Raw genomic sequence first — 55,252 nt, forward strand, 5'->3', positions numbered from 1 at the left:
TCGCCTGGACCGCCGACCCCGACCGCGTCCTCGCCGCCATCAACCGCGGGAAGCAAGTGTTGGAGTCACTCCACTAGATGGTCTATGTTGGCCTTTGAAAAAGAAAGGTGGCTATCGTTCGGGAATTTTGGCTGGTAGAAGTCTCTGTATAACTCACCGCAGCCGCCGACCATGCGTATAGTCGGAGCATCGAAAACAGGCTGTACGAGCCCTTGCAACTGAAGTTCATGATACAGACCGAAAAACCTGCTCCTATATCTCTGAAGTGCTTCCTGCGACGTAGCGGTGGTGTATCCAGAGGGAACTGAGCTTCCGTATGCGCCCCCAAAAAACCGCACCAGGCCGGTGGCGACGTCTACGTCCTCCTGGTGTATGGCAGTGGTGGCGAAGCGGACGTCCTTCAGACGCCCAAGCGCCATGACAGCCGCGAGTATCATGCGACTGTCACGCCCGCCAGTTAGGGTACAGACAGGGCTCCCTAGGCCACTGTCTATAGCCGCCTGAACGTTCAAAGCTACCTCTTCGGCGCCGCGTTTGATCAGCCCGTAGTATTCGTTGGGTGTCAGTTGTTCGTCCGGCAAACAGGGCTGCGTGAGCACCTTTCCGCCCTGCCTGGTTATGAGTATGCTCTCCTGTGTACCAAGAAGGCTGATACCTTTTAACGGTGTTCGGCGAACGCTTAGTTGCATTCCGATCGAACTATCGACAAGAAACATGGACGCAACGGAACCGATATCGAGATCTACGGTGTATCCAGCGTCCTCGAGAGCTAAAACCAGCAGGTGTAACCTGTTTGACACGAAAAAATGTACACCGTAGGATCCATAAAAAAGCGGAACCATCCCAAGAAAGTCGGCAGAGATTCGTATCTGGGGATCTTCGTTCGAACCTTCGCAGTTTAGAAGGGCGCATTGGCCATTCACGACGGGTGCGCTAATTTTAGGAACCACCTTGGGTCCTGCGGTCAGCGACGTTCCGACCATTGCGAGGCCGAACAGGGCGGTCATGCCTGCGGCAAGATTTTCCCGCAGCCCTGTGGTAAAAACGGCTAAGCAAGAAGTAAACTCATGCCGCATCATCTCTAGCTCCGCTAGGCGGCGCCTCTCAAATGATGGCCCCTGGATGACCAGAAAATCCCCGAAAACCCCAGAATTCGAAACGAATTTCGGTCTCTTATCATTATTAAGCAACGAAATGGCTCCTGGAGTCTATCGAGACTATCGAGTCGCGATGTGGGCGGCGGCAAGACTGAGGGCAGCGCGGAAGCAGGCGCCGCTTGTGCAGCCGGGGGTGGCAGCGACGCGGAACTTCTCGCATGAAGAAGCAGTTTTTCATGAGGTGCGCCAGTGATAGATGTGCTTGCTACAGCCCGGAAACTCCGATGACTGGCGGACATGGCGCAAACCATTGAACGGCCATAGGATTCGGCTGCAAACTAAAAACCCTGCAGTTGCCAGACACCATGTCCACCGAGATCGGCGCGGCGTCTTCCGGAGCCGTTGCCGTTGCCGGCATGGCGATCATGGCCCGTTTCGACGGTGGGGGCGCTGCGCGAGGTTGAGGTGTGGCTCTGCGTGGCGTGGCGTCTTGCGGGATGCATCGACGATCCTCGCGCGTACGAGTGCCTACGGCATGGCCGTCGCCGACCTGCTCAAGAACCCCGGCCGTCAGCTAGAGAGCGCCGCCCTGTTCGGCGAAGACATCTTCGAAAATTCCTGCAGTGAGCATGCGATCGTGCATAGTCCGGCGAAACACTACCACCCGCGGCTCAACCGGCCAACCCGAACGGATAAACCAGACCATCAAGAACGCCGCCGCCAAGCCCTTTCACTACCCAGGCATTGAAGCGCTGAAGGCACAGTTCCTCGCCTTTGGAACCGCCGACAACTTCGTTAAGCACCTCAAAGCGCTCGGATGGTGTTCGCCCTTCCGGCGCATCTACGACGCTTGGCAACGCGGGCCCTCACCACTCAAAATAAACCCACACCACACCACACCACACCACCCATCCCGAGACCGAACATCGAATGCAGTATCCGTTCTGACTAAAATAGTCGGAAGGGATTTCCCGCTCTGAACTCAATGGCTTGTAGAACACGAGATCCGTGCAATTGGCCGGATCGTGCTCTAGACTTGTTGCTCCAAAATACAGAGGATTATGAAAACGGCCTCCGTGTCACCTTGCCAGGCCGCCCGGCATTTGAAGCTACCCGTCCCTATTCCAGTGGAATCCGCAGTCGGGCGCCGGGTGCCAGGTCCTTGAACAGCTGGTCCTGACGGCCCGAAAGATGCTCGCGGCCGAAGGTGAAGCCGCGGCGCTGTTCCCGTTCCTCGATGATCGTCGGCTCCAGCACCGGGCCGACGGGCCGGGCGAAGATATCGGGTGGCGCCTGGATATCCCGGTTCGGCATCGGCGCCAGGTCTCCCACCACGATGGGTGGGCGGATCACCCCGCCGAGCGGCGGCGCGGGCGGCGGCGGCTCCGGCAGGGTGGTGGTCTCCAGCGGGCGGCGGCGCTGCGCCAGGGCCGCGCCGGGGGCCAGCAGCACCAGGCTGCCGAGGATCAGGCCACGCCGCATCATGCCGCAGCCTCCGAGGTCCTGAGGGGCAGGGGGGTCGTGCCGCGGAGATCGGCGGGCGGGTTGCCGCGCGGCGCGCCGAGCGGCGCGTCGCCGGCCTCCCGCCAAGCCTGAAGGACCCAGTGGACGGAGGGAAAGGCCAGCTCATCCCAGGGGATCTCGTCCCAGTCGAAAAGCCGGACCTCCAGGCTTTCCGGGCCGGCGGCAAAGCCCGGGCTGGCCAGGCTGGCGCGGAACAGGATCTGCACCTGGCCTATGCGGGCGATGGAATAGACCGCCAGGACGCCGTCCAGCTGCAGCTCGGCGCAGGCTTCCTCCCGCGCCTCACGCAGCGCGCCTTCCTCCACCGTCTCGCCGAGTTCCATATAGCCGGCGGGGATGGTCCAGAAGCCGCGGCGGGGCTCGATGGCGCGCCGGCACAGCAGCACGCGGCCTTCCACGGCCACGACGGAGCCCACGACGATCTTCGGATTTTCATAGGCGACGTAACCGCAATCATTGCAGGTCAGTCGCTCCCTGTCCTCCCCTTCGGGGATGCGGCGGACGAAGCGGGCCGTGCTCGTGGACATGTCTCAAGGGTGGCGCCGAAGCCGCTGCTTCGCAAGGCATTCTGCATCACGCCCTGGCCATTTCGGAGACGGTGCTTGCAGGGCCCGGACCGAGACCTGGCCGGACCGAGACCTGGTCGGACCGAGACCTGGCCGGAACGCCCGGCCGGGCGGATCAGACCCGAAGGTCGAGCAGCGACCCGCGCGGCATGGGCCCGCTGGGGGCGGATGGCTGTGCGTCCAGCGTGCGCTGCTGCGGCGCCGGCACCGGCTGCAGGGGTTGCGGCATGGCGCCGGTTCCGCGCGTTTTGGCGGCCCCTTGCGTCCGGGAGACCTCCGCCGTGAAGGCGGAAAGGGAGTTCATGGCGATCATGCGAACGACCATGAACCGCAGGTCTGAATGATCGGTGAATCGATAGGCGGAAATCGACGAGGAGGATCTGACGGGGCGCATGCCGGCAGCGTGCCGGCATGGGCCGTTAACGATCCAGCAACCTGTAGTGGCAAACGCGCCTCAGGTTGAGAATTCGTGAAGACTACTTCGCCCCCAGCACCGCCACGCCGGGCAGCGTCTTGCCCTCCAGCCATTCCAGGAAGGCGCCGCCGGCGGAGGAGACGTAGGTGAGGCGGTCCATCACCCCTGCATGGCGCAACGCGGAGACGGTATCCCCGCCGCCGGCGATGGATTTCAGCCCGGCGGAGGAGGTCAGCCCCGCGACGGACTGCGCCACCGCCACCGTCGCCGTGTCGAAGGGCGGGATCTCGAAGGCGCCGAAGGGGCCGTTCCAGACCAGGGTGGAGGCCTGGCGCAGCCGCTTCTCCACCAGCTCCACCGTGTCGGGTCCGACATCGAGCGCCATCATATCCTCCGGCACCCGGTCGATGGCGACGGTGCGATGCGGCGCCTGGGCGGCGAATTCGCCGGCCACCACCAGGTCCACCGGCAGGATGATCTCGCAATTCGCCGCCTTGGCCTCGGCCATGATGGTCCGGGCCGTCTCATGCATCTCGGCTTCCTGCAGCGACCGGCCCATCGGGTAGCCCTGCGCGGCGAGGAAGGTGTTCGCCATGGCGCCGCCGATCACCAGGACATTGACCTTGCGGGTCAGGTTGCCCAGCAGCTCCAGCTTGGTGGAGATCTTGGCGCCGCCGACGATGGCAACCACCGGCCGCGCCGGATTGCCCAGCGCCGCATCCAGCGCCTTCAGCTCCGCCTCCATCAGCCGGCCGGCATAGCTGGGCAGCAGGTGGGCCACGCCCTCCGTGCTCGCATGCGCGCGATGCGCGGCGGAGAAGGCGTCGTTCACATAGACATCGGCGAGCTTCGCGAGCGCCGCGGAAAGCGCCGGGTCGTTCTTTTCCTCGCCCGCATGGAAGCGGGTATTCTCCAGCAGCAGCACCTGGCCATCGGCCAGCGCGGCGACCGCGGCCTCCGCCTCCGGCCCCACGCAGTCCTCGGCCCAGGCGACGGGCCGGTCCAGCGCGGCGGACAGCGCCTCCACCATCGGCTTCAGCGACATCTCCGGCACCCGCTTGCCCTTCGGCCGGTCGAAATGGCTGCAGACGATGACGCGCGCGCCCTTCTCCGCCAGTTCGCGGATAGTGGGCGCCAGGCGCTCGATGCGGGTGCGGTCGGTGATCACGCCGTCCCGGACCGGCACGTTCAGGTCGGCGCGCAGCAGCACGCGCTTCCCGGCTGCGTCCAGCGCGTCAATGGTTTTGAAGCTCATGGTGGCGATCATCCTGCGGAGAGAAACGCTACGGGGTGTCGCATGATCCGATGGATCGCTGCTTTCGCATTCCTTCCGGTCCTAGCATCGGCCCAGGAAGGCTTCCAGTTGCCCTCCGGCAATATCCGCTGCGAGGTGATGGATCGCGCGCTGCGCTGCGAGATCGTGAACTTCAGCTTCGCCCGCCCGCCGGCGCCGGAGGAGTGCGACAGCGACTGGGGGCATGCCTATGCGCTGGCGGCGCGGGGCCCATCTGCCGTGCTCTGCGCGGGGGACCTGGTGGTGAGCCCGCGCCTGCCGGTGCTGGGCCATGGCGCGCGATGGAGCGGCGCGGGGGTGGTGTGCACATCCGGGCAGGCCGGGCTGCGCTGCGTGAACGGCGAGGGGCGGGGGATGGAGATGTCCCGCGCCAGGCTGAACCGGTTCTGAAGGGGGGGCGCGGGGCCCCCACCCCGACCAGCCTCCGGCGTCGGGGCAGTGCCCCGACCCCCCGTAAGAACGGGGGAGGGAGACGTTATCTCAGAGGCTGCCGAAGAGCGCGGCGGTGTCGCTCATGCGGTTCGAGAAGCCCCATTCATTGTCGTACCAGGACATCACGCGCACCAGGCCGCCATCGACCACCTGGGTCTGGGTGGCGTCGAAGGTGCTGCTGTGCGGGTCGTGGTTGAAGTCGATGCTGACCAGCGGCGCCGTGTTGTAGCCCAGGATGCCTTTCAGCGGGCCGGATTCGGAGGCCGCCTTCATCACGGCGTTGATCGCTTCCTTGGTCAGCCCCTCGGTCTTCGCGGGCACGAAGTCCAGGCTGACCAGGGAGACGTTCGGCGTCGGGATGCGGATGGCGGTGCCGTCCAGCTTGCCCTTCAGCTCCGGCATCACCAGCCCCACGGCCTTGGCGGCACCCGTGCTGGTCGGGATGGCGGAAACGGCGGCCGCGCGGGCGCGGTGCAGGTCCTTGTGCAGCGTGTCGACCGTGTTCTGGTCGCCGGTATAGGCGTGGATGGTCACCATATAGCCGCGCACGATGCCGAAATTGTCGTGCAGCACCTTGGCGATCGGCGCCAGGCAGTTGGTGGTGCAGCTGGCATTGGAGATGACGGTCATCTCCTTGGTCAGCGTCTTCTCGTTCACGCCATAGACGATGGTCGCATCGGCATTGTCGCCGGGGGCGGAGATGACGACCTTGCGCGCGCCGGCGGTGATCAGCGCGGAGGCCTTCTCCTTGCTGGTGAAGATGCCGGTGCATTCCAGGGCGACATCGACGCCCTGGAAGGGCACCTTGGTCGGGTCACGCTCGGCGCTCACGACGATCGGCGCATAGGTGCGGCCATTCGCCGTGATGATCATCTTGTTGCCGTCCACCGCGACCTCGCCGGGGAAGCGGCCATGCACGCTGTCGTAGCGGAACAGGTGCGCATTCGCCTCGACGCTGCCGAGGTCGTTGATCGCCACGCACTCCACGTCGGTGCGGTTGCTCTCGATCATGGCGCGCAGCACCAGGCGGCCAATGCGCCCGAAGCCGTTGATGGCAACCTTCACCGTCATCGTCGTCTTTCCCCTTTTGTGACCAAACCGAGCTTCAGCCGAGGCGCTTCTTCACCGCCGCCGCCGTGGCCTCCGCCGTGATGCCGAAATGTCGGAACAACTCCTCGGCCGGCGCGCTGGCGCCGAAACCCTGCATGCCGATGAAGATGCCATCGGGCCCGAGCCAGCGGTCCCAGCCGAAAGACAACGCCGCCTCGATGCCCACGCGCAACACGTCGCCGAGCACCTGGTTCCGATAGCCCTCGTCCTGCAGCGCGAAGATTTCCCAGGAGGGGAGGGAGACGACGGCGGTCGGGATGCCATCCGCTTCCAGCAGCGCGCGCGCCGCGACGGCCAGATGCACCTCGGACCCCGTGGCGATCAGCGTGGCGCGGCGCGGGCCGGAGCTTTCGGCCAGCACATAGCCGCCGCGGGCGGAGCGGTTCTCGCCCGGCTCGGCGCGCAAGGCCGGCAGGTTCTGGCGCGACAAGGCGAGCACCGAAGGCCCGTCCGCGCGCTTCACCGCCAGTTCCCAGCACTCGGCGGTCTCCATCGCATCCGCCGGGCGGAAAACCGCCAGGTTGGGGATGGCGCGCAGGGAGGCCAGCGTCTCCACCGGCTGGTGGGTCGGCCCGTCCTCGCCAAGGCCGATGCTGTCATGCGTCAGCACATGGATGACGCGCAGCCGCATCAGTGCGGAAAGCCGCAGCGCCGGCCGCAGATAGTCGGCGAAGACGAGGAAGGTGCCGGAATAGGGGATCAGCCCGCCATGCAGCGCCATGCCGTTCATCGCGGCGGCCATGCCATGCTCGCGCACGCCATAATGGATGTAGCGGCCGCCATAGCTGCCCGGCGCGACGGAGGGGATGCCCTTCACATTGGTATTGTTGGAGCCGGTGAGGTCGGCGGAGCCGCCCACCATCTCCGGCACCGCCGGCACCAGGGCTTCCAGCGCGCGTTGCGACGCGATGCGGGTGGCGATCTTCGGCCGGTCCTCGGCATGCTTGGCGCGCAGCGCCGCCAGCGGCTCGTGCCAGGCTTCCGGCAGGCGGCCGGCGAGCGCCCGCTCGAACTCGTCCTTCTGCGCATGGTTCGCCAGGCGCTTCAGCCAGGACCGGCGGGTGCCGGCGCCGCGGCGGCCGGCTTCCTCCCAGCGCGCCTTCAGGCCTTCCGGTACCTCGAAGGGCCCGTGGTTCCAGCCCATCGCGGCCTTGGCGGCATCGGCCTCGGCCTGGCCCAGCGGCGCACCGTGGCTGGAGGCGGTGCCGGCCTTGTTCGGCGCGGTGAAGCCGATGATGGTGCGGCAGGCGATCAGCGTCGGCTTGCGGTTGCGCATCGCCCAGGACATGGCGGCCGCGACCTGCTCATGGTCATGGCCATCCACCCGGCGGGTGGCCCAGCCATAGGCCTGGAAGCGGCGCAGCGCGTCGTCGGACAGCGAGATCGCGGTATCGCCGTCGATCGAGATATTGTTGTCGTCATACAGCACGCAAAGCCGTTCGAGGCGCATGTGACCTGCGAAGGAGGCCGCCTCGTGGCTGATCCCCTCCATCAGGTCGCCGTCGGAGGCGATGACCCAGGTGCGGTGATCCACCAGCGACTTGCCGAAGCGCGCCGCCAGCATGCGTTCCGCCAGCGCCATGCCGACCGCGGTCGCGATGCCCTGGCCGAGCGGGCCGGTGGTCATCTCGATGCCCGGATGCTCGCCGAATTCCGGATGGCCGGCGGCGGGGGAATGCAGCTGGCGGAAGCGCTTGATGTCCTCGATGGACATCCCCTCCTGCCCCGTCAGGTGCAGAAGGGCATAGAGCAGCATGGAGCCGTGCCCGGCGGACAGCACGAAGCGGTCCCGGTCCGGCCAGCGGGGGTCCGCGGCGTCGTATTTCAGGAAGCGCGTGAACAGCACGGTGGCGACATCCGCCATGCCCATGGGCATGCCGGGATGGCCGGACTTGGCCTGCTCCACCGCATCGATGGCGAGCGCGCGGATGGCATCGGCCATCCGGCGCTCCTCGCTGGCGGGGCGGGCAAGCAGCAGGGCCTGGGCCGCCTGGGCGGCGGTGGGCTCCGTGCGGGGTTGGGTATCGGGTTCGGTGGTGGCCAAGATCGTCCTCCGGCTGCGCCGCTATAGACAGGGCTTGCGGCGGCGACAACCCGAAGCGCCGCCCGCGCCCGGCCCTGCCGCGCGCGGAACGGTCGCCGCCGCCAGGCATCCGCCCGGCGCCTGGGCCGTTATTCCCGCATCCAGAGCGGAAGGAAGCCCAGCGATGAGCGATTTCACCACGCAGATCCAGGAACACATGGAGGTCGTCGGCCAGGATGGCGGCCATGTCGGCACCGTGGACAAGGTGGAAGGCGACCGCATCAAGCTGACCCGGAAGGACGATCCGGACGGCACCCAGCAGCACCATCACTTCCTGCCGCTGTGCCTGGTCTCCGCGGTGGCGGAAGGCCGGGTGCGGCTGAACCTGCCGGCGGATACCGCCCGCAACCGGGCGGTGGCCGGCGGCCAGGCCTGACGGTCCAGGCGGTCAGCGCATCAGGCCCTGGCGCTCCATCCAGGCCTGGATGCGCGCCGCCACGTCATCCGAATTGTCGTCCATCATGATCATGTGCGAGTTGCCGCGCACGCCCTCCGCCGGCATGTCCAGCGTCTCCGCCACGCCGCCGGCGGCGCGGATCTGGCCCTGCCAGCGCTCGATATTGCCGCGGATGCGCTGCCAGAAGGGGTTGTCGGACATATAGTCGCCCCAGACGACCAGGTGCGGCACCTCCCGCAGCGGGGCGGCATCGGCGGTGGCGGGCGGGGCGCCGGACGGTTCGACGGCGATCACCGCCTTGACCAGCCCCGGCGCGTTCAGCGCGGCGGTGAAACCGAAATTGCCGCCCTGGCTATGCACCAGCATCACGCAGGGGCAGATGCGCTGCACCAGCGCGTCGTAGGCCGCCTGCACCTGGCGGTCCGTGGTCACCCAGCGCGGCACCGCCTGCATCATGAACTGGTTCCAGGCGGCGACGGGGAAGCGCGTCTCGGGGAAGGCGCGGCGCTGGCTGGCCTCCAGGTTCCAGCCATCCGCGGGTCCGACGCGGAACAGGCCCCAGCCCTCGCCCATGCTGCGGAACACCGGCTCCCCGGCCAGAATCTGCGGGAAGCGCGCCCAGCCGGAGCGGCCACGCTCCATCGCATCCGTCACATAGACATCATGGCCGGCGCGCAGGAAGGCCATCTGCCAGCCGGGGCGGCCATCCGGCGTCGTCTCATAGGTCACGCCCGAAAGCCCGCCGCCATGCGCCAGGATCAGCGGCCAGCGCGCCCGTGGCGATGCCAGGCGGACGTACTGGGCATACATCTGCTCCACCTGGAAATGCCCGTTCGGATTGACCCGCAGCGGCGGCGCGCCGGGGGAGAAGACGATCTCCTGCTCCGGCAGGCCGGTGATTTCCGCCACCCTGCCGCCGACATGCAGGCTGCCGATCTCCCGGATCTCGAGCGGCCGGTTCCCGGCCGGCTGGGCCGCCAGCGGCATGGCCAGGCTGGCCGCACCCAGCAGGGCCGCTGTGAGGATGCGTCTCATTCCCAAAATTCCCTTTTTTCACAATGTCTTGCGGGCCGGCGTGCCGGGCTTCCGGACGTGACTCGGCCCGAGTGGCAACTGTAGTCTGGCACCATGTCCCACGCATCCTCCGCCCCCGCCCTGCCGGGCGAGCCGACCCGTGATGGCCTACCCCCCATGCCGCCCGGCCCGGCGCATGAGGAAAGCCACTTCGCCAGCCTGGCGCCGCTGCGCGACCTGCTGTCCGGGGCTGCGGATGGGCTGGTGCTGCCCTTCGCGGTGACCGCCGCGCTGGCGGCGCTGGGCGTGGCGCCGGCGCCGATCCTGCTCTCCGGCCTGGCGGTGGCGGCGGCCGGCGCGGTGTCGGCCGGGCTCGGCCATGCCATGGCCGCGCGCCGCGAGGCCGCGCACTACCTGGCCGAACGGGCGCGGGAGGAGGAGGAAAGCCGCCTCTACCCCGAGCGTGAGCGCTGGGAGGTGGCGGCGATCCTGCACCGCTACGGCCTGCGCGGGGACCTGCTGCGCCAGGCGGTGGAGGCGATCGCCGGCGATCGCCGGCGCTGGGTAGATTTCATGATGCGCTTCGAACTCGACCTCTCCGAGCCCGATCCGCGCCAGGCCGCTCGGTCCGCGCTGGCGCTGGGGCTGGGCCAGGCACTGGGCGGGCTGCTGCCGCTGCTGCCCTATCTGCTGGCCGCCGCGCCGGCCGATGCGCTGGTGGCCTCCGCCGGCCTGACGGCGGCGGGTCTGCTCGGGCTGGGCGGGTTGAAGGCGCGGGCCAGCGGTCTGCCGCCGATGGGCGGCGCGTTGCAGGCCCTGGCGCTGGGCCTGCTGTCGGGAATGGCCGCCTGGATGGCGGCAGCCGCGCTGGGCTAAAGCACTATCGGTTCACACTGAATCAGTCTGAACCGATTTCGTGCTTTAGAAACAATAGCTTCTACAGCACGAGATCTGTCCATTCGGACAGATCGTGCTGTAGCGGCGCGGCCCGCGCATGGCGGGCCGTGCGACCCTCAGTTCGCCGGCTGTGCCGGCTGGCCAGGCTGCGCCGGCTGGGCCGGGCGCTGCTGCTGTTGCTGCTGGCCGATGGACTGGCGCAGCTGCTCCAGCGTCGCCTGGGCCTGGCGGGTCTGCTCGCCGAGCTCGGTCACCTGCCGCGCCGCCTCGGCTGCCGCACGCTGGCGCTCGGCGAGCGCGGAGCCTGCCTGCTCGGCCTGCTGGCGCAGCTCCGCCAGGCGGCGCTGCTGCGCCTCCACATTGGCGGTCAGGCCCTGCAGCCGCTCCTCCGCCGCGCGCAGCTCCGCCGTCACCTCGGTCCGGCGCGCCTCAGCCTGGCGGGTCTCGCGCTCCGCGGCCTCACGCGCCTGGGCCAGGCGGCCGGCCTCGGCCTCGGCGCGCTCGGCGGCCTGGCGGCGCTGGTCGCGCTGGGCCTCGGCGGCCGTCGCCTCGTTGCGCAGGCTGGCCAGGCGCTGCTGCACCTCGCCCGCCTGGCGGGTTGCCTGCGCCATCTCGGACTGCGTGGCGGAGAGGCGGTTGGCCGCCTGTTCCGCCGCCTGGGTCGCCTGCTCCAGCCGGGCCTGCACCTCGGCCAGGGCGGCGCGGCGGGTGTTCAGGTCGGTCTCCAGCAGCGCCTGCTGGTCGCGCATGCCGCGCAGCCGCTGCTCGATTCCCGCCAGCTCCGCATTGCGCGCGGTCAGCCCTTCCTCCGCCCGGCCGGCCTCGGCGGCGAGTTCGGCAAGGCGCGCCTCGGCCGACTGCACCCCGGCCGTCAGCGCCGCCTGGCGGGCCTGCAGGCTGCGGAGCGCCTCTGACGTGGCGTCACGGCTTTCGGCGGCGCGCGCCTGGGCGGTCTCGGCCTGCTCGACCTCCACGCGCAGCGCATCGCGCCGCGCCTCGGCCTGGCGCAGCTCCTCGCGCGTCTGGGCCAGGCGCTGCTGCAGCTCGGCGGTCTCGGCGCGGGCGCTGCGGGCGGCCTCGGCGGCCTGCTGGGCCTCGGCCAGCTCCTGCCGCAGGGTGGCCAGGCGCTGCTCGGCCTGGGTGGCCTCTCCGGTCAGCTGCTGCGCGCGCGCTTCGGCGGCGGTGCGGGCCTGTTCGGCCTGCTGGGCACGGGCCTGCAGGGCGGGCAGGGCGCCGTTGGCGGCCCGTTCGGCGGCCAGGGTCTGTTCCAGCGTGGCGCGCTGCGCCTCGTTCCGCGCCGCCAGCTCGCGCGCCTCCCGCGCATCGCCGCTGACGCTCACGACGGTAACCCAGCCGATGAGGCCGAAGAGCAGGAGAAGACCTGCGGCGATCTGGGCCGGGCGTGGCCAAAGCGATGGGTTCATGATGCGCGGTCTCTCCGGAAAAGGGGGCGGCGAGGCTTGGGACATGCCTCGCGCCAAGCGCCCCAATCACGTGAAAGTTGCGCGTCGCGGCGCGAACCGGTGCGGTGTTACACGCCCGATGTGGGAAGCAGCCGGTTGGCCCGCGCGAGCACCGCCTCGAACAGCACCTGGCAGCCGGCTTCGGCCTCCGACGGTTCGATGCTCTCGGCCTCGTTGTGGCTGAGGCCGTCCTTGCAGGGGGTGAAGATCATCGCCGCGGGTAGGCGCCGGGCGACATAGACGGCGTCATGCCCGGCGCCCGAGACCATGCGGCGCGCCGGATAGCCCAGCCGTTCGGCGGCCTGTTCGACCAGGGCGACGCACGCCGCATCGAAGGGCTGCGCGTCGTAGTGCAGCACCTGGGTGAGTTCGAGCTGGCAGCCGGCCTCCTTCACCACCGCCGAGGCCATGGGCGGGAAGTCGCGGGCGAGGGCGGCGATATCGGCGCTGTCCGGGTGGCGGAACTCGATGGAGAACCGCACCTCGCCAGGGATCACGTTGCGGCTGTTCGGCTCGACCTTCAGGAAGCCCACCGTGCCGCAGCCGTCCTCGCCGCGGTCGCGCATCAGCCCGTCGACCAGGGTGATCACCTGCGCCGCCGCCACCAGCGCGTCCCGCCGGGTGGAGGGGGGCGTGGTGCCGGCATGGGCGTCCTGGCCGGTGATGCGCGCATCCCACCAGACCTGCGCCTGGGCGCCGGTGACGATGCCGATCTGCCGTCCCTCCTTCTCCAGGATCGGGCCCTGCTCGATATGCAGCTCGAAATAGGCATCGGCCGGGAAGGGGGCGGCGGGGTGTTCGCCCTGGTAGCCGATATCCTTCAGGGCCTGTTCCACGGTGACGCCCTGCTGGTCCGGCAGGGCGTAGCTGCGGGCCAGCGGATAGACGCCGGCCCAGGTGCCGCTGCCCATGAGGGACAGGCCGAAGCGGCTGCCTTCCTCGTCGGTCCAGTTCACCAGCTCCAGCGGCGCCTCCGTGGTGATGTTCAGCTCGTGCAGCGTGCGCATCACCTCCATGCCCGCCATGACGCCGAGCGCGCCGTCGAACTTCCCGCCGGAGGGCTGGCTGTCCAGGTGGCTGCCGAAGAGCACGGGCAGGCGGGACGGGTCGCGGCCTTCGCGGCGGGCGAACATATTGCCGATGGCGTCCACCCGCACCGTCAGGCCGAGCGCCTCGCACTGGCTGCGAAAATCGTCGCGGGCGGCCTTGTCGATATCGGTCAGGGTCAGCCGGCGCACGCCGCCCTTGGGCGTGGCGCCATGCCGCGCCATGGCCATCAGGCTGTCCCACAGCCGCTTGCCGTCGATCCGCTGGTTGGTGCCGCTCATCGCCGTCCCTCCGTCCGCCGCGCATGATCTGCCCCGGACTTTCCCAAATGGCCAGATCGCGGGCTTGCAGCGCGGCGAGGCTGCTGCGAATCATTCAGCACCCGAAGGAAAGGCCCCCGACATGGCGCATGCGCTGAACGCCGCCCCCGCCATCCTGCGCAATTCGGAGCTCGACGCCGAGGCGGTGCGCGCCGCGCGCGTCGATCTCGCCGCCGCCTTCCGCATGGCCGCGCGCCTCGGCATGCATGAGGGCATCTGCAACCACTTTTCGCTGGTGGTGCCGGGGCGGGACGACCTGTTCCTGGTGAACCCGTACGGCTGGGCCTTTGCCGAGATCACCGCCTCCCGCCTCCTCGTCTGCGATTTCGCGGGCAATGTGGTGGCCGGCGAGGGCGTGCCGGAGGCGACGGCCTTCTACATCCATGCCCGGGTCCACAAGAACCTGCCGCGCGCCAAGGCCGCCTTCCACACCCATATGCCGAACGCCACGGCGCTCGCCATGCTGGAAGGCCCGCCGCTGGCCTGGGCCGGGCAATCCGCCCTGAAATTCTACGGCCGCACCGTGGTGGACGAGCACTACAACGGCCTCGCCCTGGATGAGCGGGAGGGTGACCGCATCGCCGCCTCGATCGGCGATGCCGATATCGTCTTCATGAAGAATCACGGCGTGATGGTGGTCGGCGCCAGCGCGGCCGAGGCCTGGGACGACCTGTATTACCTGGAGCGCGCGGCGGAGGCGCAGCGCCTGGCGCTGTCCACCGGCCGCCCGCTGAAGCCGGTGCCGCCCGAACTGGCGCAGAAAACCTACGACCAGATGCGCGAGGGCGACCGCGAAAGCGCCTTCCTCCACATGGAAAGCATCAAGCGCCGCCTTGCCAAGGAGGAGCCGGACTACCTGGATTGATCCCCCCCGCCGCGGCCCGGCTCGACCCGCGCGGGCTGGCGCTGCTGCTGGTGACCGTCATCGGCTGGGGCTTCAACTGGACCTCGATGAAGCTGCTGCTGGGCGTGCTGCCGCCCTTCTCCATGCGCGTGGTCTGCGCCGCGCTCGGCATTTCCCTGCTATTCGCCATCGCGGCCTGGCGCGGCGAAAGGCTCACCGTGCCCCGGGCGCTCTGGCCGCGCCTGGTGGCGGCGAGCCTGCTGAACGTCACCGCCTGGATGGGCATGGCGACCTTCTCCCTGCTGTGGCTGGCGGCGGGGGAGGCGACGATCGTCTGCTACACCATGCCGGTCTGGACCTCGCTGCTCGCCTGGCTGGTGCTGGGCGAGCCGCCGAGCCGCCGGCGCCTCGCCGCCCTGGTGCTGGGGCTCGGCGGGCTGGTGGTGCTGGTGGTGGGGCCGGGGCTGGATGTCGGGCTCGCCAAGCTGCCGGGCGTGGTGGCGGCGCTGGGCGGGGCGGTGCTGTTCTCGCTCGGCACCGTCGTCACCAAGCGCTGGCCGCTGGCGCTGCCGCCCACCACCTCCGTCGCCTGGCAGCTCGTGGTCGGCTGCACGCCGCTGCTGGCCGGCGCGCTGATCTTCGAGACGCCGGACTTTTCCGGGTTGTCCGGGTGGGACTGGGCGGTGATGGTCTATGGTGGCGTCGGGCCCTTGGGCCTTTGCTACCTCGCCTGGTTCGCGGCGCTGCGGCGGTTGCCGGCGGCGGCTGCCTCCTCCGGCACGCTGCTGACGCCGGTGATCGGCGTCGCCTCCGCCGCGCTGCTGCTGGGCGAGCCGCTGGGGCTGCGGGAGGTGGCGGCGCTGTCCATGACCATCGGTGGGGTCATACTGGCGGTCCGCGGCTGATCCGGGCATAGGCCCGGCCATGACCGAGCATCCGCTGATCCGCCTCGCCCCCGGCGGCGACCGCCGCGTGAAGGGGGGCCACCCCTGGGCCTTCTCCAACGAGATCGCCATGACCCCCGCGCTGCGCGCCCTGCAGCCCGGCACCCCGGTGCGGCTGGAAGGCGATGACGGCGTGAAGCACGGCGTCTGGCATTTCAACCCGCATAGCCTGATCGCCGCCCGCCGGCTGGACGGCAATCCGGCGGCCACCATCGACGCCGCCTGGTACCAGCGCCGCCTCGCCGCCTGCCTGGCGCTGCGGGAGCGGCTGTTCGACGCGCCCTACTACCGGCTGGTGCATGCCGAGGCCGATGGCCTGCCGGGCCTGATCATCGACCGCTACGGCGATGCGGTGGCGATCCAGGCGAATACCGCCGGCATGGATGCCGCGACGCCCCACATCCTGGCCGCGCTGAACGCGCTGTTTGCTCCCCGCCTGGTGGTGGCGCGCAACGACAGCGCCGTGCGCAAGCTGGAGGGACTGTCCGAATCGGTCACCGCCCTGCAGGGCGAGGGCACCGCCACCGTCGAGGAATCCGGCCTCAGCTTCCCGGTGGACCTGCTGGGTGGCCAGAAGACCGGCTGGTTCTTCGACCAGCGCGCCAATCGCGCCATGGTCGCCCGCCTCTGCCGCGGCCGCACCATGCTCGATGCCTTCTGCCACACCGGCGGCTTCGGCCTGGCCGCGGCGGCGGCTGGCGCTTCCGAGGTCACGCTGCTCGACCGCAGCGAGCACGCGCTGGACCACGCCATGCAGGCCGCCCGCCTCGCCGGTTTTGCCGACCGCGTCACGCCCCTGAAGGCGGAGGCGCTGGAGCACCTGGAAAAGATGGCCGCCAGCGGCCGGAAGTTCGAGGTGGTGGTGGCGGACCCGCCCGCCTTTGCGAAAACCCGCAAGGACCAGCCGGCGGCGCTGCGCGGCTATGGCAAGCTGGCGCGGCTGGCGGCGGGGCTCGTTTCGCCGGAGGGCATCCTCTTCATCGCCTCCTGCTCCCACCACGTCTCGCCCGGCGATTTCACCGATGCGGTGGCCTGGGGCCTGCACCGGGCGAAGCGGGAGGCGCGGCTGCTGGCCACCGTCGGCGCCGGGCCGGACCATCCCGTGCATCCCGGCTTGCCCGAGAGCGCCTATCTCAAGGGCCTGCTGCTGCAACTCACGTGACCCGCCCGCCGCTCGCCGCCTTCCGCGCCACGGGCTACGAGGCCGCCGGCATCACGGTGCGGATCGGCCGGCGCAGCGCCACGATGGATGCTTTGGTGGCCGCGCACGGGCTGCGCCAGGCCGGCTTCGTCACCGCCTGGAACCCGCGCAGCCGGCGCATGCCGCCCGGCTGGAACCGCCGCATGCAGGCCCGGCTGCGGGTGGCGGCGCGGGATCTGGTGCTGGCCGAGGGTTTCGGCCGGGGGACGGGTCGCGGGCCGGGCTGGGCGGAGCACCACCTGCTGCTGGCCGGCGATCCGCGCCGCCTGGCGGTGCTGGCCCGCCGCTTCCGCCAATGGGCCATCGTGGTGGTCGAGGCCCGGCGCCCCGCCCGGCTGAGCCTCGCCCTGCACCCGCGGCCTCATTCCTTGCCGCGCGCCGGATAGGCGCTGTAGCCGCCGATCACCACGCGCTGCAGCCCGGCGAAACGGATCCGCTCCTCCCCCAGCTGGATGGTGCCGCGCACGCCCTCCAGCAGGATCTCGCCCAGGCCCAGGCGGGGCAGGGGGGAGCCGGGCTCCACCCGGATCGCCTGCAGGATCTGCTCCAGCGTGCGGTCGGTATCGTCCAGCTGCAGGGTGCGCACCGCATCGTTCACGGCGATCACGCAGTTGCCGTCGCCGGGATGCCAGACCCGGTGCTCATTGCCCGGCCGCAGCCTTTGATTCACCGGACCGCCATGCCAGCGGCCCTGCGCCGGCCGTTCCGGCAGGAGGTAGTCGAGGTCCCAGCATCCGGGGCGTCGGTTGGTATCGGTCACGGTCTGATCTCCCGCTTGGTTTTGCGGGATGGATCAAGCGCGGCGGCGTCTCACGCATCCAATCCGAAGGGCCTGTGGAGCCCATAGGCGAAATCGATGCCTGCCGGAACGGCCAGCTATTGGCCTTTTTCAGATGGTTAGTGGTCGTTGCTGGCCGGTCGGCCCTGCAGGATCAGGCGTTCCATGGCGCGGAAAATCACCGTCTCGCTGCCCAGCACGATTCGCCCGACCACGCCGGTCACATCGACCGCGGACCCCAGCAGGCGCGGCGCCGGGCTGCCCGATTCGGTTTCGATCCGCGCGAGCAAGCCCTCGGGCGTCAGGCCGGTGCCGATGAGGCGGAGCGTATCGCCGCCGCCGCCGCCGATCACGGTGTCGTCGCCATCGCCGCGATGCCAGTCCAGCACCTCCGGCCCCGCGCCGGGATGATTGTCGTTTTCCGCGAGGGTCGGGCCTTTGGCGGCTGGCTCGCGAAGCAGCTGGCGCGGCAAGTTGGACATGAAGCGTCTCTCCGATCGCTTCGAATTGGAACCAAATATCACTTTCGCGTGCAAGGCGCAAAATGCGCAGTAAATGATCTTTACAGGCGAATTCGTTCCAGCGGCGCATCTCCGCCGTGTGGAGGCGGCGCCGCGCGCGCCCCAGCCGCTCCGGTCACAGGAAACGCTCGCGGATATCCACGCTGCTCTCCCGCCCCAGCTTGTCGAAATGCGCGGCGATCCAGCCATCCGCCGCCTCCCGCCCATAGCGCTTCAGGGTCATGAGGAAGTCCCAGTCGCCGTTCAGCTTGGTGCTGAGCTTGAAGTCGCGCATCCGCGCCTCGTCCTCGATGCAATGGACAAACAGCTTGCGGTAGCGCGGCTGCTCCAGCCGCCCGGCCTCCAGCAGCCGCTGCACGAAGTCGATGGCGCGCATCTCCGCCATCAGGGAGGCATTGAAGCTGATCTCGTTCAGCCGGTTGACGATCTCCGTCGGCCGCGTCGGCAGCTCGTCCCGCACGATGGGGTTCAGCTGCACCAGCACGATGTCCGGCGGCCCACCCTGCTCATACAGCGGCCAGAGCGCGGGATTGCCGAGATAGCCGCCATCCCAGAAGGGCTCGCCATCGATCTCCACCGCCTTGAAGAATTGCGGCAGGCAGGCCGAGGCCAGCAGCGTGTCGACCGTCACCTCCTCCCGCGCAAAGACCCGCGGCTTGCCGGTGCGGACGGAGGTGGCGGAGATGAACAGTTTCGGGCCCTTGCCGTGGCGCAGGATTTCGGGGTGGATCTCCTCCTCCAGCACCTGGCGCAGCGGGTTGAACTCGTAGGGGGTGGGATTGAGCTGGTAGGGGGACATGACGCGGGTCAGCGTCTCGAAGGTCTGGTAGGCGAAGGACCAGGTCAGGTCATGGCCCCAGAGCGCCTTTTCCAGCGGCGTGTTCTGCAGCGGGCTCATGGACATGCGGCTGGCGGCATTGCGCCAGAAGCGCTCCAGCGCCCGGCGCGCCCCGTCCCGCCCGCCCTCGCAGAGGCCCTGGACGAAGACGGCCGCATTCATGGCGCCGGCGGAGGTGCCGGAGACCGCCTCGAATTCCAGCCGCTCATCCTCCAGCAGCCGCTCCAGCACCCCCCAGGTGAAGGCGCCATGCGTGCCGCCGCCCTGCAGCGCCAGGTTGATGCGGCGCGTGGTGGGGGCGGGGCGGGTGGTGCGTGGCGCGGGGCCGGGCGCGGCGCCGGCCGCGCCCAGCGTATCGGCCGCCTCCGCGCGAAACTCGTTTTCAATCATTAACTGCCCTCAAACGGCGGGCGCCGGCATCCGCCGGCTTGCCTTCGCGCCCTGCACTGTTCCACCCGGCAAGCCGGGCGGTCTGGGCGCGGGCCGCATTCGCGGCCTCGGCCCGTGCGAAGTGGCACGGGCCGCCAGCACCACCTCCACTGCCTCTCACTGCGCGGTCCAACCGCCGTCGATGGACAGCGCGCTGCCATTGATGCTGCCGCTGTTCGGGCCCACCAGGAACAGCGCCATCTCCGCCACTTCCTCGACCTCCACCCACCGCTTGGTGGGCTGGCGCTCCAGCAGGAAGTCGGTCAGCGCCTTGTCCTCGGAGACGCCGTGCTTCTCCGCCAGCGGCTTTACCTGGGCCTCCGCCAGCGGGGTGCGGACGAAGCCGGGGCAGATGGCGTTGCAGGTGACGGGCCCGCGGGCGATCTCCAGCGCCACTGACTTGGTCAGCCCCACCACCGCGTGCTTCGCCGCCACATAGGCGGTCTTGTAGGGGCTCGCGACCAGGCCGTGGGCGGATGCGACGTTCACGATCCGCCCGAAGCCGCGCGCCTTCATCCCCGGCAGCGCCGCCTTGATGGCGTGGAAGTTGGAGGTGAAGTTGATGGCGATGATCCGGTCGAACTTGTCCTCCGGGAACTCCTCCACCGGCGCGACGAACTGGATGCCGGCATTGTTCACCAGGATGTCGCAGGCGCCGAGCTCGGCCTCGCAGGCCTTCACCATGGCGCGGATCTCCTCGGGCTTGGACATGTCGGCGCCCGAATAGGGCGCCTCCGCCACGCCCATGGCCGCACCCACCGCGGCGCGGGCCTTGGCGATTTCGGCAGCGCTGCCGAAGCCGTTCAGCATCACCTTGGCACCCGCCCCGGCAAAGCCTAGCGCAATGGCCAGGCCGATGCCGGAGGTGGAGCCGGTGACGAGGGCCGTGCGGCCCTCCAGTTTACCCGCCATGTTCGTGCCCTCTTCCCGCATTGCAGCATGTTGCGCCAGAGCCTCGCGCAAATCCGTTAAGAAGGCGAGCCTCCCGCTCAGGGCAGGTGTTTCAGCCAGCCCACCACACGCTTGACCAGGGGCGACATCAGCTTGGGTGCGTAGAAGTCGCCCGCCGCCCGCTTCGCCGCCTCCGCCAGGGTGGGATAGGGCAGCACCAGCCCGGCCAGCGCGGAAAGCGGCAGCTTGCGGCCGATCATCAGCGCGAAGGTGCCGGCCATCTCCCCGGCATGCGGCGCCAGGATGCCGGCGCCGAGCAGCCGGCCCTTGGGCGTCACCACCAGCTTAACCAGCCCTTCCTCGATCCCTTCCGCCGCCGCGCGGTCGGTCTCTGCCACCGGAAAGCGCAGGATGTTGATCTCATGCCCGGCCTCGCGCGCCTCGGCCTCGGTCAGGCCGATCTGGGCGAGCTCCGGATCCGTGTAGGTCACGCGGGGCAGGGCGGCGTAGTCCACCTTGGCCGGCAGGCGGAAGATCATGCGCCGCGCCAGGATGCCGGCATGCTGGGAGGCGACGTGGGTGAAGGCGCGCGGGCCGATGCCCTCCGGGTCGGCGATATCGCCCACCGCGAAGACCCGGGGATTGGTGGTAGAGCGCAGCCCGGCATCGGTGGTGATGCCGCGCTTCGTCGCCGCCACCTGGCCGGCCGAGAGGTCCAACCCCGCCAGCCGCGGCGCCCTTCCCACCGCCAGCAGCAGGTGGGTGCCGCCGATCGCGCGCCCATCCTCCAGATGCGCCACCAGCCCCGGCCCGCCACCTTCCGGCCGGTCGGAGCTGACGCGGGCGAGCTTGGCACCTTCCAGCAGCGTCACCCCCTCCCGCAGCAGGGCGCGGCGCAGGCCATCGACGAGCTCCGGGTCGTCCCGGCCGGCGATTCGCCCGGCCTCGATCACCGTCACCAGGCAGCCGAGCCGGGCATGCGCCTGCGCCATCTCCAGCCCGATCGGCCCGCCGCCCAGGATGATGAGGTGGCCGGGCGGATCCTCCAGCTCGAAGATCGTCTCGTTCGTCAGCCAGGGCACCGGGCCGAGTCCCGGGATATCCGGCACGATCGCCTGGCTGCCGGCGGCGATGACGCAGCGGCGGAAGCTGATCCGCCGGCCGGCGGCCTCGATCATGTCGGGGGCCACGAAATGGGCGGAGGCGCGGATCACCTCCACCCCCATGCCGCGGTAGCGGGCCTCCGAATCGATGGGCGCGATGCGCGCGATGGCGCCCTGCACATGGGCGCGCAGCGTCGCCCAGTCGATCTCCGGCTCCGGCAGCCGCACCCCGAATCGCCCGGCCTGGCGGGCGGCATGGGCGGCATGGGCGGCGGCGAGCAGCGCCTTGGAGGGAACGCAGCCATAGTTCAGGCAATCGCCCCCCATGCGGCCGCGCTCCACCAGGGCCACCTTCAGCCCAAGGCCGGCCGAAAAGGCGGCGGCGGAGAGGCCGGCCGCGCCCGCACCAATCACAACCAGGTCGAAATCGGGCATCGGCAGGGTCCTTACGGCGGCTTGGGCGTGGCATCCGGCGCCCCTCATGCCCGATCCGCGCGGTTGACGGCAGGGGTGGCGCTTCCCTATACGTCCGGCCTCGCCGGGGTGGCCCTCGCCATATAGGGCCGCCGCCGGCAATTCCTTTAGATACCAGCCGGTGCGTGGCGGGCCAGGGGCATTCCCTGGGTGCCAGGATCCGGAGCCCGCGGGAGTGTGTCGTGAAGCGTACCTATCAGCCCTCGAAGCTCGTCCGGAAGCGCCGCCACGGCTTCCGCGCCCGTACGGCGACGGTCGGCGGGCGCAATGTGCTGGCCAATCGCCGCGCCAAGGGCCGCAAGAAGCTCTCCGCCTGAGATCGCGGCGGGCAAACTCGTGTCATGCCGGCGCGCCCGCCACGTCTGAAGCTGCGTCGTGAGTTTAAGCTGGTGGCGGCCCGCGGCCAGCGGGCGGCTCGGCCTGGGCTCGTGCTGCAGGTGCTGAAGGGCACGGACGGCCCGCTGCGGGTCGGCTTCACCGCCACCAAGAAGATCGGCAACGCCGTCATCCGCAACCGCACGAAACGGCGGCTGCGGGAGGCGGCGCGGCTGCTGCTGGGCCAGGATGCCCCGCCGGGCTTCGACCTGGTGGTGATCGGGCGGGAGGCGACGGCAAAGCGCGACTTCGCCACCCTGCTGGGCGACCTGCGCGGCGCGTTGCGCCAAGGCGGGGTGCTGCCGGCGAAGGAGCAGCCGCCCACGCCGCCGCTGGTGGATGCCCCCGCATGACCCCCCAGCAGCACCTGCTGCGGGGCGCGATCCGCACCTACCAGCTCACCCTCCGCCCCTTCATCGGCTGCAATTGCCGATTCTACCCGCATTGCAGCGAATACGGCCTGCAGGCGGTGGCCGAGCACGGCGCGCTGCGCGGTAGCTGGTTGACCGCGCGCCGTGTATTGCGCTGCAACCCCTGGCACCCGGGTGGCTATGACCCGGTGCCCCCTACTCCCCGGAACGTCTCCGAGGCGGACAACCTGCCCGCCCCGCGACCGACGAAAGGCTGAATCAGGCCGTCATGGACCAGAAGCGTCTCCTCGCCGCCATCGCCCTGTCGGTCGGCATCCTGCTGTTGTTCGACCTCTGGAACCGCCCGGCGCGGGAGGCGGAGCAGCGCCGCCAGGCCGAAATCGCGGCCCAGGTGCCGGCCCCCGCCAGCCCCGGCGCCACCGCCCCGGCCTCCCCGGTGCCAGTGCCGGCCACCGCCGGCGCACCGCTGGCCCAGCCCGGTACAGCCCCGGGCGCCACGACGGCGGCGGCCACGCCGAACCTGCCGCCCGAGCAGCGCATCCGCATCGAGAATCCGCGCCTGCAGGGCAGCATCAGCCTGCGCGGCGCGCGGCTGGATGACGCCATCCTGCGCGGCTACCGGGAGACGGTGCAGCCGGACAGCCCGCTGGTGCGCCTGCTGGCGCCGCGCAGCGATGCCAACCCCTATTTCGCGCAATGGGGCTGGACCGCCGCCGATGGCCGCACCCCGGTGCCGGGGCCGGAGACGGACTGGACCGCCGATGGCACGAACCTGACGCCCACCACCCCGGTGACGCTGCGCTGGGACAATGGCCAGGGCCAGGAATTCAGCATCCGCCTCGGCATCGACGAGGACTTCATGCTGACGGCGGAGCAGTCCGTCCGCAACACCGGCGCCGAGCCGGTGCAGGTGCTGCCCTGGGCCCGGGTGCGGCGTGAGCGCACGCCGCAGACCGCGGGCTTCTTCATCCTGCATGAAGGCTTCACCGGCGTGCTCGGCGGCCGGCTGACCGAGTGGAAGTACAGCGACGCCAAGACCGAGGCCGAGCGCCGCCGCGGCGCCGCGATGGAGCAGGAAAGCACCGGCGGCTGGATCGGCTTCACCGACAAGTACTGGCTGACGGCGCTGACGCCGATGAGCCAGGCGACGCCGATCCGCGCCGCCTATCGCCATTCGGCCGAGGGTGGCCAGGACCGCTGGCAGATCGACATGGCCCCGCCCAGCGCGCAGACGGTGGCCCCCGGTGGCGAAGCCGCCCTGGCCACCCGGCTTTTCGCCGGCGCGAAGGAAGTGCGGCTGCTGGACGGCTATGCCGACCGCCTGAACATCGAGGGCTTCGACAAGGCGATCGACTTCGGCTGGTTCTACTGGATCACCAAGCCCTTCTTTTATGCCATCGACTGGCTGTTCCAGATCTTCGGCAATTTCGGCGTGGCGATCCTGATCTTCACCCTGGCGCTGAAGGCCGCCTTCTTCCCGTTGGCCAGCAAGGCCTATACCTCCATGGCCCGCATGAAGGTGCTGGCGCCGAAGATGACGGAGGTGCGGGAGCGCTACAAGGACGACCCCGCCAAGGCGCAGGCCGAGATGATGGCGCTGTACCGGTCGGAGAAGGTGAACCCGGCCTCCGGCTGCCTGCCCATCCTGCTGCAGATCCCGGTCTTCTTCGCGCTCTACAAGGTGCTCTTCGTCACCATCGAGATGCGGCACGCGCCCTTCTTCGGCTGGATCCGAGACCTTTCGGCCCCGGATCCGACCAACCTGTTCAACCTGTTCGGCATCCTGCCCTACGACCCGACGCAGATCTCCAGCTTCCTGCACATGCCCGCCTGGGCCATCGCGATGGGCATCACGATGTACCTGCAGTTCAAGCTGAACCCGACGCCGCCGGACCCGATCCAGGCCAAGATCTTCGCCTGGATGCCGCTGATCTTCACCTTCATGCTGGCCAGCTTCCCGGCCGGCCTGGTGATCTACTGGACCTGGAACAACCTGCTTTCCATCGCCCAGCAGTATTACATCATGAAGGCGGACAAGAAGCGCCAGGCGCGCAGCCCGGCCGCGCCGCCGCCGGCCAAGCCGGCCACGCTCGCCAAGGCGGATGCCGCCGCCAAGCCGGCGCCGAAGGGCAAGAAGTGACCATTACCACCCCCTCCGGCACCCCGGTGACGCTGCCGCCGGGCGGGCTGGCGGAGGCGGTGGATGACGAGCAGCGCGCCGGGCTGATCGAGGCCGGGCGCCTGCTTTTCGCGCGGCCCTGCACCTTCTTCTACGCCTCCCAGGCGATCACCCAGCTGCCGCCGCTTGCCGGCCCCGAGGTCGCCTTCTGCGGCCGGTCGAATGTGGGAAAATCCTCCCTGCTCAATGCCCTGACCGGCCAGAAGGCACTGGCGCGCGTCTCTGTCACGCCGGGGCGCACGCGGCAGCTCAACTTCTTCCGCTGCGACGAGGGCCAGCTGATCCTCGTGGACATGCCGGGCTATGGCTATGCCAAGGCCTCCAAGACGCTGAAGGAGGACTGGCAGGGGCTGATGTTCGACTTCCTGCGCGGCCGGCCGACGCTGCGGCGTGTGCTGCTGCTGATGGATGCGCGGGTGGAAACCAAGCCCGCCGACCGTGCCGCGATCGAGCTGCTGTCCGATGCCGCCGTCGCCTTCCAGATCTGCATCACCAAGGTCGATGACGTGAAGAAGGCCCAGCTGGAAAAGCGGGTGCGGGAGCTGGAGGCGATCGTGAAGAAGCGCGCCGCCGCGCATCCGCTGATCCTGGTGACCAGCAGCGAGACCGGGCAGGGCGTCCCCGAATTGCGCGCCGAGCTGGCCGCCGTCGCGCGGCTGGGCTGAGCCTTCACGCCAGCTTAACCAGGCGGGGCGCAGCCTCTGCGCGGCACACGCCCGATCGGCGGGCGGCGCCTGTCCCGATCCGAGGATTTCGCTGATGTTCCGACGCCTGGCCCTTGCCGCCGTCCTGCTCGCGGCCGCCGCCGCGCCCGCGGCCGCGCAATGCGACACCCGCTTCACGCTGCGCAACAATTCCGGCAGCCAGGTGAACGAGTTCTATTTCGGCCCCTCCAGCAATTCCAACTGGGGCCGCGACCGGCTGGGGGAGAATGTGCTGCCGAATGGCCGGCAGGTCAGCTTCACGCCGGGCGGCCGCGGCGGCGCCTATGACTTCAAGGTGGTCTGGGCGAGTGGCGAAACCGCCGAGCTGATGCGGGTGAACATCTGCGAGGCTTCCGAGATCATCGCCACGCCGCGCGGCATCCAGGCGCGCTGAGGCCCACAGCGCCGGGGGCCAGCGGCCCCCGGTCTTGACCCTGGCCGGCAAAGGCCGCAAACCGCGCCGCCCGCGGCGGAAGGCCCCGGAGCGACCGGGGACGCCTGCCATGACCGACGACGCGCTCGACCAGATGGCGATCCTCGCCGGCGCTCTTCCCTTCCTGAAGCGCTACGACGACCAGATCGTCGTGGTGAAATATGGCGGCCACGCCATGGGGGAGGAGGAGACCGCGCTGCGCTTCGGCCGCGACATCGCGCTGCTGGAGCAGGTGGGCGTGAACCCCGTGGTGGTGCATGGTGGCGGCCCGCAGATCAACGCCATGCTGAAGCGGCTCGGCGTGAAGTCCAGCTTCGTGCAGGGCCTGCGCGTGACGGATGAGGAAATGCTCGACGTGGTCGAGATGGTCCTGGCTGGCCCGGTCAACAAGCAGGTCGCCTCCGCCATCACCCGCGCGGGTGCCATCGCGGTCGGCATCTCCGGCAAGGATGGCGGGCTGATCCAGGCGCGCAAGCTGACCCGCACCTATCGCGACCCCGACAGCCATATCGAGCGTGTGCTCGACCTCGGCTTCGTCGGCGAGCCGGAGCGGGTGGACCCGCGCGTGCTGCAGCTGCTGATCGGCGCGGATATCGTCCCCGTCGTGGCACCCGTGGGCGTCGGCGCCGATGGCCAGACCTACAACATCAATGCCGATACCGTGGCGGGTGCCATCGCCGGCGCGCTGGGCGCCGAACGGCTGCTGATGCTGACCGATGTGCGCGGCGTGCTGGGCCCGGATGGCCAGCTGATCCCGGAAATGACCGTGGCCGAGGTCAAGGCGGGCATCGAGGCCGGCTGGATCTCCGCCGGCATGATCCCGAAGGTCGAGACCTGCATCTACGCGGTGGAGCGCGGCGTGAAGGGCGCGGTCATCGTCGATGGCCGGGTGCCGCATGCGGTGCTGCTGGAACTGTTCACCGGCACGGGCGCGGGCACGCTGATCCGCGCCTGAAGCATTTTCGAGCCTTGCCGCGTCGCAAGGCGACTCGGCAGATGCGTTCCGACAATAGGCTGGAGCCCGCAACCCTCAAGCCGGCAGTCCCTCCAGCAGCTCCGCCTGCCATTGCAGCTCGGCCTCGCCGAGCGCCCAGCTGCCCTCCAGCGTGGGGTGCACCACCTCGGGCGGGCTCAGCCCGCCCAGCACCACCTGCACCTCCGCCGCCAGCGGCGCGGACCAGCCGGCGCTGTGGCAGAGGCCGGCGATGGCCCGCCCGCTGCGCAGTGCCAAGGCCGCCTCCACCCGCGCCTCCGTCACGCCGGCGGCTTCGGCCAGCTTGCTGAGCAGCAGGTCGCGGTCGCCGGCGCGGGCCGCGGCGAACAGGACGGCTTCCGCATCCTCGGCCGGCTCCTTCGCCGCAAGCCGCGCATCCACCCGCTTGCGCAGCGCGGCGGTCAGGTCGGCCGGCAGGTCGGATCGCGCCGCCAGCACACCCAGAAGATGGTCGGTCACGATGGCCCCCAAGGCGCGCGCCGCGCGGGCGGGCAGCTGGTGGCGCCGCACCAGGGCGGCCTGCCAGATCGGCCGCTTCTCGGACCCCGTCACCAGCCGGTCCAGCGTCGCCTCCCGGATCGCGGCGGAAGGATTGGCCAGCAGGGCGGCGACGGCCGGCACATCGGCGGTCTCGGCGATCGCATCCGTCACCGTCTCGCCCAGCCCGGCGCGAAGGGCGACGGCGCGGCGGGTGGCCGGCACGGGCGGCTCGGCGACCAGGCCGAGCAGGTCGGCCTCGGTCAGCAGCGGGGAGTGGCGGATCACCGGCTCCGCCACCAACATGGCGGTATCCCGCGCCAGGCGCAGGATCAGCTCGCGCGGCGCATCCGGCATTTCCCCCACTGCGGCGGCGATGGCGGCGCGCACTTCGGTCGCCGTATCCTCCACGAGCAGGGCCAGGGTGCCGGCGGAAAGCCGCGCCTTGCGGCCGCGCGGATCGGTGGAAAAGCTGGGGACCAGCGCCGCGATCCGCTTGGCCAGTTCCCGGCGCACCGCGGCATCGCTGTCCGCCGCCAGCAGCCGGGCGACGGCGGGCGGCGTGGCGGCATGGCCGGCGACTGCCTGGCGCACCTCCGCCGCCGGATCCGCCGCCAGGAAGGTGAGCAGCTCGGGCGAGGTTTCGGGCAGCCGGGCCACGGCCGCGCGGGCCTCGGCATTGCCATGCCGTGCGGCATGGCGGGCATCGGCGCTGTCGGTCACGCGCGCCGCTCGCCGCGGGCGCGCTTGGCCGCATACATGGCGGCATCGGCGCGGGACAGCAGCTCCGCCACCGTGTCGAAGGGTTCAGAGACGGCCAGGCCGATACTGGCACGCAGCGCCTGCGGCCCGGCTTCGGGCCATTCGGGCAGCGGCCCGGGCGCGCCGAGCGCGCTGATGCGACAGGCGGCCTCCTCGGCATCGGCGCGGTGCAGCCAGAGGCAGAATTCATCGCCGCCCAGCCGCGCTGCCAGGTCCTGCGGCGCGGCCAGGGCGCGCATCCGCGCGGCGACCGCGCGCAGCGCGGCATCGCCCGCCTTGTGGCCCAGCCGGTCGTTCAGCGGCTTCAGCCCGTCCAGGTCCAGGAAGACCAGCGCGCCGCCCTCGGCCAGCTGGTGCGGCAGAGCGGCCAGGAAGCCGCGGCGGTTCAGCAGGCCGGTCAGCGGGTCGCCATTGGCCGCGGTCGCCAGCGCCCGCTGGTGCAGCATCTCCGCCTGCAGCGCCGCGATGGGCAAGGCGAGGGCCGAGAGCAGGTCGCGATCGTCGGTATCCAGCGGCGGCTGGTCCGGGCTGCGCCAGGCCAGCAGGCAGGCGCCGCATTCGGTGGAGGCCAGCGCATGGTGGCTGGGCACCACGGGCAGGCCGGGCGCGGGCAGCAGGTGCAGCGGCGGCGGCGCCTTGACGTAGTGCGCGACCTGCCAGGCCTTGCCTTCCGGCACCAGCACCGCCGCACCCTCGCAGGACAGCGCCGCCGGCAGGGCCGAGAGCATGGCGCCCAGCGCCGCCTCCGCGCCGCCCTGCCGCTGGCCGAGGCGCAGCAGCCGGCCCAGCGCATTGGCCCGCCGCAGCGCGCGGGCCGCGACCTCGCCGCGCCGTTCCGCCGCGGTGATGTCCCGCGCCGTGCCACGCAGCCCCTCGCCATGCCGCATCAGGGTGAATTCCAGGCAGGCCTGGCCGCCATCGGCGCAGGAGAGCCACGCCTTGATCATGCGCTTCCGGCCGAAGGCGCCGAGGCCGAAGGGGCTGGGCCCGGGTCCGGCGAGCAGGGAGGCGGCGGGCAGGCCGATCAGCGATTCCGCCGCATGGCCCAGCACCAGCTCCGGCGCCAGGAAGGCGAAGCGGCCCTCGGCATCGGTCTCGAAGAGCATATCGGCCGAGAGCAGGGCGAAGTCGCGCCAGCGGGACCGGCTTTCGATCAGCGCGGTGGCCAAGGGGTCTGTGTCCCCACGCAGCTCAGGCTGGCTGAGGGGCATGCCAGGCTCTTCGCCAGGAGAAAGCGGGGGGTTTCCGTCCATGCGGGGCAGGGTAGGGGGCACGGATGAAGGGCCGGTTAGCAAAGCTCACCTGCTCCCCCATCGGGCCCCCCATCGGTCCACCCGATCCGGCCCGGCGATCTGGCGCCCGGCGCGTTGACAGCGCGGCGGCGGGCTATGCATGGTCGCCGGCACAAGCGGGAGCCTTCTCCCCACCGCCCTTCCAGACGCCAGGACACCCAGCACACCATGGACACGACGACGCGCCTGCAGTCCCAGATCGAGGCGCTGTGGGACCGCCGGGATACGCTGAATGCGCAGACCCAGGGCGAGGACCGGACCGCGGTGGAAGCCGCGCTGGAACTGCTCGATTCCGGCAAGGCGCGCGTTGCCGCGAAGGGCGCGGATGGCGCCTGGCAGGTGAACCAGTGGCTGAAGCAGGCCGTGCTGCTCTCCTTCCGCCTGTCCGACAGCGCGCCGATGGATGTGGGCCTGGGCGCCTATGACAAGGTGCCGCTGAAATTCGCCGATTGGGGCGCCAACCGCTTCAAGGAAGCCGGCTTCCGCGCCGTGCCGGGGGCGGTGGTGCGGCGTTCGGCCTATATCGCGCCGGGCGTGGTGCTGATGCCGTCCTTCGTCAATCTCGGCGCCTATGTCGATTCGGGCACCATGGTGGATACCTGGGCCACCATCGGGTCCTGCGCGCAGATCGGGAAGAACTGCCATATCTCCGGCGGCGCCGGCATCGGCGGCGTGCTGGAGCCGCTGCAGGCCAATCCCGTGGTGATCGAGGACGAGTGCTTCATCGGCGCCCGGTCCGAGGTGGCGGAAGGCGTGATCGTGGAGCGCGGCAGCGTGCTGTCCATGGGCGTCTTCCTCGGCGCCTCCACCAAGATCATCGACCGCGCGACCGGCGAGGTTTTTGTGGGCCGCGTGCCGGCCTATTCGGTGCTGGTCCCCGGCAGCCTGCCGGGCAAGCCGCTGCCGGATGGCTCGCCGGGGCCGAGCCTGTATTGCGCCGTGATCGTGAAGCGGGTGGATGCGCAGACGCGGTCCAAGACCTCGATCAACGAATTGCTGCGGGACTAGACGCCGCGTGAGGAATGATGTGCCGGACCCGGTGCCGCTGGCCCAGGCGCTGATCCGCTGCCGCAGTGTGACGCCTGCCGATGACGGGGCGATGGCGGTGCTGGAGGCGGCGCTGGCGCCCCTCGGCTTCGCCTGCCACCGGCTGCGCTTCGGTGAGATCGAGAATCTTTTCGCCATCCGCGGCGAGGGTGGCCCGCACCTGATGTTCGCCGGGCACACCGATGTGGTGCCGCCCGGCACCACCGGCTGGACCACCGACCCCTTCGGCGGGGAGGTGCGGGACGGCCTGCTGTTCGGCCGCGGCGCCACCGACATGAAGGGCGGCGTCGCCGCCTGGATTTCGGCGGTGACTGACGTGCTGGCCCGCCGACCCGACCTGCCCGGCACCCTTTCGCTGCTCATCACCGGCGACGAGGAAGGCCCCGCGGTGGACGGCACCGTGAAGGTGCTGGACTGGCTGCGGGATCAGCAAAAGATCCCCGACTGCTGCGTGGTGGGGGAGCCGACCAGCAAGGCCGTGTTGGGCGACACCATCAAGGTCGGCCGCCGCGGCAGCCTGAACGCCACGCTGACCGTGCACGGCACCCAGGGCCACAGCGCCTATCCGCAGCGCGCCGACAACCCTATCCATCGCCTGGTCCGCGTACTGGCGGCGCTGACCGGCACGCCGCTGGACCAGGGCACGGAATTTTTCGAGCCGACGACGCTCCAGGTGACCAGCTTCGATGTCGGCAATCCTGCCACCAACGTCATCCCGCCCAGCGCCACGGCGCGGCTGAACATCCGCTTCAACGACCGGCACACGGAAGCCAGCCTGACCGCGCATCTGCGCGCGGCGCTGGAGGCCGAGGCGCCGCGGCATGAGCTGGCCGTCTCCTGTTCCGGCGAGGCCTTCCTGACCCAGCCCGGCCCCTTCGTCGCGGCGCTGCAGGCCGCGGTGCTGGCGGAGACCGGCCAGGCGGCGAAGCTCGATACCGGCGGCGGCACTTCGGACGCCCGCTTCATCGCGCGCTTCTGCCCGGTGGCAGAGCTCGGCGCGGTGGGGGCCACCATGCACAAGGCGGATGAATCGACGCCCGTCGCGGAACTGCGCGCGCTCGCCCGGCTCTATGCCCGGGTGATCGAGGATGTGCTCGCCTGACCGGCGCCCAGACCCCGCCGCCCCAGGGGCTCCCCCCGGGCGTCCCCCCGGGCCTGCCGCCGGAGCCGCCGCTGCGCCTGGCGATCATCGCCGGGCTGCTCGGGGCCTCGCTGCTCGCGCGCGGGCGGGCGGAGGGCATGGCGCTGATGGAATCCTCGCCGGCCGGCGCGCTGCGATCCTTCGTCGCGGCCGCGATCTGCCTGCCGGCCTTCCTCGGCCTGCGCCTGTTCTCCTGGTCCGCCCTGGGCGGGGAGGACGGGCTGCTGCGGCCGCTGGCGGCGGAGCTCACCGGCTATGTCTACGGCTGGGTGCTGTTCGCCCTGGTCTGCCTGCCGGTGATCGCCGGCTGGGGCCGCGCGGCGCTCTGGCCGCGCTTCCTGGTGGCCTGGAACTGGATCAGCGTTGTGCAGTACCTGGCGCAGATCCTGCTGGCGCTGCTGCTGCTGGCGGGGCTGCCGACGCTGCTCGGCCAGGGGCTGACGCTCGCCGTGGTGGGCTATTCGCTCTGGCTGGAATGGTTCATGGCGCGGGCGGCGCTCGGCATCTCGGGTGGCCGGGCGGTGGGGCTGGTGGCGTTGGACGTGGCGCTGGGGCTGTTCATCGCGAGCTTCGTGCAGCGCCTTTCGCTGGGCTGAAGCATTTTCAAGCCTTGCGGCTCCGCAAGGCGACTCGGAAAATGCGTTAAACAATAAGCTACAGCCGCGCAACCAAAGGGGGGATCGGAATGTCGGCACGCTATGACGTGGCGCAGCTGCGCAGCTTTGCCATCGCGGCCTGCGCCGCGGCGGGGCTCGATTCGGAAAAGGCGCGCGCGGTGGCGGAGGTGCTGCTGGAAGGCGACCTGATGGGCCACGACACGCATGGTCTGGCCCTGCTGACGCCCTATCTCGATGCGCTGCAAAGCGGCGATATGCGCGCCTCCGGCGAGCCGGAGGTGGTCGCCGCGACCCCTGTCGCCCAGACCTGGGATGGGCGCAAGCTGCCCGGCCCCTGGCTGGTGCGCCGCGCCATCGCCCGCGCCGAGGCGGCCTCCGCCGATGCCGGCATCGGCGTGGTGAGCATCGGCCGCTGCCACCATATCGGCTGTCTGGCCGCCTATGGCCCGCCGGTGGCCGCCGCCGGGCGGATGTTGCTGCTGACCTGCTCCGACCCCGCCACCGGGTCGGTCGCCCCCTGGGGCGGCACGCGGCGCATCTACACGCCGAACCCGCTGGCCGCCGCCTGGCCGACGCCGGAGGGGCCGGTGCTGATCGACGTCTCCATGTCCGTCACCACCAATGGCATGACCGGCCGCAAGCGGGCCCAGGGCGAGCTTTTCGACCATCCGGTGCTGCTGGATGCGGAGGGAAGGCCGAGCCGCGATCCCAATGTCTTCTGGGCCGATGGCACGCTGATGCCGCTGGGCGGGGTGGAGGCGGGGCACAAGGGCTTCGCGCTCGGCCTGCTGATCGAGGTGCTGACCAGCGCGCTGGCCGGCCATGGCCGCGCCGATGCGCCCACCGGCTGGGGCGCCTCCGTCCTGGTGATGGTGATCGACCCGGCCCGCTTCGGCGGCACCCAGGCCTTCCTGCGCGAGACCGGCTGGATGGCGCAGGCGGTGCACGCCAATCCGCCCCGGCCGGGCGGAGAGACGCCGCGCCTGCCGGGGGAACGCGCCATGGCGCGGCGGGCGGAGGCGCTGGCGCAGGGCGTGACGCTGCATCCGGCGATCCCGCCGGCGCTGGCGAAGCTGGCGCAGCGATTCGAGCTGGAACTGCCTGCCGCCTGAGGCCTGCCAGCGCCGCTGGCTGGGCGCGGCCCAGGCCCGGCAATCTCGGAACAAGTTTCTTTCGTAACAAATTCTTCTTATTTCTCCTGGCGACCCGGCGGCTGGCGAGGGTGGTAGCCTGCCAAAGGGGGCAGGTTGCCTCCGCCAGACGGAGATCGCCATGACCCTAGGCGCCACCACGATCACCACGCCTCCCGACTATGCCTGGTTCCCCTTTCCCATCCCGGGGCATAGCGGCGAGATCACGGCCGCCTTCCTCAACCGGGACCTCGGCGCCGGGCCCATCGCGGCCGTGATGCAGATGGCCGCCGGCGCCCGCATCCCCGCCCATGTGCATGACCGATCGACGGAGGCCTTCCTGGTGCTGGAAGGCCGCTTCATCAACGCCGGCACCTCCTATGGCCCCGGCGCCTTCTTCACGGTGAAGCCGGGCGAGGTGCATGGGCCGCATGAGGCACCCGAGGGGGCTCGGATCCTGTTCCTGCAGTCCGAGGAGGTCGATCCCAGCGACTTCCGCATTGCCGAGTAGCCCCCCGAGCCCCTGGGAGATCGCCGAGATGACCAGCACCATCCTGCGCGCGGAGGAGGTCCGTTTCAGCCCCTTCAACCTGCCGGGCTTCACGGGCGGCACGGAGGCCGCCTTCCTCAACACCGATACGACGGCCGCCCCCTTCATCGCGCTGCTGCGCATGGAGCCCGGCGCGGAGCTGGCGAAGCATTACCACCCGAAGGCGATCGAGGCGGTCTATGTGCTGGAGGGCGAGATGATCAACGACGGCGAGCGGCTGCCCGCCGGCTCCATCGTCTCGCATGGTCCGGGCGTGGCGCATGGCCCGCATCGGACGGAGACGGGCTGCGTGCTGATGTTCATCCAGTATCCCGGGGTGGGTCCTGACGACAGCGTCTTCGTCTGACGGCGGCGGCGGTAGGGCCTCGGCGCATCACACCCAGTCCGGCGCCGGGTCGTAGCGGGCGAAGCGGAAGACCAGCCCATCGGGCGGCGCGGTCTGGCCCGCCTTGCCGCGGTCCAGCCCCTCCAGCACCTGGCGCGGCCAGGTGACGGGGCGGCGGCCCTGGCCGACCTCGTGCAGCGTGCCGACCAGGTTGCGGACCTGGTGGTGCAGGAAGCTGCGGGCCTCCGCGATGATGTGCACCTCCTCGCCCAGCCGCGTCACCTCCAGCCGGTCCAGCGTGCGGATCGGCGACTTCGCCTGGCAGGCGGCGGCGCGATAGGCCGAGAAGTCGTGCCGGCCGAGCAGCAGCTGCGCCGCCGCATGCATCGCTTCCGCATCCAGCGGCCGCTTCACATGCCAGAACTGGCCCGCCGCCAGGGCCGGCCGCGCCGGGCGGTTGAGGATGCGGTAGCGATAGCCGCGGCCAAGGCAGTCGAAGCGCGCGGACCAGTCGTCCGCCACCCGCGCCGCGGCCCGCACCACCAGCGGATGCGGCTGGGTGCGGAAATTGATGGCGTCCCGGACCCGCTGCGGCGGCAGGTTTAGCGCCAGTTCCAGATCCGCCACCGCGCCTTCCGCATGCACACCCGCATCGGTGCGGCCGGAGGCGGTGGCGGTGGGAGGCTGCCCATGGTTCAGCGGCGCGGCCGCTTCCTCCAGCAGTTTCTGCACGCTGGGCAGCTCCCCCTGCCGCTGCCAGCCGCAGAAATTCGTGCCGTCATACTCCAGCAGCAGCGCGTAGCGCGGCATTTTACGAAAGCTGCGTGGGCAGGCTGTAGCCGCGCAGGAGGTCGGCCGTGGGCATGGCGGCGCGGCCGGGGCGTTGCAGGCGCAGCAGGTGCAGCGCGCCCGCGCCGCAGGCCACGACATCGGGCGCCAGCAGCGTGCCGGGGGCGCCGCTTCCGGGCACGGCTTCGGCCGCATGCACCCGCAAAACCTCCGCGCCAGCCTGGAAGAAGCAGCCGGGCCAGGGGGTGAGGGCGCGGATGCGGCGGTCCAGCGCCGTGGCGGGCTGCGTCCAGTCGATGCGGCCATCCGCCTTAGAAAGCTTCGGCGCATAGGTGACGCCCGCCTCCGGCTGCGGCACGGACGGCGGGTTTTCGTCCAGCACGCGCAGGATCAGCCGGGCGCCGATTTCGGCCAGCGCGTCATGCAGTTCGGGCGTGGTGGTGCGGGGGCCGATCGGCGTGGCCTCCGCCAGCAGCATCGGGCCGGTATCCAGCCCCTCCTCCATCTGCATGATGGTGATGCCGGATTCCGTGTCCCCGGCCAGGATCGCCGCCTGGATCGGCCCCGCCCCGCGCCAGCGCGGCAGCAGGGAGGCGTGGATGTTCAGGCAGCCGCGCCGTGGCGCCGCCAGCATGGCCGGCGGCAGGATCAGCCCATAGGCCGCGACCACCGCCACATCGAGGTCCAGCGCCGCAAAGGCCGCGTGTTCCGCCGCATCCCGCTTCACCCGCGCCGGCGTGCGCACCGGCAGGCCCAGCTCCAGCGCTGCGCGATGCACGGGGCAGGGGGTTTCGCGCTGCCCGCGCCCGGCGGGTTTCGGCGGCTGGGTATAGACGCAGGCAATCTGATGCCCCGCCCCATGCAGCGCCCGCAGCGCGGGCACCGAAAAGTCCGGGCTGCCCATGAAGGCGAGGCGCAGCCGGGCGGTCACCCCTGCGCCTTCAGCTTCAATTCCTTGGCCAGCTTGCGCAGCAGCATGTTGCGCTTCAGCGCCGAGATATGGTCGACGAACAGCACGCCATCCAGGTGGTCGATCTCATGCTGCAGGCAGGCGGCCAGCAGGCCATCGCCCTCGATCTCGCGCTTCGCGCCGGTCAGGTCCTGGTAGCGCACCTTCACCCGGGCGGGGCGCGTGACATCCGCGTATTGGCCGGGCAGGGACAGGCAGCCTTCCTCGCGCACCGCCGTCTCGCTGCTCTCGGCCACGATCTCGGGGTTCACCAGCACCACCGGCGCCGGCACGTCGTTCTCATGCAGGTCGATCACCACCAGGCGCAGCAGCTCCCCCACCTGCGGCGCCGCCAGGCCGATGCCGGGGGCCTTGTACATGGTGGCCAGCATGCGGGCGGAGAGGTCGGGGATGCGCGAATCCCCCTGCGCCACCGGCTTCGCCTTGGCGCGCAGCCGTGGGTCCGGGACATAGAGGATGGGCAGCAATTCGGTTTCGGTGGTCATTTCGATCGCTTGCCCGCGCGGCGGGCGTCTGGGGTAGGCCAAAGGGGGGAAGGCCAGGAGATGACCCGGAGAGGTAGCCCCGCCCCGCCCCCCTTGCAACGGCCGGCGACGCCGCCAAGATTGCAGGAAGCGGGGTGCCTTCGGGCCCCGCGAGACCAAGGCTTCGCTCCTGAGCGAGGAGGCACCCGAGATCCATGTCACGACCTTCCCTGTTCGGCTCGCCCCTGTTCCTCGGCTTCGACCATCTCGAGCAGATGCTCGACCGGGTACAGAAAAGCGCCGACGGCTATCCCCCCTACAATATCGAGCAGACGGGCGAGACGCGGCTGCGCATCACGCTGGCGGTCGCCGGCTTCTCGATGGAGGAGCTGCAGATCACGCAGGAGGACAACCAGCTGGTGATCCGTGGCCGGCAGCGTGAGGACGGCGAGGGCCGGATCTTCCTGCATCGCGGCATCGCGGCGCGCCAGTTCCAGCGCGCCTTCGTGCTGGCCGAGGGGATCGAGGTGGAGGGCGCCTGGCTGGACAACGGCCTGCTGCATGTCGACCTGCAAAGGCCGCTGCCCGAGGTGCGGGTGAAGACCATCCAGATTGCCACCCGCGGCCATGGGCCGCAGCGCCCCGTAGTGGGCCAGGTGCCGGTCGGGGAAGGGCGGATCGGAGAGGCGCGGGTCGCCGATGGCCGCCTGAAGCAGAGTTGAGACCCGTATTGCGTGACCTTGGCACGGGCCATCACGGCCGTGCCGGAAGGAGATGACCATGTCCGACTTCGATGGCGGCGCCTCTGAGGGCCGCGTGACCCTGTCCCCGATGGCGCTGCGAAGCCTGTCGAACCTGGATTTCGCCCGGCTGGGCGCCGATGCGGTCGCCTATCTGCGGCCGGTGGTTCTGAACGGCGCGCTGGCCTTCGCGATCCATGCCGCCGATGGCACGCCGATCGGCGCCGCGCCCAATGCCGACCTCGCCGCCGCGGCGATCCGCCAGCACGACATGGAGCCGATGCTGGTGCATTGATCCGGGCGGAGGTTCCGCCCGGCCTGGGTCGCGTCTAGCCTGCCCGGATCAACCGGGCAGGAAATCCCTCATGACGCTGAACATCGGCCTGCTGCTGTTTCCGGATGTGCAGCAGCTTGACCTGACCGGCCCCTACGAAGTGTTGGCCGGGCTGCCGGGTGCGCAGATGCACCTGGTGGCGGCCGAGGCCGGGCCGGTGCGCGCCTCCACCGGCCTGACGCTGACCGCGACCACCGACTACGCAAGCTGCCCGCAGCTCGATATCCTCTGCGTGCCGGGCGGCGCGGGGATTGCGGCATTGATGCGCGATGCGACGGTGCTGGATTTCCTGCGGCGCCAGGCGCCGGGCGCGCGCTATGTCACCTCCGTCTGCACCGGCGCGCTGGTGCTGGGCGCGGCAGGGCTGCTGCGCGGCAAGCGCGCCACCACCCATTGGAATGCGCATCACCTGCTGGCCCCGCTGGGCGCCATTCCCGTGCAGGCGCGGGTGGTGCGGGACGGCAATCTGTTCACCGGCGGCGGCGTGACGGCGGGCATCGACTTCGCCCTGACACTGGTGGCGGAAATCGCCGGGCCCGAGGCGGCGCAGTCCATCCAGCTCGGCCTGGAATACGCGCCCGCGCCGCCCTTCGAGGCCGGCAGCCCGGAGACGGCGCCGCCCGCCATCCTGGCCGGCGTGCGGGACAAGACCGCCGCCAACCGCAAGGCGCGGGAGGCGCTGGTGGCCGAGGTGGCGAAGGGGCTTGGGCTCTAAAGCACTATCCGATAACACCGGTTCGATGTTATCGGATTTCGTGCTTTAGAAACAATGACTTCCAGAGCACGAGATCCGTCCAACTGGACGGATCCCGTGCTCTGGCGGGGCCCTCCCCCGAGGGAGAAAGAGCGCCGCCGCCCGTCAGGGGCTCTTCGGGTCGATCCAGCCGATATGGCCGTCGCCGCGGCGATAGACGACGTTCAGCCCATTGGTCGCCCGGTTGCGGAACATCAGCACCGGGACATGCGCCAGGTCCATGCGCATCACCGCCTCTCCCACCGTCAGGCGGTGGATCTCGGACGGGGTCTCCGCCACCACGGCCGGGTGGTTCTCGGCGCCATCGGCCAGGACGGGATCGGGCGTCTCCTCATCCTCCTCCTCATGCCGCAGCACCACCTGGCGGGCGGGTTCCGCCACCTCCGGTTCGCGCTCGCTGGCCAGGCTGCGGGCGTGGTCGTTCATGCGGCGGCGGTAGCGGCGCAGGCGCTTGGCGACATGTTCGGCCGCCACGGTGAAGGCGCGATGCGCATCGGCGCCTTCGCCTTCGCCGCGCAGGAACAGGTTGCGCCCGGCCTTCAGGTTGATGTCGCAGAGGAAGGCGTGGCCCTTGGCGTCCCGGCTGAAGGTCACGTTTGCTTCGACGGCGTGGTCGAAATACTTGCGCGATATGACCGTGAGGCCGTCCCTTACATGAGTCTTCAACGCCTCGCCGGTTTCGACCTGCTTGCCTGCGACGGTGATATGCATGCGAGCTTCGCTCCTTCCTCCGCTATGGGAAAGGCCGCGCCCGGATGGATAGGCGGCGTAGCAACCTGCCGCGGATCAGGCCGGGACGGCCTTCTCCCGCTTGCGTTGCACTGATGATGGGATGCGCAACGCCTCGCGGTATTTGGCCACCGTTCGGCGTGCGATGTCCACTCCCTCCTTGCGCAAACGCTCGACGATCGCATCGTCGGAGAGCACATCCTCGGTGGTCTCGGCGCTGATCATCTCGCGGATGCGGAAGCGCACCGCCTCGGCCGAGTGGCTTTCGCCGCCAAGTGTTCCGGCGATTGCGGTGGTGAAGAAATACTTTAGCTCGAAGGTCCCGCGCGGCGTGGCGATGTATTTATTGGCCGTGACGCGACTCACGGTGCTTTCATGCATGGCGACATATTCGGCAACGTCCCGCAGGATCAGCGGCCGCAGATGCGCTACGCCATGGCGGAAGAAGCCGTCCTGCCGGCGCACGATCTCGGCCGCCACCTTCAGAATGGTATTGGCCCGCTGTTCCAGCGATTTCACCAGCCAGGTGGCGGATTGCAGCCGGTCCGCGATGAAGGCTTTGTCGTCACGGGATTTCGCCCCCACCACCGCGCGGGCGTGAAAGCCGCGATTGACCAGCACGCGGGGCAGCGTCTCCGGGTTCAGCTCCACCGCCCAGCCGCCATCGGGCAGCCGCTTCATCAGCACGTCGGGCACCACCGCCATGGCCGGTGGCGCGTCGAAGCTCGCCCCCGGCTTGGGGTCGAGCCGCTTCACCTCCGCGATCATGTCCGCGAGGTCTTCCGAATCGCACTCGCAGACCCGCATCAGCCCGCGCAGGTCGCGCCGCGCCAGCATCTCCAGATTGTCCAGCAGGCGCTCCATGCAGGGGTCCAGCCGGTTGCGGTCGGCCAGTTGCACGGCCAGGCATTCGCGCAGGTCGCGGCAGAACATCCCGACCGGGTCCAGCCGCTGCAGCCGCGCCCGCACCCCGGCCACCTGTTCCACCGGGCAGCCCATGGCATTGGCGATCTGCCAGTCCTCGATGGTCATCCGCCCGGCGGGGTCGACCAGCGCCAGCATCTGCGCCGCAATCAGCCGTTCCTGCGGATCGCCGAAGGTCAGCCGGACCTGTTCGCCCAGATGCTCCCGCAGCGATTTCCGGCCATCCGCCAGGTCCTCGATGTCCGAGAGGCTGTCGTCGAAATCCGCGCGCCCGCCGCGGCCGCCGGATTCGGCAAAGCCGCCGCCGTCGCTGTCATAGACATTGCCGTAGTCGGCATCGAGCGGCGCGGCGGAGTCTGACGGCATCTCGCCGGAGGTCGCCGCGGCATGGGTATCGGCGGGTTCGGCGGCCGGCGCCTCCGGCGCCCGCTCATCGGCCCGCGTCGCGGGTTCGGGGCGGTCGTCGCGCTCGAGCAGCGGATTGCGCTCCAGCTCCTCCTCGACGAAGGCGGTGACTTCCACATTGCTGGACTGCAGCAGCTTGATGGCCTGCCGCAGCTGCGGCGTCATCACCAGGGACTGGGACTGCCGCAGGTCCAGGCGCGGTCCGAGTGCCACGACCCTCAGCCCCCGACCCGGCGATGCGAAGCCCTGCTCATGCCGGCAGACTAGAGCGAAAATCTTTCGCCGAGATAGACACGCCGCACACCCTCATGCGCGACGATGTCGCGCGGGTTGCCCTCCATCAGCACCTGGCCGTCGTGCAGGATATAGGCGCGGTCGATGATCTCCAGCGTCTCACGCACATTGTGGTCGGTGATCAGCACGCCGATCCCGCGATCCTTCAGATGTTTTACAAGATCACGGATCTCGCCGACGGCGATGGGGTCGATGCCGGCGAGGGGCTCGTCGAGCAGGATATAGGAGGGCTGGGTGGCGAGAGCGCGGGCGATCTCGCAGCGCCGGCGTTCGCCGCCCGAAAGCGCCAGCGCCGGGGCGCGCCGCAGATGGGCGATGCCGAATTCGGCCAGCAGGCTGTCCAGCATCTGCTCCCGTCGGTCACGCACCGGCTCCACCACCTCCAGCGCCGCGCGGATATTGTCCTCCACCGAAAGGCCCCTAAAGATCGAGGCCTCCTGCGGCAGGTAGCCGAGGCCGAGGCGGGCGCGGCGGTACATCGGCAGGCGGGTGACGTCGTGGCCATCCATGGTGACGATGCCCTCATCGGGCTGCACCAGGCCGGTGATCATGTAGAAGGTGGTGGTTTTGCCGGCGCCATTCGGGCCCAGCAACCCCACAGCCTCTCCCCGCCGCAGGTTGATCGAGACGTTCCGCACCACGGGCCGCTTCTTGTAGCGCTTGCCGAGGCCGGTCGCGACCAGGCCCGCATTCTCCGCAGCCAGGCGGATGGGCGGGGTGGTGCGCGGCTCGCCGGGGCGGTCGGTCGGGTGGTCCAGCATCGTCATCGGCCCTGCGACTGGCTGGGCTGGCGAGCCGGGGGCGGGGCAGGATTGCGCGGCGCCGGCCGCTGCGCCGGGGGGACGTTCGCCTGGCTCGGCTGCTGCTGCCCCGGCACGACCAGGCCCTGCACGCGGGTTCCCGGCGCCGAGACGAGGCGCGAGACGCCGGTCTGCAGGTTCACGATCGCTTCCTGGCCGTTCAACTGGTTCTCCCCACGGGTGATCCGGACGCCGCCGACCAGCCGCGCCAGGCCGGTCTGCGGGTTGTACATGCCGCGCTCGCCGCGCACGACTTCCTCGGCCGAGCGGATCTCGACCCCGCCATAGGCCTCGACGCGCTCGATCCGGCTGCTTTCATTGGCGGCCGGCAGCCCGGCCACGGGCGGCGCCGCGGGGCGGGCCGGGGTGGGGGCGGGGTTCGGCGTGGGCGCGCCCTCGGCCGGGGCATCCAGGAAATAGGCGACCAGCGTATCGGCCGCGATCCGCCGGCCATCGGCGCTGACCACCACGGCGTTGCCGCGGGCCACCGCCATGCGGCGTTGCGGCCAGTATTCGAGGCTGTCGCGGGCGGTGATGCGCTGGTCCGGCGTGGTCAGCGACAGGCCGCGGCCGGACAGCACCATCACCGCCTGGTCCATGTCATAGACCGCGCGCTCGCCTTCCGCGCGTTCGGTGGCGGAGGTGACGCGGACATTGCCCTCGGCCTCCAGCCGCCAGATCTCGCCGCCCGACAGCGGGCTCTCGCCCGGCTGGGCGGGGGCCGCCTGGGCGCCGCCGCGCGGGCGGTAGCGGGCGATCAGCCGGTCCGCATCCACCGCCACGCCGTCGCGCACCGCGCGCGCGGCGCCGCGGGCGATGACCACCTGGTCCTGCTGGCGCCATTCGATGCCGTCATTCGCGGTGATCTCGACCGGCCCGCCCTGGTTCAGGTCGAGGTTCTGCGCGCGCAAGGGCACTGCCAGCAGCGGCAGGGCCAGAAGCGGCAGGATCAGGCGTCCGATGCGGGTCACTGGCCACCTTCCAGCACGGTGCGGGCCCGGCCGGTGAAGACCACCACCTGGCCACGGTCGAACAGGCGAAAACCTTGCGCCGTCAGCGTGCCGAAGGGCCCCTGGGCCGCCACCGGCGCATCGCCGGAAGCCACGCCGGCCTTCAGGTCGATCGCCGCGCGATCGGTCACGAACTGGCTGCCATCGTCATGGTGCACGGTCACCTGGCCGCTGAGGTCGAGGTGGTTGGTCGGGCGGTTGAACCGTCCCTCCCGCGATTCGAGATAGACCCAGCTGCCATCGCCCATCAGCAGGTCGGCGCGCGGCGCATCCAGCACCACCACCTCCTCATTCCCGCCCTGGGTGGCGACGCTGGCGGTGACGGTATAGGGGCGGTTCTGCTCATCCACGCCCTGGTAGCGCGGGTCGACGATGCGCAGCGCATCCGGGGCGGCCTGCAGCACGCGACGGAAGGCGACGCGGCCGCGATCCGCGGCGCTGTCGATCTCGGGCCAAAGCGCGATGGCGGCCAGCAGCGCGACGGCCGCCAGCGGCAGGACGCGCTTGGCGACGCTGACCAGGATCCGGCGCCGCAGCAACTGCCCGGCACTCGGCGCCCGGCGTTCCCGGGAGGGAGCCAGCAGGCGCCGCGCGGGGGCGCGGCCGGCCGCGACCGAGGAGGCGTTGGGCCGAGCGGAGAGGGGCGGCGGCAATCTCACCGGATTTGTATGAGCCTCGCGGGGCGGGGGGTCAACGCGGAGATGACCCTGCCGGGCCGGCGGGACAAAAAACGTGCCAAGATTTCCCGCTCCTGCCCTGTCGCGGTTTACGCGATGGTCACTTTCCTGGCAGTCCGGTGCAAATCGCCCTGCGGGCGGAGGAAACCGGTCAGCCGGTCAATGCGCGAAGATGTCCGGGTCTTCGTAGCCCAGCAGGTCCAGCCGGCCCCGCATGGGAAGGAAATGGTAGCAGGCCTCGGCGATGTCCAGACGCCCCTCCCGCTCCAGCAGCGCCTTCAGCCGGGCCCAGAGGGCATGCAGGTGCAGCACGTCGGAGGCCGCATAGGCCAGCTGCTCCGGCGTCAGCTCCGCCTGGCCCCAGTCGCTGGACTGCTGCTGCTTGGAGAGATCGACGCCCAGCAGGTCCCGGCACAGGTCCTTCAGCCCGTGCCGGTCCGTATAGGTGCGCACCAGCTTGGAGGCGATCTTGGTGCACACCACCGGCGCCACCACCACGCCCAGGGCGTTGTACAGGGCGGCGACATCGAAGCGGGCAAAGTGGAAGATCTTCAGCACCGCGGGATCCGCCAGCAGGCGCTTCAGGTTCGGGCAGTCCGCGCCGCGGCCACCCAGCCGCTCGGGCAGGATCTGCACGCAATGCGCGGTGCCGTCGCCTGCGGAAAGCTGCACCAGGCAAAGCCGGTCGCGCCGCGGGTCGAGGCCCATGGTCTCGGTATCGATGGCGACGGAAGAGCCGAAGCTCACATCGTCCGGCAGGTCGTGCCGATGCAGTCGGATCACGGCGGCCTTCGTGAAAAGGGTGGAACCCACCGCCGTATTTAACCCCGTTTGGAATGGTGCCCAGGAAAGGACTCGAACCTTCACGACCTTGCGGTCACTGGCACCTGAAGCCAGCGCGTCTACCAATTCCGCCACCTGGGCAAGGGGCGTCTTCCGACGTGCGGCGGGGTTTACGGGCGGCCCCCGGACCCGTCAAGCGGGGGGTGTGCGGAATTCTTTCAGGAAAGCTGCAATGCTGTGGACATCGCTTGGCGCAGCCCAGCGCGGCCCATATGGTCCGGCAGCGCGAGGCCAGTGGATAGGGCCAATGGATATGGAGCACGGGTGATGCAGGTGGAGCGAGATCGCAAGGTGGCGACGGTGTTCGGCGGCGCCGGCTTCATCGGACGCTATGTGGTGCAGCGGCTGGCGGCGCAGGGCTATGTGGTGCGGGTGGCGACGCGCGACCCGGCGGGCACGCGCTTCCTGACCACCCAGGGCCGCGTCGGCCAGATCGTGCCGCTGCAGGTCTCCGTCACCGATCCAGCCGCGCTGGCTCGCGCCGTGCAGGGCGCGGATGTGGTCATCAACCTGGTGGGCATCCTGTATGAGCGCCGCCCCGGCGACTTCGCCCGGGTGCAGGGGGAAGCGCCGGGGCTGATCGCCGAGGCCGCCGCCCGCGCCGGCGCGCGCCGCATGGTGCATATCTCCGCCATCGGGGCCGATGCGGCCAGCGACAGCCTCTATGCCCGCAGCAAGGCGCAGGGGGAGGCGGCGGTGCGCGCGGCCTTCCCGCAGGCCACCATCCTGCGTCCCTCCGTCGTCTTCGGGCCGGAGGACCAGTTCTTCAACCGCTTCGCCGGCATGGCGCAGATGCTGCCCTTCATGCCGGTGGTTTCCGGCGCCAGCCGCTTCCAGCCGGTCTTCGTGGGCGACGTGGCGGATGCGGTGATGGTGGCGCTGGAGTCCGACGCGGCCCTGGGCACCACCTATGAGCTCGGCGGGCCGCGGGTGATGACGATGCGCGAGGTGCTGCGCTTCATCCTGGAGACCACGCGGCGGCGCCGCCGGATGCTGGAGATGCCGATGGGCTTCATGCGCTTCCAGGCCGGGCTGCTGGAGAAGCTGCCGAATCCGGCGCTGACGCGCGACCAGCTGCTGCTGCTGGGGCGGGACAATGTGGCGGCGGCCGGCGTGCCGGGGCTGGCGGAACTGGGGATCGCGCCGAAGTCGGTGGAGGCGGTGGTGCCAGCCTATCTGCGTCGCTACCGCGTCGGTGGCGGGCGGCGGGACCTCGCCACGGCCTAAGGCCGCTTCGGTCCCTTTATCGGCGAGGTCCATCTCGCCGATCAGGGGCCTGGTAAGGAATCGTCGGATATAGGACAGCAAGACTGTCATTGCGGCGCAAAACGGACTCGCATCCGTTGCGCGGCTGGTGTAGGAGGCAGTCCCCGCGCCGCCGCCGGATGGTCGTGCGCGAGTGAGGAGCCTCGCCGCCATGGCCGATCGGATGCTGCAATTCGTGCGCCTCGACCAGCACCAGCCGGACAAGCGCCCGGCCACGCTGCGTCGTGAGGATTTCGGCGAGATCTACCAGGAATTCGCGCCCGAGGCGGCGAAGGCGCAGTCCAGCCGCTGCAGCCAGTGCGGCGTGCCCTTCTGCCAGGTGCATTGCCCGCTCAACAACAACATCCCGGACTGGCTGAAGCTGACCGCGGAAGGGCGGCTGGAGGAGGCCTATGAGGTCTCCTCCGCCACCAACACCTTCCCCGAAATCTGCGGCCGCATCTGCCCGCAGGACCGCCTCTGCGAAGGCAACTGCGTCATCGAGAAGGATTTTGGCTCGGTCACCATCGGGTCGGTGGAGAAGTACATCACCGATACGGCCTGGGAGATGGGCTGGGTGAAGGCGCCGAAGCCGCGGCGGGAGCTGGCGCAGAGCGTCGGCATCATCGGCGCGGGCCCCGGCGGGCTGGCGGCGGCGGAGCGGCTGCGCATGCGCGGCTACCAGGTGCATGTCTATGACCGCTACGACCGCGTCGGCGGGCTGATGATCTACGGCATCCCCAACTTCAAGCTGGAGAAGGAGGTGGTGCTGCGCCGCTGGAAGCAGTTCGAGGAAGGCGGCATCCACTTCCACCTGAACGTCGCCGTGGGCCAGGACATCAGCCTGGAGGAGCTGCGCGTGAAGCACGACGCCGTGCTGATCGCGACCGGCGTCTACAAGGCGCGCGACATGAAGGCGCCCGGCATCGGCCTGCCCGGCATCGTCCCGGCGCTCGACTACCTCACCGCCTCCAACCGCGCCGGCCTCGGCGAGAATGTGCCCGGCATGGCCAGCGGCGCGATGAATGCCGCCGGCAAGCGCGTGGTGGTCATCGGCGGCGGCGATACCGCGATGGACTGCGTTCGCACCGCGGTGCGCCAGGGTGCGACCTCTGTCACCTGCCTCTATCGCCGCGACAAGGCGAATATGCCGGGCTCCATGCGCGAAGTGTACAACGCCGAGGAAGAGGGCGTGGTCTTCGAATGGCTCGGTGCGCCGGAAGCCTTCCTGGGTGAAGCCAGCGTCACCGCTGTGCGCGCGCAGCGCATGCATCTCGGCCTGCCGGATGCGACTGGGCGCCAGCAGGTGCAGCCGATTCCGGGCAGCAGCTTCGACCTGCCGGCGGACCTGGTCATCATGGCGCTCGGCTTCGACCCCGAGGACCTGCCCACCGCCTTCAACGAGCCGGGCCTGCCGGTGACGAAGTGGGGCACGCTGAAGGTGGACCACCGCACGATGATGACGGCGCTGCCGGGCGTCTTCGCCGCCGGCGATATCGTGCGCGGTGCGTCCCTGGTGGTCTGGGCGATCCGCGACGGGCGCGACGCGGCCGAGACCATGCACAGCTACATCGAGCAGAAGACCGCGGCGCTCGCCGTGGCGGCGGAGTGACGACCATGGCCGATTACGTCCAGGACTACCGCACCCAGCACGCGCTGCTTTCCTCCGAGGGCCAGATCGACCTGACCGAGCACGATGCCTGCGGCGTCGGCCTCGTCGCCTCGCTGGATGGCCAGGCGCATCGAAAGGTGGTGCAGGCCGGCATCGATGCGCTGAAGGCCGTGTGGCATCGCGGCGCGGTGGATGCGGATGGCAAGACCGGCGACGGCGCCGGCATCCATATCGAGATCCCGCAGGACTTCTTCGCGGAAGTGGTGGAGCGCGGCGGTGACCGGTTGCGGCCGGGCCGTATCGCGGTGGGCATGGTCTTCCTGCCGAAGACCGACCTAGGCGCGCAGGAACGCTGCCGCCAGATCGTCGAGACCGAGATCCTCGCCGCCGGCTACAGCATCTATTCCTGGCGCCAGGTGCCGATCGACGTCGCCTGCATCGGCGAGAAGGCCAATGCGACGCGGCCCGAGATCGAGCAGATCCTGATCTGGAATCCGCGCGGCGTGGACGAGGACACCTACGAGCGCGACATGTTCGTGATCCGCCGGCGGATCGAGAAGCAGGCCATCGCGGCGCAGATTCCGGAGCTGTACCTCTGCTCCCTGTCCTGCCGGTCCATCGTCTACAAGGGCATGTTCCTGGCCGAGAGCCTGACGGAATTCTACCCCGACCTGCTCGACGTGCGCTTCGTCAGCCGCTTCGCCATCTATCACCAGCGCTACTCGACCAACACCTTCCCGACCTGGCGCCTGGCGCAGCCCTTCCGCATGCTCGCGCATAACGGCGAGATCAACACCGTCCACGGCAATATCAACTGGATGAAGTCGCACGAGACGCGGCTGGCGCATCCGCTGCTCGATCCCTTCATGGACGACATCAAGCCGGTGGTGCAGGCCGGTGGCTCCGACACCGCGACGCTCGACAATGTCTTCGAGCTGCTGGTGCGCGGTGGCCGCAGCGCGCCGATGGCGAAGTCCATGCTGATCCCGGAAAGCCTGGGCAGCAACGCGACCATGCCGGACGCGCATCGCGAATTCTTCCTGTACTGCAATGCGGTGATGGAGCCCTGGGACGGCCCGGCGGCGATCGCGGCGACGGACGGCAAGTGGGTGATCGGCGGGCTCGACCGCAACGGCCTGCGCCCGATGCGCTACACCGTCACGCATGACGGCATCCTGGTCATCGGCTCCGAGACCGGCATGGTGAAGATCGCCGAGGACCGCATCCTGGCCAAGGGCCGCGTCGGCCCCGGCCAATGCGTCGGCGTGGAACTCGCCACCGGCCGCTTCTACGGCGATACGGAGCTGAAGGACCAGCTCAGCTCCAGCAAGCCCTTCGGCGACTGGACCAGCCGCACCACGCGCATCGACGGCATCGTCAAGGCCGGCGCGGATGAGCAGGCGGAGCTGACCGGGGAGGCGCTGCGCCGCCGCCAGCTTGCGGTCGGCTATACGCTGGAGGAGCTGGAGACGATCCTGCACCCGATGGTGGAGGATGCCAGCGAAGCGGTGGGCAGCATGGGCGACGACACGCCCATCGCCGTTCTGTCGTCCCAGTATCGCGGCCTGCACCACTATTTCCGCCAGAGCTTCAGCCAGGTCACCAACCCGCCGATCGACAGCCTGCGGGAGACGCGGGTGATGTCGCTGAAGACCCGCCTTGGCAATCTGGGCAATATCCTCGACGAGGATCCGACCCAGTGCGACATGCTGATGCTGGACAGCCCCGTGCTGTCCAACGCGGAATTCGCCGCCATGCGCGCCTATATGGGCGACACCGCCTGCGTCGTGGACTGCACCTTCCCGGTGGCGGAAGGCGAGGCCGGCCTGCGCCGGGGCATCGAGCGCATCCGGCGCGAGGCGGAGGAGGGCGTGCGCAGCGGCTGCGCGCATGTGATCCTGACGGATGAAGGGCAGGGGGCGGAGCGCGCCGCCATCCCGATGATCCTGGCCGTCGGCGGCGTGCATACGCATCTGGTGAAGAACTCGCTGCGCACCTTCACCAGCCTGAACCTGCGCTGCGCCGAATCCATCGATGTTCACTACATCGCCGTGCTGATCGGCGCCGGCGCCACCACGGTGAACGCCTATCTGGCGCAGGAGAGCATCGCGGACCGGCATCGCCGCGGACTGTTCGGCGAGCTGTCGCTGAAGGATTGCGTCGCGCGCTACAAGAAGGCGGTGGACAAGGGGCTGCTGAAGGTGATGTCCAAGATGGGCATTTCCGTCATCAGCAGCTACCGCGGCGGCATGAACTTCGAGGCGATCGGGCTGTCCCGTGCCCTGGTCGCGGAGTTCTTCCCGGGCGTCGCCTCCCGCATTTCCGGCATCGGCCTGTCCGGCATCGCGCGACGCGTGCTGGCGCTGCATGCCAAGGCCTGGGATGCGGATGCGGTGACGCTGCCGGTGGGCGGCCTGTATAAGCTGCGCAAGCGCGGCGAGAACCACGCCTTCGACGGGTCCTTGATCCACACGCTGCAGAAGGCGGTGGAGACGGACAGCTACCAGACCTTCAAGCGCTACTCCGAAGGTGTGCGCAAGCTGCCGCCGGTGGCGCTGCGCGACCTGCTGGATTTCCGCGGCGAGGGGCGCGTGCCCGTCTCGCTGGAGGAAGTCGAGAGCATCACCGAAATCCGCAAGCGCCTTGTCGCGCCCGGCATCTCCCTCGGCGCCTTGAGCCCGGAGGCGCATGAGACGCTTTCCATCGCCATGAACCGCATCGGCGCCCGTTCCGACAGCGGCGAGGGTGGCGAGGACCCCGCGCGCGCGCGGCCGCGCCGCAATGGCGACAATGCCAATTCCGCCATCAAGCAGATCGCCTCGGGCCGCTTCGGCGTCACCGCCGAATACCTGAACAACTGCAAGGAGATCGAGATCAAGGTCGCGCAGGGCGCCAAGCCCGGCGAGGGCGGGCAGCTGCCCGGCTTCAAGGTGACCGAGCTGATCGCCAAGCTGCGGCATTCCACGCCGGGCGTGATGCTGATCTCGCCCCCGCCGCACCACGACATCTATTCGATCGAGGATCTGGCGCAGCTCATCTACGACCTGAAGCAGATCAACCCCGAGGCCACCGTCTGCGTGAAGCTGGTGGCACGCTCCGGCATCGGCACTATCGCCGCCGGCGTTGCCAAGGCGAAGGCGGATGCGATCCTGGTCTCCGGTCATTCCGGCGGCACCGGCGCCTCGCCCGTTTCCTCCATCAAGCATGCCGGCCTGCCCTGGGAGATGGGGCTGTCCGAGACGCATCAGGTGCTGATGCTCAACCGGCTGCGGCATCGCGTGAAGCTGCGCACCGATGGCGGGCTGAAGACCGGGCGGGACGTGGTGATCGCCGCCATGCTCGGTGCCGAGGAATTCGGCATCGGCACGGCGTCCCTCGTCGCCATGGGCTGCATCATGGTCCGCCAGTGCCACAGCAACACCTGCCCCGTCGGCGTCTGCACCCAGGACGAGGCATTGAGGCAGAAGTTTGCGGGCACGCCCGAGAAGGTCATCAACCTGTTCAGCTTCGTGGCGGAGGAGGTGCGGGAAATCCTCGCCGGCCTCGGCTTCCGCAAGCTGACCGATGTGATCGGCCGCACCGACCTGCTGCGCCAGGTCAGCCGTGGCGCGGAGGATCTGGACGACCTCGACCTGAACCCGCTGCTGGTGAAGGCCGATTCCGGCGCGCATGCCGCCTATTGCACGCTGGAAGGCCGCAACGAGGTGCCGGAGACGCTGGATGCCGACATGATCCGCGACGCCGCGGCGCTGTTCGAGCGTGGCGAGAAGATGCAGCTGGCCTACAATATCCGGAACACGCATCGCGCCATCGGCACGAAGATCTCCTCCAAGATCGTGCGCAAGTTCGGGATGGAGGGGCTGCAGCGCGGCCATCTGACGGTGCGGCTGCGCGGCTCCGCCGGCCAGTCGCTCGGCGCCTTCGCGGTGCGCGGCCTGAAGCTGGAAGTCTTCGGCGATGCTAATGACTATGTCGGCAAGGGGCTTTCGGGCGGTACGATCGTGGTGCGGCCGGCGCCGTCCTCCGGCCTCGTCTGGCGGGACAATGCCATCGTCGGCAATACCTGCCTCTATGGCGCGACCGGCGGGGCGCTGTTCGCCGCGGGCCAGGCGGGCGAACGTTTCGCCGTGCGCAATTCCGGCGCGCTGGCGGTGGTCGAGGGCATGGGCGCCAATGGCTGCGAATACATGACGGGCGGCACGGTGGTCTGCCTCGGCGCGGTCGGCGACAACTTTGGCGCCGGCTTCACCGGCGGCATGGCCTTCCTCTACGACGCGGACGGCGCCTTCGAGCGGCGGGTGAATGCCGAGACGCTGCGCTGGCGCCGCATCGGCGCCTCCGCCCATTGGGACGAGGTGCTGCGCGAATATGTGGCGCGGCATGTGGAGGAGACGGGCAGCCCCTTCGCCGCCCGCCTGCTGAACGACTGGGCGCAGGAAAGGCTGAACTTCTGGCACGTCGTGCCGAAGGACTATGCCCGCTACCTGCCGCAGCCGATGGAGGAAGCGCTGGCCGTCGCCGCCGAGTGACCTTGGCGACGACCCGGCGCGCGCTGCTGGCGCTCGCACTGCCCGGCTGTGCCTCGGCGCAGCCGGTGGTGGCGCCTTCGGCCGGGGGCGCAACCGGCGCCGGCCTGCAGGCGCGGGCGGCGGTCAAGGGCCTGGCCTTCGGCGCGGCGCTCAGCACGCGGCAGATGGCGGAGCCCGATCTGCTGGCCGCCTTTCAGGCGGAATGCGGGTTGCTGGTTGCCGAATACGAGATGAAGTGGTCGCAGCTGGAGCCCACCGCCGGCAATCGCGACTATCGCCGCGCCGAACTACTCATGGCCTTCGCGCGCCGCCACCGCATGGCCGTGCGCGGCCACACGCTGGTCTGGCACGAAAGCGAGCCACGCTGGCTCAGCGACCTTTCCGCCCGCGGCACCGCCGCCGCCATGGCGCGCCATGTGGATGAGACGGTGCTGCGCTGGCGTGGCCAGGTCGCCACCTGGGATGTGGTGAACGAGGCGGTGGCGCCGGAGCACGGCCGGGGCGATTTCCTGCGCCGCACCTGGCTGCTGAACCGCATGGGGCCGGACTATATCCCGCAGGCTTTCCACATCGCCCGCGCGGCGGACCCTGCCGCGCGCCTCGCTTATAACGACTTCGGCATCGAGCATGCGACGCTCTGGTCGCGCCGCCGGCGGCTCGGCGTGCTCGGCCTGCTGCGCGCGCTGCGCCAGGCCGGCGCGCCGGTGCAGGTGCTGGGGGTGCAGGCGCATCTGCAGGCCGGCCAGCCCTTCGAAGCCGGCGAATGGCGCGCCTTCCTGGCGGAGGTCGTGGCGCTGGGCCTGACCGTCGAGGTGACGGAGCTGGATGTGAACTGCGCCGCCCTGCCGGCGGCCGCCGGCCCGCGCGATGCGGCGGCGGCGGATCTGGTGCGCCGCTTCCTGGACGCGACGCTGGCCGAGCCCGCGGTGCGCAGCGTGGTCACCTGGGGCCTGACCGACCGCCATTCCTGGATCCGCCGCGGCCTGCTGCCGGAACACCGCCGGCGCGACACGGCGCAGCCGCGCCCGCTGCCCTTCGATGATGGCATGCGCCGCAAGCCGATGTGGCAGGCCATCGCCGCCGCGCTGGATGCCGCACCCACCCGAAGTTGAGCCCATGCCCGCGGGTTGGCCCGCCGGGCGTCGCGTGCAATATTCGCGGCCGTCTCAAATATCGGCACGCATGCGGATCCTTTTTCACCTTCCCCTCTCCCCCTTCGCCCGCAAAGTCCGGCTCGCTTTGGCCGAGAAGCGCCTTCCCTTCGACCTCCGGGTCGAACGCGTCTGGGAGAGGCGGGAGGAGTTCATGGCGGTCAACCCGGCCGGCACCGTGCCCGTGCTGCAGGAAGCCAATGGGCTGTTCATCGCGGATTCCTATGCGATCTGCGAATATCTGGACGAGGCCTATCCGGACACGCCGCTGCTCGGCCGCACGCTGGGCGAGCGGGCGGAGGTGCGGCGGCTGGTCGCCTGGTTCGACCAGAAGTTCTACACCGAGGTCACCCGCAACCTGGTCTTCGAGAAGCAGATGAAGCGGGTGCTCGGCCGCGGCAATCCGGATGCCACCGCGATCCGCGCCGGCTATGCCAACCTGAAGCCGCATCTCGAATATATCGGCTGGCTGGCGGAGACGCGGGCCTGGCTGGCCGGGCCGCAGATGGGGCTGGCGGATCTTGCCGCCGCGGCGCAGCTCTCGGCGCTGGACTATATCGGTGATGTGGATTGGAGCATCTCGGATGCGGCGAAGGACTGGTATGCGCGGGTGAAGTCCCGCCCCAGCTTCCGCCCGCTGCTCGGCGACCGCGTGACCGGCGTGGTGCCGCCGCCGCATTACGACGACCTGGACTTCTAAGCGGTCATTTGCACGGTTTCCGGAACGGTCCGTATACTTGATCGGATCGAGCCCGGAGGCCCCCCATGCTGCGCCTGTGCCTTGTGCCCCTGCTGGCTTTGTGGATGGGGTGGGGCGCCGCAGCCGCGCAGGTGGTGGAGGGGTCCTATACCCTCGGCGGAAAGGTGGTGGCGCTGCCGCCGGGGCCCTGGCGGGTGATCTTCCAGGACGTCAAGCCGGGCCGAAGCCGGGAGCTGACAACCCCCACCACGCTGCACCGCACCGTCCTGCTGCAGGAGGTCGGCGGCCGCGCGGCCGGCGTGATCCTCGCGAGCGCGGCGACGGAAGTGGGTCAGGTCTGGACGCCGCATGGGGTCTGCACCCGCGCCGACACGCTGCGCCGGCACATCGAGGTGGCGGTCCAGGGTAATCTGGATTGTCGCGGGCTGTTGAACCAGGGCGCCGGCGCCGGCCCCACCACGCCTGATTGGGTCCGCAGCCTCTATACGCTGGGCGAGGATCGCCCTGGCTTCATCCCGCCGCGCTGGATCGTGGGGCAGGTGGTGCTCTCCGAGGGCATGCACCTGCTGCAGGTGGACTACCGCTTCGCCCCCGCCGCCTATGCCACCGGCACTGCGCGCAATGCCGGCAACTGGTCCGATGGCATGCGCAGCGCCGAACAGACGACCTTCCTCGACCGGGTGGATGCCTTCACCCTGGCCGCGCGCGCCGAGCTGCGGCGCGGCCTGTACGGCCGCAGCCCCGCCGCGCCGCTGGCCTTCTGAGGCGCTCTAGCGCCGCGCCGGTCCCGCTTCGTTCAGCGCCAGGTTCTGCGCGGCCAGGTCCGCCGTCGCGGAATTCGGCGCCATGGCGATGGCGCGTTCCCAATCCTCCCGCGCGCCGGCGGTATCGCCGCGCAGCTGGCGGATGATGCCGCGCTCCAGCAGCGCCTCCGGATTCTGCGGGTCGATCGCCAGGGCGCGGTCGATATCGCGGGCGGAAAGCTCCACCCGGTCCAGGTGGCGCTGGGCGGCGGCGCGGAAGACCAGCGCTTCCGCCCGCTCCGGGGCCAGCACCAAAGCACGGTCCAGGTCCTCGATCGCCTCCTGGTAGCGGGACAGGCTGCCGAGCGCCACGGCGCGGTCCACCAGCAAGTCCACATCCTCGGGCGAGAGGGTCAGCGCCAGGGTGGCGGCGCCATAGGCACGATTGGCCTCGCCGGCCATCAGCCAGGCCTGGGTGGCCTGGGCATAGACCGCGGCGCGGGCCGGGTTGCTGGCCTGGGACCGCGTGGCCAGCGTCTCCAGCCGCTGCGCGGCGGAGGCGGGCTCGCCCAGTGCCAGCAGCGCCAGCGCCTGGCAGTGCCGCGCGCCATCCCCGCCGCCGCGGGCGTCCCATTCCGCGGCGAAGACGCGGGCGGCTTCCGGGTCGCTGCGCAGCAGGGCGATGCAGCGCTCGTAATCCGGCCCGTCCGCCAGGCGCGGCGGCTCCGGCGGCGTCGGCAGGCTGTCCTCGGCGGTCTGCGCCGGGGTTGGGGTGACGGTGACCCAGGCGACCGCGCCCAGCGCCGTGATCGCGGCGGCGGCGAAGGCGCCGAGAAGGACGGTGCGGGTCTGGCGTCGCATGGCATCCGATCCTACCCATGGGCGGGACGCGGCGCCAGTTACGGCATCGGGAGGATGTATCGGGATGCGGATGGTTGTGGCGGGTCTGGGCTATTCCGGTTCGGCCATCGCGGCAGAGGCGGCGGAAGCTGGCTTCGCGGTGGCCGGCACCGCGCGCGAACCGCGGCCCGGCCAGGCGCCGCAGGGCGTGGCGCTGGTCCGATTCGCGGAAGCCGGCGCGGCGATCCGCCAGGCGACGCATCTGGTGGTGACCGCGGCGCCGGAGGAGGCCGGCTGCCCGGTGCTGGCCACCCATGCCGAGGCTATTGCCGCGGCGCCGGGCCTCCGCTGGCTGGGCTACCTTTCCACCACCGGCGTCTATGGGGATCGCGGCGGGGCCGAGGTGGATGAGGCGACGCCCCCCGCGCCCGGCCAGGCGCGATCCGTGCTGCGCCTGCGGGCCGAGGAGGCCTGGCGCGCGGTGGCGGCGGCGCGGGGCCTGGCGCTGGACCTGTTCCGGGTGGGCGGCATCTATGGCCCGGGCCGCAGCCCGCTGGACGATCTGCGCCGCGGCACGGCGCGGCGCGTGGTGAAGCCGGGCCATGCCTTCAGCCGCATCC

Annotated in this window: 57 protein-coding genes and 1 tRNA gene (1 of these 58 cut by a window edge); 30 read left to right on the top strand and 28 right to left on the bottom strand. The window is 70.1% G+C overall.

All coding sequences use genetic code 11. From position 1 onward, the window contains the following. Window positions 1–65: 65 nt before the first annotated feature. From J3S20_RS06155 to J3S20_RS06175, 5 genes are all read right to left on the bottom strand, one after another. Window positions 66–1,007: a hypothetical protein gene (locus J3S20_RS06155; protein WP_216835515.1), complete on the bottom strand. Its 942-nt coding sequence runs from the start codon at window positions 1,005–1,007 to the stop codon at window positions 66–68. 761 nt (window positions 1,008–1,768) lie between these two features. Beyond that, window positions 1,769–1,954: a hypothetical protein gene (locus tag J3S20_RS06160; protein WP_216835517.1), complete on the bottom strand. Its 186-nt coding sequence runs from the start codon at window positions 1,952–1,954 to the stop codon at window positions 1,769–1,771. Between the two features lie 262 nt (window positions 1,955–2,216). Beyond that, on the bottom strand, window positions 2,217–2,582 hold the full coding sequence (locus tag J3S20_RS06165) for a hypothetical protein (RefSeq protein WP_216835518.1): 366 nt from the start codon (window positions 2,580–2,582) through the stop codon (window positions 2,217–2,219). Continuing rightward, window positions 2,579–3,148 carry an NUDIX hydrolase gene (locus J3S20_RS06170; RefSeq protein ID WP_216835520.1) on the bottom strand — a complete coding sequence of 190 codons (570 nt, stop codon included), beginning with the start codon at window positions 3,146–3,148 and terminating at the stop codon, window positions 2,579–2,581. The genes J3S20_RS06165 and J3S20_RS06170 overlap by 4 nt, the downstream gene beginning before the upstream one ends. Before the next feature lie 515 nt (window positions 3,149–3,663). Next, the gene (locus J3S20_RS06175; RefSeq protein WP_216836372.1) at window positions 3,664–4,866 is read right to left on the bottom strand and encodes a phosphoglycerate kinase; all 1,203 of its coding nucleotides are present in this window, start codon (window positions 4,864–4,866) and stop codon (window positions 3,664–3,666) included. A 33-nt stretch (window positions 4,867–4,899) separates the two neighbouring features. Between J3S20_RS06175 and J3S20_RS06180 the strand changes: the two genes are divergently transcribed. Further along, on the top strand, window positions 4,900–5,286 hold the full coding sequence (locus tag J3S20_RS06180) for a DUF6636 domain-containing protein (protein WP_216835521.1): 387 nt from the start codon (window positions 4,900–4,902) through the stop codon (window positions 5,284–5,286). Between the two features lie 90 nt (window positions 5,287–5,376). On the opposite strand, the gene gap is transcribed toward J3S20_RS06180, so the two are convergent. Then, window positions 5,377–6,399: a type I glyceraldehyde-3-phosphate dehydrogenase gene (gene gap, locus J3S20_RS06185; RefSeq protein WP_216835523.1), complete on the bottom strand. Its 1,023-nt coding sequence runs from the start codon at window positions 6,397–6,399 to the stop codon at window positions 5,377–5,379. A 34-nt stretch (window positions 6,400–6,433) separates the two neighbouring features. Continuing rightward, the gene (gene tkt, locus J3S20_RS06190; RefSeq protein WP_379793634.1) at window positions 6,434–8,482 is read right to left on the bottom strand and encodes a transketolase; all 2,049 of its coding nucleotides are present in this window, start codon (window positions 8,480–8,482) and stop codon (window positions 6,434–6,436) included. Window positions 8,483–8,645: 163 nt separating this feature from the next. Between tkt and J3S20_RS06195 the strand changes: the two genes are divergently transcribed. Then, a complete protein-coding gene (locus J3S20_RS06195) occupies window positions 8,646–8,897 on the top strand; it encodes a DUF2171 domain-containing protein (RefSeq protein WP_216835526.1) in 252 nt (83 codons plus the stop codon). A gap of 12 nt (window positions 8,898–8,909) precedes the next feature. On the opposite strand, the gene J3S20_RS06200 is transcribed toward J3S20_RS06195, so the two are convergent. Beyond that, the gene (locus J3S20_RS06200) at window positions 8,910–9,953 is read right to left on the bottom strand and encodes an alpha/beta hydrolase family protein (RefSeq protein WP_216835527.1); all 1,044 of its coding nucleotides are present in this window, start codon (window positions 9,951–9,953) and stop codon (window positions 8,910–8,912) included. Window positions 9,954–10,046: 93 nt separating this feature from the next. Here J3S20_RS06200 and J3S20_RS06205 point away from each other — a divergent pair, with 93 nt between their 5' ends. Continuing rightward, window positions 10,047–10,808 carry a VIT1/CCC1 transporter family protein gene (locus tag J3S20_RS06205; RefSeq protein WP_216835529.1) on the top strand — a complete coding sequence of 254 codons (762 nt, stop codon included), beginning with the start codon at window positions 10,047–10,049 and terminating at the stop codon, window positions 10,806–10,808. 137 nt (window positions 10,809–10,945) lie between these two features. On the opposite strand, the gene J3S20_RS06210 is transcribed toward J3S20_RS06205, so the two are convergent. Then, on the bottom strand, window positions 10,946–12,253 hold the full coding sequence (locus J3S20_RS06210) for a coiled-coil domain-containing protein (protein WP_216835530.1): 1,308 nt from the start codon (window positions 12,251–12,253) through the stop codon (window positions 10,946–10,948). A 107-nt stretch (window positions 12,254–12,360) separates the two neighbouring features. Beyond that, window positions 12,361–13,620: a Zn-dependent hydrolase gene (locus J3S20_RS06215; RefSeq protein WP_216835531.1), complete on the bottom strand. Its 1,260-nt coding sequence runs from the start codon at window positions 13,618–13,620 to the stop codon at window positions 12,361–12,363. A gap of 121 nt (window positions 13,621–13,741) precedes the next feature. Between J3S20_RS06215 and J3S20_RS06220 the strand changes: the two genes are divergently transcribed. The 4 genes from J3S20_RS06220 to J3S20_RS30115 are packed head-to-tail and all read left to right on the top strand — an operon-like array spanning window position 13,742 to window position 17,034. Beyond that, entirely contained in the window at window positions 13,742–14,524 is a 783-nt protein-coding gene (locus J3S20_RS06220; protein WP_216835533.1) for an aldolase, read from the top strand. After that, window positions 14,521–15,408: a DMT family transporter gene (locus tag J3S20_RS06225; protein ID WP_216835535.1), complete on the top strand. Its 888-nt coding sequence runs from the start codon at window positions 14,521–14,523 to the stop codon at window positions 15,406–15,408. The genes J3S20_RS06220 and J3S20_RS06225 overlap by 4 nt, the downstream gene beginning before the upstream one ends. Window positions 15,409–15,427: 19 nt before the next feature. After that, the gene (locus tag J3S20_RS06230; protein ID WP_216835536.1) at window positions 15,428–16,609 is read left to right on the top strand and encodes a class I SAM-dependent rRNA methyltransferase; all 1,182 of its coding nucleotides are present in this window, start codon (window positions 15,428–15,430) and stop codon (window positions 16,607–16,609) included. Further along, window positions 16,606–17,034: a DUF3293 domain-containing protein gene (locus tag J3S20_RS30115; RefSeq protein ID WP_216835538.1), complete on the top strand. Its 429-nt coding sequence runs from the start codon at window positions 16,606–16,608 to the stop codon at window positions 17,032–17,034. Before J3S20_RS06230 ends, J3S20_RS30115 begins: the two co-directional genes overlap by 4 nt. Here J3S20_RS30115 and J3S20_RS06240 read toward each other — a convergent pair. From J3S20_RS06240 to J3S20_RS06260, 5 genes are all read right to left on the bottom strand, one after another. Continuing rightward, window positions 17,010–17,408, bottom strand: coding sequence for a hypothetical protein (locus tag J3S20_RS06240; RefSeq protein WP_216835539.1), 399 nt, complete (start codon window positions 17,406–17,408; stop codon window positions 17,010–17,012). The genes J3S20_RS30115 and J3S20_RS06240 overlap by 25 nt on opposite strands. A 137-nt stretch (window positions 17,409–17,545) precedes the next feature. Beyond that, window positions 17,546–17,908: a hypothetical protein gene (locus J3S20_RS06245; RefSeq protein WP_216835540.1), complete on the bottom strand. Its 363-nt coding sequence runs from the start codon at window positions 17,906–17,908 to the stop codon at window positions 17,546–17,548. A 154-nt stretch (window positions 17,909–18,062) separates the two neighbouring features. Next, window positions 18,063–19,175 carry a patatin-like phospholipase family protein gene (locus J3S20_RS06250; protein ID WP_216835541.1) on the bottom strand — a complete coding sequence of 371 codons (1,113 nt, stop codon included), beginning with the start codon at window positions 19,173–19,175 and terminating at the stop codon, window positions 18,063–18,065. A 156-nt stretch (window positions 19,176–19,331) separates the two neighbouring features. Then, window positions 19,332–20,126, bottom strand: coding sequence for a 3-hydroxybutyrate dehydrogenase (locus tag J3S20_RS06255; protein WP_216835543.1), 795 nt, complete (start codon window positions 20,124–20,126; stop codon window positions 19,332–19,334). A 77-nt stretch (window positions 20,127–20,203) separates the two neighbouring features. Continuing rightward, window positions 20,204–21,643, bottom strand: coding sequence for a dihydrolipoyl dehydrogenase family protein (locus J3S20_RS06260; protein WP_216835545.1), 1,440 nt, complete (start codon window positions 21,641–21,643; stop codon window positions 20,204–20,206). Between the two features lie 221 nt (window positions 21,644–21,864). On the opposite strand from J3S20_RS06260, the gene rpmH reads away from it, so the two are divergent. The 7 genes from rpmH to argB all read left to right on the top strand — a co-directional run bounded on the left by rpmH (window position 21,865) and on the right by argB (window position 26,699). Beyond that, window positions 21,865–21,999, top strand: coding sequence for a 50S ribosomal protein L34 (rpmH, locus tag J3S20_RS06265; RefSeq protein WP_092962847.1), 135 nt, complete (start codon window positions 21,865–21,867; stop codon window positions 21,997–21,999). 24 nt (window positions 22,000–22,023) lie between these two features. Continuing rightward, window positions 22,024–22,410 (top strand): ribonuclease P protein component, encoded by a 387-nt coding sequence (rnpA, locus tag J3S20_RS06270; protein WP_216835547.1) that lies wholly within the window; start codon window positions 22,024–22,026, stop codon window positions 22,408–22,410. Continuing rightward, complete coding sequence (gene yidD / locus J3S20_RS06275; RefSeq protein WP_216835549.1) at window positions 22,407–22,685, top strand: membrane protein insertion efficiency factor YidD; 279 nt, start codon at window positions 22,407–22,409, stop codon at window positions 22,683–22,685. Before rnpA ends, yidD begins: the two co-directional genes overlap by 4 nt. An 11-nt stretch (window positions 22,686–22,696) precedes the next feature. Beyond that, entirely contained in the window at window positions 22,697–24,568 is a 1,872-nt protein-coding gene (gene yidC, locus J3S20_RS06280; RefSeq protein WP_216835551.1) for a membrane protein insertase YidC, read from the top strand. 32 nt (window positions 24,569–24,600) lie between these two features. Further along, complete coding sequence (gene yihA / locus J3S20_RS06285; RefSeq protein ID WP_216836374.1) at window positions 24,601–25,272, top strand: ribosome biogenesis GTP-binding protein YihA/YsxC; 672 nt, start codon at window positions 24,601–24,603, stop codon at window positions 25,270–25,272. A gap of 94 nt (window positions 25,273–25,366) precedes the next feature. Beyond that, window positions 25,367–25,705, top strand: coding sequence for a hypothetical protein (locus J3S20_RS06290; RefSeq protein ID WP_216835553.1), 339 nt, complete (start codon window positions 25,367–25,369; stop codon window positions 25,703–25,705). A gap of 109 nt (window positions 25,706–25,814) precedes the next feature. Continuing rightward, window positions 25,815–26,699: an acetylglutamate kinase gene (argB, locus tag J3S20_RS06295; protein WP_216835555.1), complete on the top strand. Its 885-nt coding sequence runs from the start codon at window positions 25,815–25,817 to the stop codon at window positions 26,697–26,699. A gap of 75 nt (window positions 26,700–26,774) precedes the next feature. Here the strand turns inward: argB and J3S20_RS31080 are convergent, their stop codons facing one another. Both J3S20_RS31080 and J3S20_RS06305 read right to left on the bottom strand, forming a co-directional pair. Beyond that, window positions 26,775–27,938 (bottom strand): DUF2336 domain-containing protein, encoded by a 1,164-nt coding sequence (locus tag J3S20_RS31080; protein ID WP_216835557.1) that lies wholly within the window; start codon window positions 27,936–27,938, stop codon window positions 26,775–26,777. Continuing rightward, a complete protein-coding gene (locus J3S20_RS06305; RefSeq protein ID WP_216835558.1) occupies window positions 27,935–29,146 on the bottom strand; it encodes a GGDEF domain-containing protein in 1,212 nt (403 codons plus the stop codon). Before J3S20_RS06305 ends, J3S20_RS31080 begins: the two co-directional genes overlap by 4 nt. Before the next feature lie 291 nt (window positions 29,147–29,437). Here J3S20_RS06305 and dapD point away from each other — a divergent pair, with 291 nt between their 5' ends. The 6 genes from dapD (at window position 29,438) to J3S20_RS06335 (ending at window position 34,100) form a co-directional block, all read left to right on the top strand. Then, window positions 29,438–30,277 carry a 2,3,4,5-tetrahydropyridine-2,6-dicarboxylate N-succinyltransferase gene (gene dapD, locus J3S20_RS06310; protein WP_216835560.1) on the top strand — a complete coding sequence of 280 codons (840 nt, stop codon included), beginning with the start codon at window positions 29,438–29,440 and terminating at the stop codon, window positions 30,275–30,277. Window positions 30,278–30,284: 7 nt separating this feature from the next. Beyond that, the gene (dapE, locus tag J3S20_RS06315) at window positions 30,285–31,418 is read left to right on the top strand and encodes a succinyl-diaminopimelate desuccinylase (protein WP_343215176.1); all 1,134 of its coding nucleotides are present in this window, start codon (window positions 30,285–30,287) and stop codon (window positions 31,416–31,418) included. A gap of 137 nt (window positions 31,419–31,555) precedes the next feature. Further along, window positions 31,556–32,053, top strand: coding sequence for a hypothetical protein (locus J3S20_RS06320; protein WP_216835563.1), 498 nt, complete (start codon window positions 31,556–31,558; stop codon window positions 32,051–32,053). An 89-nt stretch (window positions 32,054–32,142) separates the two neighbouring features. Further along, window positions 32,143–33,186, top strand: a complete 1,044-nt coding sequence (locus tag J3S20_RS06325) for an Ldh family oxidoreductase (protein WP_216835566.1) — start codon at window positions 32,143–32,145, stop codon at window positions 33,184–33,186. A 160-nt stretch (window positions 33,187–33,346) separates the two neighbouring features. Further along, complete coding sequence (locus tag J3S20_RS06330) at window positions 33,347–33,715, top strand: cupin domain-containing protein (protein WP_216835567.1); 369 nt, start codon at window positions 33,347–33,349, stop codon at window positions 33,713–33,715. 28 nt (window positions 33,716–33,743) lie between these two features. Beyond that, window positions 33,744–34,100 (top strand): cupin domain-containing protein, encoded by a 357-nt coding sequence (locus J3S20_RS06335; RefSeq protein ID WP_216835569.1) that lies wholly within the window; start codon window positions 33,744–33,746, stop codon window positions 34,098–34,100. Between the two features lie 27 nt (window positions 34,101–34,127). Here J3S20_RS06335 and truA read toward each other — a convergent pair whose 3' ends face one another. The 3 genes from truA to def are packed head-to-tail and all read right to left on the bottom strand — an operon-like array spanning window position 34,128 to window position 36,323. After that, window positions 34,128–34,889, bottom strand: a complete 762-nt coding sequence (gene truA / locus J3S20_RS06340; RefSeq protein WP_216835571.1) for a tRNA pseudouridine(38-40) synthase TruA — start codon at window positions 34,887–34,889, stop codon at window positions 34,128–34,130. Between the two features lies 1 nt (window position 34,890). After that, window positions 34,891–35,787 (bottom strand): methionyl-tRNA formyltransferase, encoded by an 897-nt coding sequence (gene fmt / locus J3S20_RS06345; protein WP_216836375.1) that lies wholly within the window; start codon window positions 35,785–35,787, stop codon window positions 34,891–34,893. A gap of 8 nt (window positions 35,788–35,795) precedes the next feature. Next, entirely contained in the window at window positions 35,796–36,323 is a 528-nt protein-coding gene (gene def, locus J3S20_RS06350; RefSeq protein WP_216835573.1) for a peptide deformylase, read from the bottom strand. A 194-nt stretch (window positions 36,324–36,517) separates the two neighbouring features. Between def and J3S20_RS06355 the strand changes: the two genes are divergently transcribed. The 3 genes from J3S20_RS06355 to J3S20_RS06365 all read left to right on the top strand — a co-directional run bounded on the left by J3S20_RS06355 (window position 36,518) and on the right by J3S20_RS06365 (window position 38,091). Then, entirely contained in the window at window positions 36,518–37,024 is a 507-nt protein-coding gene (locus J3S20_RS06355; protein ID WP_216835575.1) for an Hsp20 family protein, read from the top strand. Between the two features lie 58 nt (window positions 37,025–37,082). Next, window positions 37,083–37,337, top strand: a complete 255-nt coding sequence (locus J3S20_RS06360; RefSeq protein ID WP_246602463.1) for a DUF1150 family protein — start codon at window positions 37,083–37,085, stop codon at window positions 37,335–37,337. Between the two features lie 70 nt (window positions 37,338–37,407). Beyond that, complete coding sequence (locus tag J3S20_RS06365) at window positions 37,408–38,091, top strand: DJ-1/PfpI family protein (RefSeq protein WP_216835577.1); 684 nt, start codon at window positions 37,408–37,410, stop codon at window positions 38,089–38,091. A gap of 144 nt (window positions 38,092–38,235) precedes the next feature. Here J3S20_RS06365 and hpf read toward each other — a convergent pair whose 3' ends face one another. The 7 genes from hpf to J3S20_RS06400 form a co-directional block, all read right to left on the bottom strand. Further along, a complete protein-coding gene (hpf, locus tag J3S20_RS06370) occupies window positions 38,236–38,841 on the bottom strand; it encodes a ribosome hibernation-promoting factor, HPF/YfiA family (protein WP_216835579.1) in 606 nt (201 codons plus the stop codon). A gap of 75 nt (window positions 38,842–38,916) precedes the next feature. Continuing rightward, on the bottom strand, window positions 38,917–40,401 hold the full coding sequence (rpoN, locus tag J3S20_RS06375; protein ID WP_216835581.1) for an RNA polymerase factor sigma-54: 1,485 nt from the start codon (window positions 40,399–40,401) through the stop codon (window positions 38,917–38,919). A gap of 50 nt (window positions 40,402–40,451) precedes the next feature. Next, window positions 40,452–41,243 (bottom strand): LPS export ABC transporter ATP-binding protein, encoded by a 792-nt coding sequence (gene lptB / locus J3S20_RS06380; RefSeq protein WP_246602545.1) that lies wholly within the window; start codon window positions 41,241–41,243, stop codon window positions 40,452–40,454. A 2-nt stretch (window positions 41,244–41,245) separates the two neighbouring features. Next, window positions 41,246–42,253 carry an LptA/OstA family protein gene (locus J3S20_RS06385; RefSeq protein ID WP_343215177.1) on the bottom strand — a complete coding sequence of 336 codons (1,008 nt, stop codon included), beginning with the start codon at window positions 42,251–42,253 and terminating at the stop codon, window positions 41,246–41,248. Next, a complete protein-coding gene (gene lptC, locus J3S20_RS06390) occupies window positions 42,250–42,945 on the bottom strand; it encodes an LPS export ABC transporter periplasmic protein LptC (protein WP_246602464.1) in 696 nt (231 codons plus the stop codon). The genes J3S20_RS06385 and lptC overlap by 4 nt, the downstream gene beginning before the upstream one ends. 183 nt (window positions 42,946–43,128) lie before the next feature. Beyond that, a complete protein-coding gene (locus J3S20_RS06395) occupies window positions 43,129–43,752 on the bottom strand; it encodes a ribonuclease D (protein ID WP_216835582.1) in 624 nt (207 codons plus the stop codon). 54 nt (window positions 43,753–43,806) lie between these two features. Continuing rightward, window positions 43,807–43,893 (bottom strand) — tRNA-Leu (locus J3S20_RS06400). Window positions 43,894–44,079: 186 nt separating this feature from the next. Here J3S20_RS06400 and J3S20_RS06405 point away from each other — a divergent pair. From J3S20_RS06405 to J3S20_RS06430, 6 genes are all read left to right on the top strand, one after another. Next, window positions 44,080–45,039: a complex I NDUFA9 subunit family protein gene (locus J3S20_RS06405; RefSeq protein ID WP_216835584.1), complete on the top strand. Its 960-nt coding sequence runs from the start codon at window positions 44,080–44,082 to the stop codon at window positions 45,037–45,039. Between the two features lie 190 nt (window positions 45,040–45,229). Next, on the top strand, window positions 45,230–46,669 hold the full coding sequence (locus J3S20_RS06410) for an NAD(P)-dependent oxidoreductase (RefSeq protein ID WP_216835586.1): 1,440 nt from the start codon (window positions 45,230–45,232) through the stop codon (window positions 46,667–46,669). 5 nt (window positions 46,670–46,674) lie between these two features. Then, window positions 46,675–51,198, top strand: coding sequence for a glutamate synthase large subunit (gene gltB, locus J3S20_RS06415; protein WP_216835588.1), 4,524 nt, complete (start codon window positions 46,675–46,677; stop codon window positions 51,196–51,198). After that, window positions 51,195–52,310 (top strand): endo-1,4-beta-xylanase, encoded by a 1,116-nt coding sequence (locus tag J3S20_RS06420; protein ID WP_216835590.1) that lies wholly within the window; start codon window positions 51,195–51,197, stop codon window positions 52,308–52,310. The genes gltB and J3S20_RS06420 overlap by 4 nt, the downstream gene beginning before the upstream one ends. Before the next feature lie 70 nt (window positions 52,311–52,380). After that, window positions 52,381–53,049, top strand: a complete 669-nt coding sequence (gene fzlA, locus J3S20_RS06425) for an FtsZ-binding protein FzlA (protein ID WP_216835592.1) — start codon at window positions 52,381–52,383, stop codon at window positions 53,047–53,049. A gap of 65 nt (window positions 53,050–53,114) precedes the next feature. Then, a complete protein-coding gene (locus J3S20_RS06430) occupies window positions 53,115–53,813 on the top strand; it encodes a hypothetical protein (RefSeq protein WP_216835594.1) in 699 nt (232 codons plus the stop codon). 6 nt (window positions 53,814–53,819) lie between these two features. Here J3S20_RS06430 and J3S20_RS06435 read toward each other — a convergent pair whose 3' ends face one another. Further along, window positions 53,820–54,653, bottom strand: coding sequence for a tetratricopeptide repeat protein (locus J3S20_RS06435; RefSeq protein WP_216835596.1), 834 nt, complete (start codon window positions 54,651–54,653; stop codon window positions 53,820–53,822). A gap of 64 nt (window positions 54,654–54,717) precedes the next feature. Here J3S20_RS06435 and J3S20_RS06440 point away from each other — a divergent pair, with 64 nt between their 5' ends. Continuing rightward, window positions 54,718–55,252, top strand: the 5' portion of a protein-coding gene (locus tag J3S20_RS06440; protein WP_246602465.1) for a Rossmann-fold NAD(P)-binding domain-containing protein. Its footprint extends 314 nt past the window's final position; the window shows 535 of its 849 coding nt (coding positions 1–535); its start codon is at window positions 54,718–54,720; its stop codon lies beyond the right edge, outside the window.

This window comes from Falsiroseomonas tokyonensis (genome assembly GCF_019024325.1).
Taxonomy (GTDB): Bacteria; Pseudomonadota; Alphaproteobacteria; order Acetobacterales; family Acetobacteraceae; genus Falsiroseomonas; species Falsiroseomonas tokyonensis.

Excerpts from the sequence above, each read along its gene's own strand:
- J3S20_RS06155 (WP_216835515.1), bottom strand. The coding sequence starts at position 1,007 with ATGACCGCCCTGTTCGGCCTCGCAATGGTCGGAACGTCGCTGACCGCA.
- J3S20_RS06165 (WP_216835518.1), bottom strand. The coding sequence starts at position 2,582 with ATGATGCGGCGTGGCCTGATCCTCGGCAGCCTGGTGCTGCTGGCCCCC.
- J3S20_RS06170 (WP_216835520.1), bottom strand. The coding sequence starts at position 3,148 with ATGTCCACGAGCACGGCCCGCTTCGTCCGCCGCATCCCCGAAGGGGAG.
- J3S20_RS06180 (WP_216835521.1), top strand. The coding sequence starts at position 4,900 with ATGATCCGATGGATCGCTGCTTTCGCATTCCTTCCGGTCCTAGCATCG.
- gap (WP_216835523.1), bottom strand. The coding sequence starts at position 6,399 with ATGACGGTGAAGGTTGCCATCAACGGCTTCGGGCGCATTGGCCGCCTG.
- J3S20_RS06195 (WP_216835526.1), top strand. The coding sequence starts at position 8,646 with ATGAGCGATTTCACCACGCAGATCCAGGAACACATGGAGGTCGTCGGC.
- J3S20_RS06200 (WP_216835527.1), bottom strand. The coding sequence starts at position 9,953 with ATGAGACGCATCCTCACAGCGGCCCTGCTGGGTGCGGCCAGCCTGGCC.
- J3S20_RS06205 (WP_216835529.1), top strand. The coding sequence starts at position 10,047 with ATGTCCCACGCATCCTCCGCCCCCGCCCTGCCGGGCGAGCCGACCCGT.
- J3S20_RS06210 (WP_216835530.1), bottom strand. The coding sequence starts at position 12,253 with ATGAACCCATCGCTTTGGCCACGCCCGGCCCAGATCGCCGCAGGTCTT.
- J3S20_RS06215 (WP_216835531.1), bottom strand. The coding sequence starts at position 13,620 with ATGAGCGGCACCAACCAGCGGATCGACGGCAAGCGGCTGTGGGACAGC.
- J3S20_RS06220 (WP_216835533.1), top strand. The coding sequence starts at position 13,742 with ATGGCGCATGCGCTGAACGCCGCCCCCGCCATCCTGCGCAATTCGGAG.
- J3S20_RS06230 (WP_216835536.1), top strand. The coding sequence starts at position 15,428 with ATGACCGAGCATCCGCTGATCCGCCTCGCCCCCGGCGGCGACCGCCGC.
- J3S20_RS06245 (WP_216835540.1), bottom strand. The coding sequence starts at position 17,908 with ATGTCCAACTTGCCGCGCCAGCTGCTTCGCGAGCCAGCCGCCAAAGGC.
- J3S20_RS06250 (WP_216835541.1), bottom strand. The coding sequence starts at position 19,175 with ATGATTGAAAACGAGTTTCGCGCGGAGGCGGCCGATACGCTGGGCGCG.
- J3S20_RS06255 (WP_216835543.1), bottom strand. The coding sequence starts at position 20,126 with ATGGCGGGTAAACTGGAGGGCCGCACGGCCCTCGTCACCGGCTCCACC.
- J3S20_RS06260 (WP_216835545.1), bottom strand. The coding sequence starts at position 21,643 with ATGCCCGATTTCGACCTGGTTGTGATTGGTGCGGGCGCGGCCGGCCTC.
- rnpA (WP_216835547.1), top strand. The coding sequence starts at position 22,024 with ATGCCGGCGCGCCCGCCACGTCTGAAGCTGCGTCGTGAGTTTAAGCTG.
- yidD (WP_216835549.1), top strand. The coding sequence starts at position 22,407 with ATGACCCCCCAGCAGCACCTGCTGCGGGGCGCGATCCGCACCTACCAG.
- yidC (WP_216835551.1), top strand. The coding sequence starts at position 22,697 with ATGGACCAGAAGCGTCTCCTCGCCGCCATCGCCCTGTCGGTCGGCATC.
- J3S20_RS06290 (WP_216835553.1), top strand. The coding sequence starts at position 25,367 with ATGTTCCGACGCCTGGCCCTTGCCGCCGTCCTGCTCGCGGCCGCCGCC.
- argB (WP_216835555.1), top strand. The coding sequence starts at position 25,815 with ATGACCGACGACGCGCTCGACCAGATGGCGATCCTCGCCGGCGCTCTT.
- dapD (WP_216835560.1), top strand. The coding sequence starts at position 29,438 with ATGGACACGACGACGCGCCTGCAGTCCCAGATCGAGGCGCTGTGGGAC.
- J3S20_RS06320 (WP_216835563.1), top strand. The coding sequence starts at position 31,556 with ATGGCGCTGATGGAATCCTCGCCGGCCGGCGCGCTGCGATCCTTCGTC.
- J3S20_RS06325 (WP_216835566.1), top strand. The coding sequence starts at position 32,143 with ATGTCGGCACGCTATGACGTGGCGCAGCTGCGCAGCTTTGCCATCGCG.
- J3S20_RS06330 (WP_216835567.1), top strand. The coding sequence starts at position 33,347 with ATGACCCTAGGCGCCACCACGATCACCACGCCTCCCGACTATGCCTGG.
- J3S20_RS06335 (WP_216835569.1), top strand. The coding sequence starts at position 33,744 with ATGACCAGCACCATCCTGCGCGCGGAGGAGGTCCGTTTCAGCCCCTTC.
- truA (WP_216835571.1), bottom strand. The coding sequence starts at position 34,889 with ATGCCGCGCTACGCGCTGCTGCTGGAGTATGACGGCACGAATTTCTGC.
- def (WP_216835573.1), bottom strand. The coding sequence starts at position 36,323 with ATGACCACCGAAACCGAATTGCTGCCCATCCTCTATGTCCCGGACCCA.
- J3S20_RS06355 (WP_216835575.1), top strand. The coding sequence starts at position 36,518 with ATGTCACGACCTTCCCTGTTCGGCTCGCCCCTGTTCCTCGGCTTCGAC.
- J3S20_RS06360 (WP_246602463.1), top strand. The coding sequence starts at position 37,083 with ATGTCCGACTTCGATGGCGGCGCCTCTGAGGGCCGCGTGACCCTGTCC.
- J3S20_RS06365 (WP_216835577.1), top strand. The coding sequence starts at position 37,408 with ATGACGCTGAACATCGGCCTGCTGCTGTTTCCGGATGTGCAGCAGCTT.
- hpf (WP_216835579.1), bottom strand. The coding sequence starts at position 38,841 with ATGCATATCACCGTCGCAGGCAAGCAGGTCGAAACCGGCGAGGCGTTG.
- lptB (WP_246602545.1), bottom strand. The coding sequence starts at position 41,243 with ATGCTGGACCACCCGACCGACCGCCCCGGCGAGCCGCGCACCACCCCG.
- J3S20_RS06405 (WP_216835584.1), top strand. The coding sequence starts at position 44,080 with ATGCAGGTGGAGCGAGATCGCAAGGTGGCGACGGTGTTCGGCGGCGCC.
- J3S20_RS06410 (WP_216835586.1), top strand. The coding sequence starts at position 45,230 with ATGGCCGATCGGATGCTGCAATTCGTGCGCCTCGACCAGCACCAGCCG.
- gltB (WP_216835588.1), top strand. The coding sequence starts at position 46,675 with ATGGCCGATTACGTCCAGGACTACCGCACCCAGCACGCGCTGCTTTCC.
- fzlA (WP_216835592.1), top strand. The coding sequence starts at position 52,381 with ATGCGGATCCTTTTTCACCTTCCCCTCTCCCCCTTCGCCCGCAAAGTC.
- J3S20_RS06430 (WP_216835594.1), top strand. The coding sequence starts at position 53,115 with ATGCTGCGCCTGTGCCTTGTGCCCCTGCTGGCTTTGTGGATGGGGTGG.
- J3S20_RS06435 (WP_216835596.1), bottom strand. The coding sequence starts at position 54,653 with ATGCGACGCCAGACCCGCACCGTCCTTCTCGGCGCCTTCGCCGCCGCC.